General features: G+C 66.7%; 52 protein-coding genes and 1 pseudogene. 29 read left to right on the forward strand and 24 right to left on the reverse strand.

The window, feature by feature from the left end; genetic code table 11:
• Positions 1 to 16: 16 nt before the first annotated feature.
• The 3 genes from AC6EI8_RS03645 to AC6EI8_RS03655 all read right to left on the reverse strand — a co-directional run bounded on the left by AC6EI8_RS03645 (position 17) and on the right by AC6EI8_RS03655 (position 3,348).
• Complete coding sequence (locus AC6EI8_RS03645; RefSeq protein WP_498381295.1) at positions 17 to 265, reverse strand: hypothetical protein; 249 nt, start codon at positions 263 to 265, stop codon at positions 17 to 19.
• 309 nt (positions 266 to 574) lie between these two features.
• On the reverse strand, positions 575 to 1,999 hold the full coding sequence (locus AC6EI8_RS03650) for an amidohydrolase family protein (protein ID WP_498381296.1): 1,425 nt from the start codon (positions 1,997 to 1,999) through the stop codon (positions 575 to 577).
• Positions 2,000 to 2,001: 2 nt separating this feature from the next.
• Positions 2,002 to 3,348, reverse strand: coding sequence for a nucleobase:cation symporter-2 family protein (locus AC6EI8_RS03655; RefSeq protein WP_149318975.1), 1,347 nt, complete (start codon positions 3,346 to 3,348; stop codon positions 2,002 to 2,004).
• A 406-nt stretch (positions 3,349 to 3,754) separates the two neighbouring features.
• On the opposite strand from AC6EI8_RS03655, the gene AC6EI8_RS03660 reads away from it, so the two are divergent.
• Positions 3,755 to 4,789, forward strand: a complete 1,035-nt coding sequence (locus AC6EI8_RS03660; RefSeq protein ID WP_498381297.1) for an AraC family transcriptional regulator — start codon at positions 3,755 to 3,757, stop codon at positions 4,787 to 4,789.
• Between the two features lie 166 nt (positions 4,790 to 4,955).
• On the opposite strand, the gene AC6EI8_RS03665 is transcribed toward AC6EI8_RS03660, so the two are convergent.
• From AC6EI8_RS03665 to AC6EI8_RS03690, 6 genes are all read right to left on the reverse strand, one after another.
• The gene (locus tag AC6EI8_RS03665) at positions 4,956 to 6,056 is read right to left on the reverse strand and encodes a CobW family GTP-binding protein (RefSeq protein WP_498381313.1); all 1,101 of its coding nucleotides are present in this window, start codon (positions 6,054 to 6,056) and stop codon (positions 4,956 to 4,958) included.
• 110 nt (positions 6,057 to 6,166) lie between these two features.
• A complete protein-coding gene (locus AC6EI8_RS03670) occupies positions 6,167 to 6,790 on the reverse strand; it encodes a UbiX family flavin prenyltransferase (protein ID WP_265632490.1) in 624 nt (207 codons plus the stop codon).
• Positions 6,787 to 8,247 (reverse strand): UbiD family decarboxylase, encoded by a 1,461-nt coding sequence (locus AC6EI8_RS03675; protein WP_498381298.1) that lies wholly within the window; start codon positions 8,245 to 8,247, stop codon positions 6,787 to 6,789. Before AC6EI8_RS03675 ends, AC6EI8_RS03670 begins: the two co-directional genes overlap by 4 nt.
• 84 nt (positions 8,248 to 8,331) lie before the next feature.
• Positions 8,332 to 9,246 carry an amidohydrolase family protein gene (locus AC6EI8_RS03680; protein ID WP_006578677.1) on the reverse strand — a complete coding sequence of 305 codons (915 nt, stop codon included), beginning with the start codon at positions 9,244 to 9,246 and terminating at the stop codon, positions 8,332 to 8,334.
• 142 nt (positions 9,247 to 9,388) lie between these two features.
• Positions 9,389 to 10,291, reverse strand: a complete 903-nt coding sequence (locus AC6EI8_RS03685; protein WP_006578676.1) for an amidohydrolase family protein — start codon at positions 10,289 to 10,291, stop codon at positions 9,389 to 9,391.
• A gap of 366 nt (positions 10,292 to 10,657) precedes the next feature.
• Complete coding sequence (locus tag AC6EI8_RS03690; RefSeq protein ID WP_498381299.1) at positions 10,658 to 11,401, reverse strand: SDR family NAD(P)-dependent oxidoreductase; 744 nt, start codon at positions 11,399 to 11,401, stop codon at positions 10,658 to 10,660.
• Positions 11,402 to 11,599: 198 nt separating this feature from the next.
• Between AC6EI8_RS03690 and AC6EI8_RS03695 the strand changes: the two genes are divergently transcribed.
• The 3 genes from AC6EI8_RS03695 to AC6EI8_RS03705 all read left to right on the forward strand — a co-directional run bounded on the left by AC6EI8_RS03695 (position 11,600) and on the right by AC6EI8_RS03705 (position 13,982).
• A complete protein-coding gene (locus AC6EI8_RS03695; protein WP_498381300.1) occupies positions 11,600 to 12,229 on the forward strand; it encodes a TetR/AcrR family transcriptional regulator in 630 nt (209 codons plus the stop codon).
• Between the two features lie 106 nt (positions 12,230 to 12,335).
• Positions 12,336 to 12,929 (forward strand): DUF6088 family protein, encoded by a 594-nt coding sequence (locus AC6EI8_RS03700; protein ID WP_498381314.1) that lies wholly within the window; start codon positions 12,336 to 12,338, stop codon positions 12,927 to 12,929.
• A 6-nt stretch (positions 12,930 to 12,935) separates the two neighbouring features.
• Positions 12,936 to 13,982, forward strand: coding sequence for a nucleotidyl transferase AbiEii/AbiGii toxin family protein (locus AC6EI8_RS03705; protein WP_498381301.1), 1,047 nt, complete (start codon positions 12,936 to 12,938; stop codon positions 13,980 to 13,982).
• A 30-nt stretch (positions 13,983 to 14,012) separates the two neighbouring features.
• Here AC6EI8_RS03705 and AC6EI8_RS03710 read toward each other — a convergent pair whose 3' ends face one another.
• On the reverse strand, positions 14,013 to 15,578 hold the full coding sequence (locus tag AC6EI8_RS03710) for an MFS transporter (RefSeq protein WP_498381302.1): 1,566 nt from the start codon (positions 15,576 to 15,578) through the stop codon (positions 14,013 to 14,015).
• Between the two features lie 368 nt (positions 15,579 to 15,946).
• Between AC6EI8_RS03710 and AC6EI8_RS03715 the strand changes: the two genes are divergently transcribed.
• The 6 genes from AC6EI8_RS03715 to AC6EI8_RS03740 all read left to right on the forward strand — a co-directional run bounded on the left by AC6EI8_RS03715 (position 15,947) and on the right by AC6EI8_RS03740 (position 21,809).
• A complete protein-coding gene (locus AC6EI8_RS03715; protein WP_149318982.1) occupies positions 15,947 to 16,858 on the forward strand; it encodes a LysR family transcriptional regulator in 912 nt (303 codons plus the stop codon).
• Between the two features lie 123 nt (positions 16,859 to 16,981).
• A complete protein-coding gene (locus AC6EI8_RS03720; protein ID WP_498381303.1) occupies positions 16,982 to 19,210 on the forward strand; it encodes a TonB-dependent receptor in 2,229 nt (742 codons plus the stop codon).
• A 96-nt stretch (positions 19,211 to 19,306) separates the two neighbouring features.
• On the forward strand, positions 19,307 to 19,768 hold the full coding sequence (locus tag AC6EI8_RS03725) for a MarR family winged helix-turn-helix transcriptional regulator (RefSeq protein WP_498381304.1): 462 nt from the start codon (positions 19,307 to 19,309) through the stop codon (positions 19,766 to 19,768).
• A gap of 306 nt (positions 19,769 to 20,074) precedes the next feature.
• On the forward strand, positions 20,075 to 20,755 hold the full coding sequence (locus AC6EI8_RS03730; protein WP_498381305.1) for a glutathione S-transferase family protein: 681 nt from the start codon (positions 20,075 to 20,077) through the stop codon (positions 20,753 to 20,755).
• 3 nt (positions 20,756 to 20,758) lie between these two features.
• Positions 20,759 to 21,082: a DMT family transporter gene (locus tag AC6EI8_RS03735; protein ID WP_053821695.1), complete on the forward strand. Its 324-nt coding sequence runs from the start codon at positions 20,759 to 20,761 to the stop codon at positions 21,080 to 21,082.
• A gap of 28 nt (positions 21,083 to 21,110) precedes the next feature.
• Positions 21,111 to 21,809, forward strand: a complete 699-nt coding sequence (locus AC6EI8_RS03740) for an FMN-dependent NADH-azoreductase (RefSeq protein WP_265632495.1) — start codon at positions 21,111 to 21,113, stop codon at positions 21,807 to 21,809.
• Here the strand turns inward: AC6EI8_RS03740 and AC6EI8_RS03745 are convergent.
• Both AC6EI8_RS03745 and AC6EI8_RS03750 read right to left on the reverse strand, forming a co-directional pair.
• A complete protein-coding gene (locus AC6EI8_RS03745) occupies positions 21,804 to 22,238 on the reverse strand; it encodes a DUF6841 family protein (RefSeq protein WP_498381306.1) in 435 nt (144 codons plus the stop codon). The two genes, AC6EI8_RS03740 and AC6EI8_RS03745, sit on opposite strands and share 6 nt — an antisense overlap.
• Before the next feature lie 106 nt (positions 22,239 to 22,344).
• The gene (locus tag AC6EI8_RS03750) at positions 22,345 to 23,328 is read right to left on the reverse strand and encodes a tripartite tricarboxylate transporter substrate binding protein (RefSeq protein WP_265632498.1); all 984 of its coding nucleotides are present in this window, start codon (positions 23,326 to 23,328) and stop codon (positions 22,345 to 22,347) included.
• A gap of 329 nt (positions 23,329 to 23,657) precedes the next feature.
• Here AC6EI8_RS03750 and AC6EI8_RS03755 point away from each other — a divergent pair, with 329 nt between their 5' ends.
• The 5 genes from AC6EI8_RS03755 to AC6EI8_RS03775 all read left to right on the forward strand — a co-directional run bounded on the left by AC6EI8_RS03755 (position 23,658) and on the right by AC6EI8_RS03775 (position 30,376).
• Positions 23,658 to 24,983, forward strand: coding sequence for an MmgE/PrpD family protein (locus AC6EI8_RS03755; protein WP_498381307.1), 1,326 nt, complete (start codon positions 23,658 to 23,660; stop codon positions 24,981 to 24,983).
• A 59-nt stretch (positions 24,984 to 25,042) separates the two neighbouring features.
• Positions 25,043 to 25,957: a transcriptional regulator GcvA gene (gcvA, locus tag AC6EI8_RS03760; protein WP_149318991.1), complete on the forward strand. Its 915-nt coding sequence runs from the start codon at positions 25,043 to 25,045 to the stop codon at positions 25,955 to 25,957.
• Between the two features lie 155 nt (positions 25,958 to 26,112).
• Entirely contained in the window at positions 26,113 to 27,276 is a 1,164-nt protein-coding gene (locus tag AC6EI8_RS03765; protein WP_265632499.1) for an acyl-CoA dehydrogenase family protein, read from the forward strand.
• Between the two features lie 50 nt (positions 27,277 to 27,326).
• A complete protein-coding gene (locus AC6EI8_RS03770; RefSeq protein ID WP_265632500.1) occupies positions 27,327 to 29,510 on the forward strand; it encodes an acetate--CoA ligase family protein in 2,184 nt (727 codons plus the stop codon).
• Positions 29,507 to 30,376 carry an alpha/beta fold hydrolase gene (locus tag AC6EI8_RS03775; RefSeq protein ID WP_265632501.1) on the forward strand — a complete coding sequence of 290 codons (870 nt, stop codon included), beginning with the start codon at positions 29,507 to 29,509 and terminating at the stop codon, positions 30,374 to 30,376. Before AC6EI8_RS03770 ends, AC6EI8_RS03775 begins: the two co-directional genes overlap by 4 nt.
• Positions 30,377 to 30,388: 12 nt before the next feature.
• Here the strand turns inward: AC6EI8_RS03775 and AC6EI8_RS03780 are convergent, their stop codons facing one another.
• Positions 30,389 to 30,658 carry a hypothetical protein gene (locus AC6EI8_RS03780; protein WP_265632502.1) on the reverse strand — a complete coding sequence of 90 codons (270 nt, stop codon included), beginning with the start codon at positions 30,656 to 30,658 and terminating at the stop codon, positions 30,389 to 30,391.
• A 110-nt stretch (positions 30,659 to 30,768) separates the two neighbouring features.
• Positions 30,769 to 32,022: an MFS transporter gene (locus AC6EI8_RS03785; RefSeq protein ID WP_370639582.1), complete on the reverse strand. Its 1,254-nt coding sequence runs from the start codon at positions 32,020 to 32,022 to the stop codon at positions 30,769 to 30,771.
• A gap of 231 nt (positions 32,023 to 32,253) precedes the next feature.
• Between AC6EI8_RS03785 and AC6EI8_RS03790 the strand changes: the two genes are divergently transcribed.
• The 3 genes from AC6EI8_RS03790 (at position 32,254) to AC6EI8_RS03800 (ending at position 33,450) form a co-directional block, all read left to right on the forward strand.
• Complete coding sequence (locus AC6EI8_RS03790) at positions 32,254 to 32,706, forward strand: winged helix-turn-helix transcriptional regulator (RefSeq protein WP_226108881.1); 453 nt, start codon at positions 32,254 to 32,256, stop codon at positions 32,704 to 32,706.
• Positions 32,707 to 32,818: 112 nt separating this feature from the next.
• Positions 32,819 to 33,043, forward strand: a complete 225-nt coding sequence (locus AC6EI8_RS03795; protein ID WP_149318997.1) for a hypothetical protein — start codon at positions 32,819 to 32,821, stop codon at positions 33,041 to 33,043.
• The gene (locus AC6EI8_RS03800) at positions 33,040 to 33,450 is read left to right on the forward strand and encodes a type II toxin-antitoxin system death-on-curing family toxin (protein ID WP_149318998.1); all 411 of its coding nucleotides are present in this window, start codon (positions 33,040 to 33,042) and stop codon (positions 33,448 to 33,450) included. Before AC6EI8_RS03795 ends, AC6EI8_RS03800 begins: the two co-directional genes overlap by 4 nt.
• Before the next feature lie 71 nt (positions 33,451 to 33,521).
• On the opposite strand, the gene AC6EI8_RS03805 is transcribed toward AC6EI8_RS03800, so the two are convergent.
• The gene (locus tag AC6EI8_RS03805; RefSeq protein ID WP_226108880.1) at positions 33,522 to 33,842 is read right to left on the reverse strand and encodes a nuclear transport factor 2 family protein; all 321 of its coding nucleotides are present in this window, start codon (positions 33,840 to 33,842) and stop codon (positions 33,522 to 33,524) included.
• Between the two features lie 111 nt (positions 33,843 to 33,953).
• Between AC6EI8_RS03805 and AC6EI8_RS03810 the strand changes: the two genes are divergently transcribed.
• From AC6EI8_RS03810 to AC6EI8_RS03820, 3 genes are all read left to right on the forward strand, one after another.
• Positions 33,954 to 34,895: a LysR family transcriptional regulator gene (locus tag AC6EI8_RS03810; protein ID WP_498381308.1), complete on the forward strand. Its 942-nt coding sequence runs from the start codon at positions 33,954 to 33,956 to the stop codon at positions 34,893 to 34,895.
• Between the two features lie 171 nt (positions 34,896 to 35,066).
• Positions 35,067 to 35,654 carry a TetR/AcrR family transcriptional regulator gene (locus AC6EI8_RS03815; RefSeq protein WP_226108878.1) on the forward strand — a complete coding sequence of 196 codons (588 nt, stop codon included), beginning with the start codon at positions 35,067 to 35,069 and terminating at the stop codon, positions 35,652 to 35,654.
• Positions 35,655 to 35,775: 121 nt separating this feature from the next.
• Positions 35,776 to 36,279: a hypothetical protein gene (locus AC6EI8_RS03820; protein WP_498381309.1), complete on the forward strand. Its 504-nt coding sequence runs from the start codon at positions 35,776 to 35,778 to the stop codon at positions 36,277 to 36,279.
• A gap of 91 nt (positions 36,280 to 36,370) precedes the next feature.
• Here AC6EI8_RS03820 and AC6EI8_RS03825 read toward each other — a convergent pair whose 3' ends face one another.
• Entirely contained in the window at positions 36,371 to 37,279 is a 909-nt protein-coding gene (locus tag AC6EI8_RS03825; RefSeq protein WP_226108876.1) for an AraC family transcriptional regulator, read from the reverse strand.
• A gap of 255 nt (positions 37,280 to 37,534) precedes the next feature.
• Here AC6EI8_RS03825 and AC6EI8_RS03830 point away from each other — a divergent pair, with 255 nt between their 5' ends.
• The 5 genes from AC6EI8_RS03830 to AC6EI8_RS03850 all read left to right on the forward strand — a co-directional run bounded on the left by AC6EI8_RS03830 (position 37,535) and on the right by AC6EI8_RS03850 (position 43,161).
• Positions 37,535 to 38,914, forward strand: a complete 1,380-nt coding sequence (locus tag AC6EI8_RS03830; protein WP_149319002.1) for an NAD-dependent succinate-semialdehyde dehydrogenase — start codon at positions 37,535 to 37,537, stop codon at positions 38,912 to 38,914.
• A 60-nt stretch (positions 38,915 to 38,974) separates the two neighbouring features.
• Positions 38,975 to 39,859 (forward strand): LysR substrate-binding domain-containing protein, encoded by an 885-nt coding sequence (locus AC6EI8_RS03835; protein WP_265632503.1) that lies wholly within the window; start codon positions 38,975 to 38,977, stop codon positions 39,857 to 39,859.
• Between the two features lie 142 nt (positions 39,860 to 40,001).
• Positions 40,002 to 41,219, forward strand: coding sequence for a CaiB/BaiF CoA transferase family protein (locus AC6EI8_RS03840; RefSeq protein WP_265632504.1), 1,218 nt, complete (start codon positions 40,002 to 40,004; stop codon positions 41,217 to 41,219).
• Positions 41,220 to 41,257: 38 nt separating this feature from the next.
• Complete coding sequence (locus tag AC6EI8_RS03845; RefSeq protein ID WP_226108939.1) at positions 41,258 to 42,085, forward strand: enoyl-CoA hydratase-related protein; 828 nt, start codon at positions 41,258 to 41,260, stop codon at positions 42,083 to 42,085.
• 89 nt (positions 42,086 to 42,174) lie between these two features.
• A complete protein-coding gene (locus AC6EI8_RS03850) occupies positions 42,175 to 43,161 on the forward strand; it encodes a Bug family tripartite tricarboxylate transporter substrate binding protein (RefSeq protein WP_226108868.1) in 987 nt (328 codons plus the stop codon).
• A 222-nt stretch (positions 43,162 to 43,383) separates the two neighbouring features.
• On the opposite strand, the gene AC6EI8_RS03855 is transcribed toward AC6EI8_RS03850, so the two are convergent.
• Positions 43,384 to 44,277: an NAD(P)/FAD-dependent oxidoreductase gene (locus AC6EI8_RS03855; protein WP_226108866.1), complete on the reverse strand. Its 894-nt coding sequence runs from the start codon at positions 44,275 to 44,277 to the stop codon at positions 43,384 to 43,386.
• A gap of 86 nt (positions 44,278 to 44,363) precedes the next feature.
• On the opposite strand from AC6EI8_RS03855, the gene AC6EI8_RS03860 reads away from it, so the two are divergent.
• Positions 44,364 to 45,011: a TetR/AcrR family transcriptional regulator gene (locus AC6EI8_RS03860; RefSeq protein WP_265632505.1), complete on the forward strand. Its 648-nt coding sequence runs from the start codon at positions 44,364 to 44,366 to the stop codon at positions 45,009 to 45,011.
• 102 nt (positions 45,012 to 45,113) lie between these two features.
• On the opposite strand, the gene guaA is transcribed toward AC6EI8_RS03860, so the two are convergent.
• The 3 genes from guaA to guaB form a co-directional block, all read right to left on the reverse strand.
• Positions 45,114 to 46,733 (reverse strand): glutamine-hydrolyzing GMP synthase, encoded by a 1,620-nt coding sequence (gene guaA / locus AC6EI8_RS03865; RefSeq protein ID WP_149319012.1) that lies wholly within the window; start codon positions 46,731 to 46,733, stop codon positions 45,114 to 45,116.
• Positions 46,708 to 47,322: a hypothetical protein gene (locus AC6EI8_RS03870; RefSeq protein ID WP_498381310.1), complete on the reverse strand. Its 615-nt coding sequence runs from the start codon at positions 47,320 to 47,322 to the stop codon at positions 46,708 to 46,710. The genes guaA and AC6EI8_RS03870 overlap by 26 nt, the downstream gene beginning before the upstream one ends.
• 251 nt (positions 47,323 to 47,573) lie before the next feature.
• On the reverse strand, positions 47,574 to 49,037 hold the full coding sequence (gene guaB / locus AC6EI8_RS03875; RefSeq protein ID WP_149319014.1) for an IMP dehydrogenase: 1,464 nt from the start codon (positions 49,035 to 49,037) through the stop codon (positions 47,574 to 47,576).
• Positions 49,038 to 49,173: 136 nt separating this feature from the next.
• Between guaB and AC6EI8_RS03880 the strand changes: the two are divergent.
• A pseudogene (locus AC6EI8_RS03880) lies at positions 49,174 to 50,133 on the forward strand (DMT family transporter); the annotation flags it as partial.
• Positions 50,134 to 50,300: 167 nt separating this feature from the next.
• Here the strand turns inward: AC6EI8_RS03880 and AC6EI8_RS03885 are convergent.
• Together AC6EI8_RS03885 and AC6EI8_RS03890 are read right to left on the reverse strand one after the other, a co-directional pair.
• Positions 50,301 to 50,669, reverse strand: a complete 369-nt coding sequence (locus AC6EI8_RS03885; RefSeq protein WP_498381312.1) for an RnfH family protein — start codon at positions 50,667 to 50,669, stop codon at positions 50,301 to 50,303.
• Entirely contained in the window at positions 50,656 to 51,093 is a 438-nt protein-coding gene (locus tag AC6EI8_RS03890; RefSeq protein WP_226108858.1) for a type II toxin-antitoxin system RatA family toxin, read from the reverse strand. Before AC6EI8_RS03890 ends, AC6EI8_RS03885 begins: the two co-directional genes overlap by 14 nt.
• A gap of 227 nt (positions 51,094 to 51,320) precedes the next feature.
• Between AC6EI8_RS03890 and smpB the strand changes: the two genes are divergently transcribed.
• Complete coding sequence (gene smpB, locus AC6EI8_RS03895; protein ID WP_006579356.1) at positions 51,321 to 51,773, forward strand: SsrA-binding protein SmpB; 453 nt, start codon at positions 51,321 to 51,323, stop codon at positions 51,771 to 51,773.
• A gap of 60 nt (positions 51,774 to 51,833) precedes the next feature.
• Here smpB and AC6EI8_RS03900 read toward each other — a convergent pair whose 3' ends face one another.
• Complete coding sequence (locus tag AC6EI8_RS03900; RefSeq protein ID WP_226108856.1) at positions 51,834 to 52,766, reverse strand: SPFH domain-containing protein; 933 nt, start codon at positions 52,764 to 52,766, stop codon at positions 51,834 to 51,836.
• Positions 52,767 to 52,822: 56 nt separating this feature from the next.
• A partial coding sequence (locus AC6EI8_RS03905) for an NfeD family protein (RefSeq protein WP_498381315.1) occupies positions 52,823 to 52,984 on the reverse strand: 162 nt, incomplete at its 5' end.

Below are 52,984 nucleotides of genomic sequence, written 5' to 3' on the forward strand. Positions count from 1 at the left end.
GTGGCACCTCCGGCTATCAGTCCGGCGGCTCGGGCAGCAAGAGCGGCGCCAGCGCTCCGCGCGGGCGCTCGGGCAGCGGCAGCGGTGGCACTTCCGGCAGCGGCACGGGTGGGACCTCTGGTAGCGGCGGCACCAGCGGGTCGGGCAGCGGTTCAACCGGCACCGGTTCGGGCAGCCCCGGAAGCCCCGGCAGTTCGGGCAGCACGGGCACCTCTGGCTCGGGCAGCACCGGAACGGGAACCGGCGGCCTCGGTACCGGGGGCATGGGTTCCGGCGGCGCCGGTGGCTCGGGCGGGACCAGTGGCGGCTCCGGCGGTTCGGGAGGGACCGGCGGCTCCAGCGGTCGCTAAGCCCGTTTGAGGCGCGCCGGCGACGGCGCGCCTCCAGACCCGTACCGAGGCCGTACTTGGGACGTACTTCGCGCCCTGCTCTCGCCCCACTCACGCCCCACTCACGCCCTACTCGAGCCCTACTCGAGCCCTACTCGAGCCCCACTCGGGCTCTGCGCGCGCCCTACTGGCGCGCTACTGGCGCCCCGCCCGGTCCCTGCTCGGGCCGCACGCACGCCCGACATTCAAGCCGCGATCCGCTGCAGCACCTGCATCGCGTCGTACGCCTCGCGGCGCAGTTGCTCCAGATCCAGTCCCACGATCGCGCCATCCTGCACGACCTGGCGTCCGCGCACGAACACGTGGCGCACCGGCGTCGGCTCGCCCGCCGCCACCGGCGCGGCGGCGAGATCGTGAAAGCCGTGAAAGCGCAGGCCTTTGAGGTCGTAGATCGCCAGGTCGGCCGACTGCCCCGGCGCCAGCGTGCCGATCCGCGGCAGGTCCAGCACCGCGGCGCCGCCGGCGGTGCCCCAGTGAATCACCTCCTCCACCGTGGTCTGCGCGGCGCCGCCGACCGCGCGGTGCACCAGCCAGGCAAAGTTCGCCTCGTTGACCATGCTGCCCGATTCATTGGAGGCGACGCCGTCCACCCCGAGCGAGATCCGCACGCCGGCGTCGGCGAGCGCGCGCACCGGTGCCACGCCGCTGCCCAGCCGCGCGTTGCTGACCGGACAGTGCGCCATGCCGGTACCGGTCGCGGCCAGCATGCGGATCTCGTCGGGCGAGAGCGTGACCAGATGCGCGAACCAGACGTCGGGGCCGAGCCAGCCATGCTCGCCGACGAATTCCACCGGCGTGCAGCGATATTTCTCGCGGCAGAAGCGCACGTAGTTGTCGGTCTCCGACAGATGCGTGTGCAGGCGCAGGCCGAGCCCGCGGCCGAACTCGGCCAGCTCGCGCAGCATCGCGGGCGGCAGCGAGAACGTCGGCGTGGTCGGCGCCACCGCGACGCGCCGCATCGCATCGCCGGCCGGGTCGTGATAGCGCGCCTTCAGCCGTTCGATATCGGCAACCATCTCGTCGAGCGTCTCCGGCACCAGCGCGGTCTTCGACATGCCGGGATGATCGGCGGCCGACTGGATCGCGCCGCCGCGGCACAGCACCAGCCGCAGCCCCATTTCCTCGGCCACGTCGAACAGCAGGTCGCCGGTCTCGGCGCCATGGCCGTGGTGATAGAGGTAATGATGATCGGCGCAGGTGGTGGTGCCCGACAGCAGCAGCTCGGCCATGCCGAGCCGCACCGCGGCACGCAGCACCTCGGGCGTGAAGGCCGCCAGGCGCGGATACGGCACCGCCGCCAGCCAGGCCTGCAGATCGGCATTGATGCCGGCGGGCACGGCCTTGAGCAGGTTCTGGAACAGATGGTGGTGCGTATTGATCCAGCCCGGATAGACCACGCAGCCCGTGGCATCGAGCACGCGTTCGCCCGGCAGCGGCGCAAGTCCGGCTGCGATCTCGGCGATGCGGCCGTCGCGGATGCGGATATCGGCCGCGCCGGCGCGCGCCGCCGGGCCCGCGTGGCCGGTCATCACCGCAGCGGCGCCGCAGATCAGCAGGTTGTCGAGCAGGTTCTCGCACGGGTTTTCGTTGATGGATTGGACTTCAGTCAAGATCAGATCTCCGGGGCATGTTCGCCGGCATGGGCCAGCGGTGCGTCACGGCCGGGCAGGCCGTTGAGCAGCAGGTTCAGGAAGACGGACACCACGCAGGCGATGATCACGCTGCTGTGCACGAACGGCTGCAGCGCTTCGGGCAGCTTCTCCAGCACCGACGGCATGATCACCGGCATCAGCGCGCAGGCCAGCGTGATGGCGACGATGGTCAGGTTCGAGCGGTTGTTCTCGTAGTCGACCTGACCCAGCGTCTTGATGCCCGCCGCGCCGACCACGCCGAACATCACCAGCGCGGCGCCGCCCAATGCGGCGGCCGGAATCGACGCGAACAGCGCGCCGATCTTCGGCACCAGCGCGACCGCGCACAGCAGCACGCCGCAGGTGGCGACGACCCAGCGGCTGCGCACGCCGGTCACGATCACCAGCCCCACGTTCTCCATGAAAGCGATATACGGAAAGGCCGCGAACATGCCGCCGATCGCGCTGGCCAGGCCGTTGGCGCGCAGGCCGTTGGTCGCCTCGCGTTCGCTGACCGGGCGCTTGACCAGATCGCCGATCGCGATGAACAGCCCCATCGACTCGACCATCTGCACAAGCATCACGATGGTCATCGTGACGATCGCGCCGATATCGAACACCGGCAGGCCGAAGGCGAACGGCTGCACCATCGTGAACCACGGCGCGCGCCGCACCTCGGCGAAGTCGCCCATGCCGAGCGCCGTGGCCACCGCCGCGCCGGCCAGCAGGCCGATCAGCACCGACAGATTGCGCAGGAACTCGCTGCCGTAACGGTTGATGGCCAGGATCAGCGCGACCACGCCAATCGCCACCGCGAAGAACACCGGCGCGCCGAACTGCGGCGCACCGCGCCCGCCGCCCAGCCATTGATAGGCGACGGGAAACAGCGACAGCCCGATCGCGGTGACGATGCACCCCGTCACCACCGGCGGGAAGAACTGCCGCAGCCGCCCGATCACCGGGGCCAGCAGCAGCGTGATGACGCCCGCGCCGATGATCGCGCCGCAGACGCCCTGGAAACCCAGCGAAGGATCGGTGCCGATCGCGATCACCGGTCCAACCGAACTGAACGCGACGCCCTGCATGATCGGCAGCCGCACGCCGAACTTCCAGAAGCCCACGGTCTGCAGCAGCGTGGCGATGCCCGAGGTGAACAGCGCGGTGCTGATCAGCAGCGTGGTCTGCGCCGGCGTCATCTTCAATGCGGCGGCAACGATCATCGGCACCGTGATCGCGCCCAGATAACTGACCAGCATGTGCTGGAAGCCCAGCGTGAGCATGGCGCGCGGCGGCAGCACCGCGTCGACCGGGTGTTGGGGCGAAGCCATCGTCGTCTCCTTGGTGGTGGCTGAAGGCGCTCGAAGCGGCGCCTGCAGCCACAGTAGCGGCCGCGCGTGGGCGGTCATAGCGCAATTGCGAAGGCGATAGGCGCAAAGCGCAGCGATGTGAGGCACGCGGTGCTGGTGCGTGCGGTGCTGGTGCGTGCGGTGCTGGTGCGTGCGATGCTGGTGCGGGTGGTGCTGGTGCGGGCGGTGCTGGTGCGGGTGGAGCGACGGTGATGCGGTGGTGGTGCGATGGTGGTGCGATGGACATGCGATGGCTGCCCGAAGACGACCGCGATGCCGCCGAGCGCTGCGGGTTTGTCCCGGCTTTGCCGTCGGCAAGGGCGGCCCTTACGATAGCGCGCACCGCCGTTGCGGGTGCCTGTCATCGCATCCTCTGCTCCGCCCTTCCATGCAGCCGCCTTCCGACGTTTCCGCGCCCGGCCTTGGCGCCGTCCATCGATTCCATGCCAGCGAACTGCCGCATGTGGAAGCGCTGTGCGCGCGGCTGTTCGGACCCACGCGGGTGCGGCCGCTCGACGCGCGCGCGCCGCTGCATGTCGAGGCCGAGCAATGCCATATCGGACAGCTGTCGCTGGTCGATATCCGCTACAGCACGGCGATGGAGATCGAGCCGCAGCCCGGCAAGGATGAGTACGTGATTCAGACCACGCTGGCGGGCCATTGCGAGGCGCTCACCGACGGCCAGTCGCAGCATTATCCGCACGGCAGTACGCTGGTCGCCTCGCCGACGCTGCGCACGCGGCTGCTGCTCAATGAGGATTGCGAACGCTTCTGCGTGGTGCTACGCCGGCGCGCGATCGAACATGCGTTCCGCGAGCATTTCGGCTTCGAGCCGCCGGCGCCGATCGCGTTCGCGCCGCGACTGGCCAGCGATGATGGCCTGAATGGCAATGGAGGGAATGGCCTGGCCGAGCGCTGGCAGGCGTTGGTGGGATATCTGCGCGCGGAGATGCGCACGCGCCGGGCCGGCGCCGCCAATCCAACCATCGACGCCAGCATCGAGCATATGGTGGTGTCGACGCTGCTGTTCGACCAGTTCTCCGGCGACGGCGCCACGCTGCCGCGGCGCTTCCAGCCGACGCTGCCTGCCTATGTCCGGCGCGCGATCCAGTATCTGCGCCGCAATCTCGATCGCCCGATCACGATGCGCGAACTCGCCGACCATTGCGGCGTGTCCGAGCGCTCGCTGCAGGTGGGCTTTCGGCGCAGCAAGAACGCGACGCCGATGGAATATCTGCGGCTGCTGCGCCTGCAGGGCGCGCGCGACAGCCTGCTGCGGGCGCCGCAGCAGCCCGGCGCGGTGACCGCGATCGCGCTGCGGCACGGCTTCGCGCATCTGAGCATGTTCTCGCGTGAATATCGGCGCGAATTTGGCGAGTTGCCGTCGGATACCTTGCGCCGGGCGCAGCGTCGCGAAGGATAGCGGCGCCGAGAAATAGCGGCGCGGAGAATGGCGGGGCGACGGGTAGCGGCGCGGATAGCGGCGCTTATGCGGGGAGCGAAATGACGGTGATCCAGGGCGCCCTACGCCCTACGCCCTACGCCCTACGCCCGCCGCCACGGCGCCGATGCGCCGCTACGCCCTCGCCTCAACGTGCCAGGCAGATCCCCAGCATCGTCTGCAGCCGACCGCGATCCAGGTTGCGGCCGATAAAGACCAGCTTGCTGTCGCGGGGCGCGTCCAGCCACGGCTCGCCCGCATGCAGGTCGAGCTGCCGGTGCACGGCCTGCAGGACATGGCGCCGCTCGCTGCCGGCGACGGCGACGATGCCCTTGATACGAAACAGGTCGTCCCCTTGCGCCGCCAGCAAGGCGCGGATCGCGCTGGCGAGACGGTCTCCGTCGAACGGCCGGTCGAATACCAGCGAGACCGAGGACACCGAGGGGTCGTGCCGGTGCGCGTGGTCATGAGCGTGGCCATGATCCTGGTCATGATCGTAGCCGTTGCCATGGTCATGGCCGCAATGCTCGTCGCAGACGTGGCCATGGTCGGCACCGTGGGGGGCGTGGTCGTGGTCGTGGTCATGCCCGTACTCGTCCTCGCTGTCGTCGAGCACCGCCATCCCCGGCGTAAACCCGCCAATCCCCAGGATCTGCCGCAGATCGACGCGCGCATAGTTCGAACGCAGGATCCGCGCGCCCTCGTTGAGCCGGCGCAGGCGCGCCTCCAGCGCGTCGACCGCCGCCGGATCGGCCAGGTCGGTCTTGTTGATGACGATGCGGTCCGCGGCGACGATCTGGTCGACCGCCTGGTTGTCCAAGCCGCGCAGCCGCGGATCGTCCAGATGGCTTTCGATATGCAGCGCGTCCACCAGCGTCACCACCCCGTCGAGCGCGACCTCGCGCGCGACTTCGTGGTCCATGAAAAAGGTCGCCGCGACCGGCGTGGGGTCGGCCAGGCCGCTGGTCTCGACGATGATGTGGTCGAAGCGTTCGGGCTGCGCCAGCAGCTTCTGCAGGATGCGGACCAGATCGGTCCGCACATCGACCACGCAGCAGATGCAGCCGTTGGTCATCTGGTAGATCTCCTCGTCCGAGCTGAGCACCAGATCCGAATCGACATCGACCTCGCCGAACTCGTTCTCGATCACCGCAATGCGGTGGCCGTGCCGCTCGGTCAGGATATGGTTCAGCAGCGTGGTCTTTCCCGCGCCGAGAAAACCGGTCAGGATCGTCACCGGTACCGGCACGGCCGCGCGCTCGGCAGGATGTGCGGCGGCTTGCTCGGCGGTGGCCGGGCGGACCCCTTCCGATGCAAGGGACGTCAGGGACGTCAGGGAATCAAGGGACGTAAGGGCATTCATCGTGTCTCCTCCTGCGCCATTGCCGCTGGCATCGCGTCGGCGGGCGCGGGACGCATCCCCTGCCAACGCGCGACCAGGCCGGCATGGTCGATATCGAACAGGTCGAGCGTGCGCCCGACGGTATGGTTGACCAGATCGTCGATGGTGCTGGGCCGGTGGTAGAACGCCGGCACCGGCGGCAGCACGATCGCGCCCATCTCGGTCACCGCGGTCAGATTGCGCAGATGGCCCAGATGCAGCGGCGTTTCGCGCGGCAGCAGCACCAGCCGGCGCCTTTCCTTCAGCATCACGTCGGCGGCGCGCGTGACGAGGTTGTCCGCGAGGCCATGCGCGATCGCCGCGAGCGTGCGCATCGAACACGGCGCCACTACCATGCCGGCGCAGCGGTACGAGCCGCTGGCGATGGTGGCGCCGATATCGCGCACGTTGTGCGCGACGTCGGCCAGCGCCTCGACCTCGGCGCGGCGCAGACCGAGCTCGTGCTGGATCGTCAGCCATCCCGACGGCGTCACCACCAGATCGGTGCGCCAGTCCGGCTGCTGCGCCAGCCACTGCAGCAGGCGCACGCCGTAGATCGCGCCGCTTGCGCCGGTGATGGCGACCACGAGACGCCGGCTCATGGGCGCCCCATCGCTTTGCCGAGCAGCCGCGCCGCGCGTGCCATCGCATCGTCGCCGATGCGCGCGCGGATGCCGTCGAACTGCGGGCCGCGCGTCGCATCGAGCCCCATGCGCGAGGTGGTGCCGGCGCCGGAGGCCGAGGGATCGAGCGCGCTGCCCGGCAGGCCGTCGACGACCACCACGTCCCGATGCGGCTGCAGATGCGTGGCGACCGCCCACAGCACCTCCTCGTCGCGCGTGATGTCGACATCCTCGTCGACCGCGATCACCGTCTTCAGGTACGGATCCCAGCCCAGCAGCCCCAGCATGACCTGGCGCGCCTCGCCGGCGCGCATCGGCTTGAGCGCGACATAGGCATGGAAATGCGTGCCCGAGCTCGGGTAGTGCACCGCGGTGACGCTGGGAAAACGCTCCTTCAGCTTCTCGACCATCTCGGACTCGCGCGGAATCCGCCCGAGGTTGAGGTGCTCGGCCGAATTGCCGCCGACCACGTCGATCAGCATCGCGTCGCGCCGGCGCAGGATCGTCTCGACGAGCAGCAGGTTGTTGGTCGAGCGGTCCGACGAATAGCCGGTGAACTCGCCGAACGGTCCCTCGTCGACGCGCGCCTCCGGATCGATCACGCCCTCCAGCACGATCTCGGCGCTGGCGGGTACCGCGATGCCATGGCGCGGCGTGCGCACGACCTCCAGCGGCGCGCCGAACAGGCCGCCGGCAACGTGGCGCTCGTCCACGCCGTACGGCAGGCGCGCCGCGCCAGCCAGCATGAACAGCGGATGCGCGCCGATCACCATCGCGACCGGCAAGGGCTGGCCGCGCGCGGCGGCCTGCTGCTGCATGCGCCACAGATGGCCGCGCGAATGCAGGCTGGTGGCGATGCCGGTGGCCGAATGCACCATCGAGCGGTGATAGCTGGCGTTACCGATGCCGGTCTCGGGGTCCTGCGCGATCAGGATCGCGTTGGTGATATAGGGACCGCGGTCGGTGGCGAAATGCCGGATCGCCGGGATCGTGCGCAGGTCGATGCCGTCGGTCTGCACGACCTCCAGCACCGGTCCGCGGTCGACCTCGCGCGGCGGCACCAGGCGGCGGCTGCGCGCCTGGTATTCCGCATGGATGCCGTCGGCACCGACGCCGAGCAGCCGGCCGACGCGCTCGCGCGAGGCGAACACATTGGTCACCAGCGGCGCGTCGAGTCCGCGCACGCGCTCGAACACCAGCATCGGATGGCGTCCCTGCGCGGCCAGCTGCCAGACCACGGCGGTCGCATCCTGGTCCGCACCCACCTCCTCGCCGATCACCAGCACATCGTCGGGATGCGCGGCCCGATAGGCCGCCAGAAAGTCGCGAAAGTCCTGCGAGGACGAATAGCGCCCGGGAGTGGGCCCGGGATGGAGCCCGGAACCGGGCCCCGAATTGAGCGCCGAATTGAGCCCCGAATTGAGCCGCGATGTCATCGATCTCTCCTTGTCACGCCGGCCGGGCGGCGCACGCTGGCGCTGCCCGGCCCGGACGCGTTGTCGGCCCGATCAGCGGCCCGTTCAGCGAAGACCGGCGTAGGTGTCGGTCAGGCGGGCCTGCGCCTCCTCCATCGTGCGCGGCGGCGGCGTGGTCTCCAGGCCGATCAGGCGGGCGATGTTGTTGCCCATGTAGTCCTCGAGCCCGTCCTCGTCCAGGTCCATGCCCTGCGGCGCGGGGCCGCACAGCATCTCCAGCTCGCGCAGCCACATGCCGGGCTCGTTCGGCGGCGTGTCGGTGCCGAACACGATCTTGTTGCGCGGCAATTGGCGGGCGAATTCGACGATGCGCGACTGGAAGCACCAGCCCGATTCGCAATAGACATTGGGCGTGTCCATCGCCATCCAGAACGCCTCGAACGAATAATTGCCGCCGGTCTGGATGCCGAAATGGCCGATGATGAAGTTGACCATCGGGAATTCGCGGATGATCGGATAGAACATCGTCGGAATCGTGTACGGCCCGTCGCCGGTATGGATCAGCACCACGACGTTGTACTTCGCACACATCTTCAAGGCGGGCCGCAGCCAATCGAGCGCGCGGTCGGGACGATAGCCGTGCATGTTGGCATGCAGCTTCATCATCTTGAAGCCGTATTCCTTGACGTGGTATTCGAGCTCGAGCGCGCCCTCTTCCGGGCCCCAGCGCGGATTGAAGGTGAAATTGCCGATGAAGCGGTCCGGATATTTCTGGCACAGCTCGGCCACATAGGCCATGTAGTCGCGCACGCCTTCGCGGCCGCGGCGATTGCCGTCGCGATAGCCGGTATTGCCGGGCGGCGGCTGGATAAAGCCCATATCGATGCGGCGCGGCTTGCCGTTGATGATGTAGGGGCCGTCCATCATCTTGAGCAGGCGCTCGCCGGTAAACGGTTCGCCGGTATGGCGCCAGGCCTCGTCGACGAGGTTGGTGGGATGCAGATGGGTGTCGATGATCATTGCAGTGGCTCCGTGCGGGGCTGCGTGGTCTGGAAGCGGTCGTGGGCGGGGATCGGGCGGCGATGGGAGCGGCGATGAGAGCGGCATGCGGGCCGCCATCGGTGCGCCATCGTCGCGCCATCCGAGCGCCATCAGGTCGTCATCAGGCGGCGAGCCTGGCGCGGGCCTCTTCGACCGTGCGCGGCACCGGCGTCGGTTCGAGGCCGATCATCCGCGCGACGTTGTTGCCGAGGTAGTCCTCGAGCGTGTCCTCGTCCAGATTGAGCCCCTGCGGCGGCTCGAAACACAGCACCTCCAGCAGGCGCAGCCACATGCCCGGCTCGTTCGGCGGCGTATCGGAGCCGAACAGGATCTTGTGCCTGGGCAACACCTTGGCGAATTCGACGATGCGCGACTGCAGGCACCAGCCCGATTCGCAATAGACGTTGGGCATGTCCATCGCCATCTGGAACGGCTCGAAGCAATAGACGCCGCCGGTCTGCACGCCGAAGTGGGCCATGATGAAATTGACCGTCGGGAATTCCTTGATCATCGGCACCCATTCGGTCGGGATGCTGTAGGGACCGTCGCCGGTATGCAGCTTGACCAGCACGCCCAGTTCCGCGCATTTCTGCAGCGCAGGACGCAGCCAGTCGAGCGCGCGGTCGGGCCGATAGGCGTGCATATTGGCCTGGAACTGGACCATCTTGAAGCCGAGCTTGCGCACGTAATGGTCGATCGCATTGACGCCGTTCTCGACGCCGCAGCGCGGGTTGTAGACGAAGCAGCCGATGAAGCGGTCGGGATATTTGCGCACCATCTCGACCGTGTAGGCCATATAGGCGTCGATCGATTCGCTGCCCGACCTGGTGCCGTCGGTCCAGGTGTAGATGGTGTTGCCTTGCGGCGGCTGGATGAAGGCGCGATCGATGCGGCGCGGCTTGCCGTTGATCAGGAATGGGCCATCCATCATCTGGATCAGGCGCTCGCCGGTGAAGGGCTCGCCATCGTGCCGCCATGCCAGATCGACCAGATTGGTCGGATAGCAACTGGTGTCGATGATCATGCGGGAGTCTCCTCGCAATGCTGCAGGTTGAAGGCATGCGGGACCGGGCCGGTCGTTGCCGACGGGCCGGGCGCGCGTTGCGTTCGGGAGCACTGTCGAGGGGAGCGTTGGAAGAATGCGCCACCGACAGTACTCCGTCAGTGAGCAATCTCCAGTTGAACGATCGCGGCATTGCGCCGCTGCTTGTTCAATCGACCGCTTCTACCCACGGCGCCTTTATACCGCCGCGGAAATTCGGATGTCAAGCGGGAAGCGTGGACGCGACGTTGCCGCGCCCGACCTTCCCCCGACCGCTCGATCGCGCTCGCTCGATCGAGTCGGTCAATCGATCGATCTGTCGTTCGATCGGTCCGGTCGTTCGATCGATCAGGCGTTGGCGCCGTTATCGATCGTCCAGGCCGCGCCGGTCACGGCCTGCGCCTCCGGCGAGGCCAGCAGCGCCACGACCGCGGCGACCTCATCGGGCGAGGCATAACGCTGCTGCCCCGCCATCAGCGAGCGCTGCCAGTCCGCATGCGGGCCATCGGGCGGGTTCATGTCGGTGGCCGTCGAACCGGGGTGCACCACATTGACCGTGATGCCGCGCGGACCGAGATCGCGCGCGAGGCCCTGCGTCATGCCGACCAGCGCCGCCTTGCTGGCGCTGTAGATCGACATCGCCTGCCCCGGCACGCGCACCGCCAGGCTGCTGCCGATCGAGATGATGCGACCGCCATCGGGCATCACCTCCGCCGCCGCCTTGATCGCGACGAAGGCGGCGCGCACGTTCACGGCCATCGTGGCGTCGAAGTCGTCGAGGGTCAGTTCGGCCGGCGAGCCCGCGCGGAAGATGCCGGCGTTGTTCACCAGGATATCGATCTTGCCGAACTGGGCGGCCGCGCGCGCCACCGCGTCGGCCACGGCCTTCGGATCGGTGTTGTCGGCGCGGATTGCCAGCGCCTGCCGTCCGTGCGCACGCACCTGGGCGGCGACCTGTTCGGCCTGCTGCTCCGAGCTGGCGTAGGTCAGCGCAACGTCGGCGCCGTCGGCCGCCAGGCGTCGCGCGATCGCCGCGCCGATGCCCCGGCTGCCGCCGGTGACCAGTGCCGTTTTTCCTTGCAGGGATGCCATGTCTTGCTCCTTGAACGTGGTGTTCAACGTGATCTTTCGGTTCGCCGGTCCGTCGCCCGACGGGCTGCCGGACCGGCATCGTGCGTTCCACCTAAAATCTGTACTTGTCGGTACAAATTTAAAGCGAATTATTGGCACGTTGTCGCCGACGGTCAAGGGATTTACTATCCGGTCAGTACAGAATTCACCGTTCCATCCATGAGCCAACGAGGAAGACCCCGCGCCTTCGACCGCGACACCGCCCTGCAGGCCGCCATGCGCGTGTTCTGGGAGCGCGGCTACGAACAGGCGTCGCTGAGCGAGCTGACGGCCGCGATGGGGATCAACCGCCCCAGCCTCTATGCCGCCTTCGGCGACAAGGCGCAGCTGTTCCGCGAGGCCACGGCGCTGTACCAGCGCACCATGAACTTCACCACCCCGGCCCTGGCGCGCCCCACCGCGCGCGCGGCGGTCGAGGCGATGCTGCGCGACAACGTCGAGGCCTATTGCGACCCGACGACCCCGCGCGGCTGCCTGGTGGTATCGGTGGCCGCCGCCTGCCCGGACGACGACAGCGAGATGAAGACCATGCTGTCGAGCAAGCTGCGCACGGTCGGCGAGTCGGTACGCCAGCGCCTGAAGCAAGGCGTCGAGGCCGGCGAACTGCCGGCCGACACCGACGTCGGCGCCCTTGCCGCGTATTTCGAAACGGTGCTGCAGGGCCTGTCGATCCAGGCCCGCACCGGCGCGTCACGCCAGCGGCTGCATCGCGTGGTGGATTGCGCGATGCGGGTGTGGGATGGCTTCTCGCCGGAGCCGAAGAAGCGGTCGGCGGGCCGTCAAACTTAATCCCTGCCTAGTGTCTTGGCGGCCGGCGCGGCCGGCTGCCTCGTCATTCTGTTTGCCGGTTGTCAGAAACTGATATATATTTATGACACCGATGAAGGACACGACCATGCAGCCCCTTGCCCAACGCATCCTCGAATACGCAACCGGCTTGCCGGAAGGCACGCCGCTGGTCGCCAAGGGCTTGCTGCACCTTGGCAATCGGGCAGCGATCGACCAAGCGCTTTGCCGCCTGACGCGCCGGAGTGCCCTGCTGCGCGTCGAACGCGGGATCTATGCGGTGCCGGTATCCACCCGATTCGGTACGCGCGCCCCGGCAGCTTCCGCCGTGGTGGAGGGCTTGGCTCAGCAGCGCGGGGAAACCGTGGTACCGCATGGCGCCGCAGCGGCAAACGAATTGGGGCTGACCACGCAGGTCCCCGTGCGGGCGGTGTATTTGACTTCAGGCCGCAGCCGCACGCTCAAGCTGGGGGCCCAGACCATCGAGTTCCGGCACGCGCCCCGATGGCAACTGGTCCTTGCAGGACGTCCGGCTGGCAAGATCCTGCGTGCCTTGACCTGGCTCGGACCGCAGCACGCCAATGAAGCGATCCGGAAGCTGCGGCCGCTACTGTCGGCATCGGACCTCGCCGAAGTCGCGTCGTCGCGCGGCCAGCTGCCGACGTGGATGGCCAAGGAAGTCAGTACCCTGCTGCAGCATTGATCCAACGTGACGGAATTCTTCAGCCTGTCCCGGGCGGAGCAACGGGACGCTCTCGAAGTGGTCGCGACGCGCTCCGGCAGGCCACCGCACCTGCTTGAAAAAGATCTGTGGGTGGTTTGGTCGCTGCGGCATCTCTTTGCGAGCTCCTATTCCGATCATCTGGTCTTCAAGGGCGGCACCTCGCTGTCGAAGGCGTATGGCGCGATACGGCGTTTCTCCGAAGACATCGACCTGACCTATGACATCCGGGCGATTGCCGGCGGCCTGATCGGAGATGCCGGCGAACCGCTGCCGCCAAACCGGAGTCAGGAGAAGCGATGGAGCAAGGCGATCCGTGCGCGCCTGTCGGCCTGGGTCGCGGCACAGGTCCTTCCGTCGATCCAGCATGAATTGGCCCGGCAGCGGCTGCCTGCGATCGCCCGCGCGGAAGGCGACAAGGTCTTCATCGCCTATGAGCCGTTGTCCGGGGGAACAGGCTACGTTTCCCCTATCGTCATGCTTGAGTTCGGTGCACGATGTACCGGCGAGCCTTGTCACTCACGCCCGATCCAATGCGATGCGGCCACGCACCTTCCCGAGATCGCATTTCCCGGCACCACCGCGCGCGTGATGCGTGCCGAGCGCACATTCTGGGAAAAGGCCACGGCGATCCACGTCTTCTGTGCTCAAGGCGAATTCCGTGGCACCGCACGGTTCGCCAGGCATTGGCATGATCTGGTGCGTCTCGACGATGCCGGGCTCGCCGATGCCGCCATTGCCGATCGCGGTCTTGCACACGCCGTCGCACAGCACAAAGGCGTCTTCTTCGCCGAGAAATCCCCTGATGGCGCCCCGATCGACTATGGCTTGGCAGTGTCCGGAGGATTGCAGTTGGTGCCCGGCGACAAGGCGCTCACGGCATTGGCGGCCGACTATCAACGCATGGTCGACGACGGCCTCCTGCTAGACGAAGGCGAGCCGTTCGAAACCCTTCTGGAGCGCTGCGCCACCATCGAGCGCAAAGCGAACAGACTGGCGCGCAACACAGGCACACTGACCGAAAAGACGCTCTGACCCGGGCTTTTCGCGCCTCGGCGGAGCGGATCACCCCGCCGCATCGCGTGGGAATCGGATGCCGCGCGCCAGCAGCATGGCGGCCAACGCCGATAGCGCCACCACGGCTGCGGCGGCGTGCCAGCCCCAGGTCTCGATGGCCGCGCCCACGGTAACGGGCCCGACCACCTGCCCCAGATTGCTGCCCTGCATCAGCAGGCCGACCACCACCGGGACCAGCGCGGCGGTTGGTGCCGCCACGGGCGCGCTCGACAGCAAGGTGGCGGGAATCAGGCCGCCCACCGCCGAGAACAGCAGGCATAGCAGGAAGGTCGGCACGTCGCCGAACACCGGCAGGAAGATGCCGAGCGCCGCCAGGCCCATCGTCGCGCAGGTGCCGCCCACCAGCACGGGCCGCGACACGCCGCGCGCCAGCAGATAGCCGGCCGCCAGATTGCCGATCATGTTGGCGCCGATCGCGAGCGCGGTCAGCAGCCCCACCATGCGGTGCGAGGCGCCGATCCGCTCGATCAGCAGCACCGGCAGGAAGCTGAACAACGCGAAGAACATCAGGCTGTAGAGCGCGAAGCAGGCGGCCAGCCGCAGCGGCTGCGCGGCGCGCAGCACCGCGGCCATATCGGCGCGCATGCCGGCAACGCCGCGCGACGGCGACGGCGACGGCGATGGCGACGGCGATGGCGACGGCGATGGCGATGGCGATGGCGATGGCGTTGGCGTTGGCGTTGGCGTTGGCGTTGGCGTTGGCGTTGGCGTTGGCGTTGGCGTTGGCGTTGGCAACTGCGACTGCGACTGCGACTGCGACTGCGACTGCGACTGCGACTGCGACTGCGACTGCAACTGCGACTGCGACTGCGACTGCGACTGTGACGGCGACGGCGACTGCGACCGGGACTGCGATTGCGATTGCGATTGCAATGGCGACTGTGACTGCCATTGCGATTGCGGTGACCATTGCGATTGCGATGGCGATGATCGCTGCGTCAATGCCTGCCACCGCGCGCAGGCGGGTATCGCGAGCCGCGCCGCCGCCATCGCGACGACGGCCAGCGCCGCGCTCCCCCACCAGAGTCCGCGCCAGTTGCCGAACAGCGGACCGGCGAGCATCGCCAGCGCCATGCCGGCCGGCATGAAGCAGCTCCACAGCGCAAAGGCGAAATCGCGGCGCTGCAGCGGCACCACGCGTTGCAGCACCGCGGGCCCGGCCACCGCGATCAGCAGGAAGCCCAGCCCTTCGACGAAACGCGACGCCATCAGGGCCGGCAGCGTCGGCGCCAGCGCGCCGGCGCAGGCGCCCACCACCACCGCGAGCAGACCGCCCAGCAAGACCCGCCGGTCGCCGAAGGCGGGCACCAGCGCGCCGGCCGGAATCCCGCCCAGCGAGCCGAGCACCGCGACGATCGCCATCAGCCAGCCGGCCTGCGCCAGGGTCGCGCCAAGGTCAGCCTGCAGCATCGGCATCGCGATCGCGGCCTTGCCGACCTGCAACGCCGCCACGACCCCGGCGCCGACCACCACCGCCACGGTCAGCCACATCGCAGCCTGGCTGGACGGCGCGGCGGCCATCGGCGCTGCCTCGCCGGAAGGTGCGGCGGCCATCGGCGCTGCCTTGCCTGACGGCGCTGGCGCTATCTGCGCCGTCTTGCCTGACGGCGCTGGCGCTATCTGCGCCGTCTTGCCTGACGGCGCTGGCGTTATCTGCCCCGTCTTGCCGGACGGCGCGGCGGCTACCGGCACCGCCTTGCCCCGCCCTTCGCCGGCGGCCCATGCCCGCCCTCCGGCCGCACGATCGCTCGCCCGATCGTTCGCATAATCCGTCATCTCGTTCTCCAACACCGGAACCTCGCGATGTCGCACAGCATTGCATCGGCGGCACATCGACGGAAGTGATATAAGTTCGATCCAAACGATCGATCAGATAGATCAATCAAGCCCAGCCGAGCCACCGACTCCACCCGCTCCGCACCATGCTCGACGCCCTGACCCTCGACCAGTTGCGCACCTTCGCCACCGTCGCGGAGGCCGGCAGTTTCCGCGCTGGAGCGGCAAAGCTCGGCCGTGTGCAATCGGCCGTCAGCCACGCGATCGCCAATCTGGAGGCGCAGCTCGGCGTCGCGCTGTTCGACCGCAGCCGGCGGCGGCCGGTATTGACCGCGGAGGGCCAGGCGCTGCTGGTCAACGCGCGCGACATCCTGCTGCGCGTCGATGCGATGCGGGCGCGTGCCCGCGGCCTCGGCCAGCAACTGGAGCTGGAACTGTCGGTGGTCGTCGATACGCTGTTCCCGCTGGCGCAGATCAGTGCCGCCCTGGAAGCGATGCGCAGCCGCTATCCCTCGGTGGCGATCCGGCTCGCGGTCGAACCGCTCGGCGGGCCGCTGGCCGCCCTGCTGGAGCAGCGCGCCACGCTGGCGGTGATGGTCGGCGAGGGATTCCGCGATCCGCGCGTCGCGCTGCAGGCGCTGTCCTCGACGGAGGTGGTGGCGGTCGTGTCCGCGCATCACCCGCTGGCGGCGCGGCGGCGCGGCCCGCCGCTTGGCCTCGCCGATCTGGCCGATCACCTGCAGATCGTGCAGTCCGATCCCACGCCGCTGTCCGCCGGCCGCGACTTCGGCGTGCTGTCGCCGCAGACCTGCCGCGTCAACACGCAGGACACCAAATACGCGCTGATCCTGTCCGGCCTTGGCTGGGGCCGGCTGCCGCGATGGCTGGTCGAACGCGATCTGCGCGAAGGGCGGCTGGTGCGCGTGGCCACCACCTCGCTGGGCCGCGACGCCCGCGTCCTCTACGAAGCGTACCTGGCCCATCGCGTCGACCAGCCGCTCGGACCGGCCGCACAGGCGTTCCGCGAAGCGCTGGGCCGCATCGCCGCGCAAGGCTGACCGGCCAGTTATGTCGTGGAGTGCCAATTGGATTCCAAGATATGTTGCAAACAGGAATCGTTATCAATATGATTGACGGCTTTTTGTAACCGTAGATTACGAGAGAGCCCGGACCCACGCGCCATGAGACAGAAACTGGCCTGTTTGCAACCGTCGCGGCTGACGCCGTCGGCCCTGATCGCCGCGGCCATCGCCGGCGGCGCCCCGCTTTCCACGCTGGCGCAGCAGGCGCCGTCCGACAGCCCGGGCATCGCACCCGCGCATGAGTTGAGCACCGTCGAGGTACGGGTCGACCGCATCAAGAGCGATCTGGTCAATCCGACGCGGCAGGTCACCGTGATCGAGCGCGAGCAGATCGAGGAGCTGAAAACCGGCTCCACCAATCTGGCGACGATGCTCAGCAAGCTGATTCCCGGCATGGCCGATTCGAGCCGCACCGTGACGGACTTCGGCCAGACGCTGCGCGGACGCAGCGCGCTGGTGCTGGTCGACGGCATTCCGCTCAATACCAACCGCGATTCCGCCCGCAATCTCGCCACGATCGATCCGAGCAACATCGAGCGGATCGAGGTGCTGCGCGGCAGCAGCGCGCTCTACGGCGCAGGCGCAAGCGGCGGCATCATCTCGATCACGACCCGCACCGCGGGCGGCCCGCCCAGCGCCGACACCACCGTGACGCTGGGCACGCCGCTGACACGGCTCAGCAAGGAAGGCCTCAGCGCCAACGTGCAGCAGCACTTCTCGGGCAGCCAGGGACCGATCGACTACGCCTTCCACATCGGCGCGCAGCGCATCGGCAGCCCCTACGACGCACACGGCCATCGCATCGCGCCGGAGCCGAGCCAGGGCGATCTGTTCGATTCCAACGTCTACAACGTCAGCGGCAAGCTCGGCTGGCGCATCGACGGCCAGCAGCGCGTGCAGCTGAGCCTGAGCCGTTATCACGCCAAGCAGAACACCGACTACGCGTCGGATCCCTCGGTCGGACGCCTGCCTCCGGGTTCGGCGGCGGCGCGCGCGATTCGCGGCCTGCAGCTCGAAAACCAGAACGAGCTGCGCAACACGGTGCTGAACCTGGACTACCAGCACCAGGACTTCTTCGGCAGCACGGTGTCGACGCAGTTCTACTACCGCGACTATTTCACGCGCTTTCCCCCGTTCGACGCGCGCGCGGTCGCCACGCGCGGCGGCAACGTCGACCAGATCAGCCAGAACAGCAGCGTATTCGGCGGCCGGCTGACGGTCGGCACGCCGCTGGGCGCCAGCAAGCAGACCAAGCTGCTGTGGGGCGCGGACTACAACCAGGAACGCAGCGACATGCCGCTCGACGTGTTCAACGCCGCGCGCTACGACGCGAGCGGCGGCCTGGTGTTCCAGCGCACCGGCGAGCTGACCTATATGCCGCCGCTGACCACGCGCAGCGGCGGCGTGTTCGGCCAGCTGCAGCACAAGTTCGACGAGCGCTGGTCGATGGAAGGCGGCGTGCGCTACGAGCGCGCCAGCGCCAGCTTCGACGACTTCGTGCCGCTGTCGCAGTCGAAGGTGGCCAACCCGGTCGGCGTCAAGGGCGGCACCGTCGACTACGGCGCGTGGCTGTTCAACATCGGCGCCGCCTTTGCGCCGGTCAAGGGCCAGGAGTTCTATGGCGCCTTCAGCCAGGGCTTCCAGCTGCCCGACATCGGTCTGCAGATCCGCAACGCGCGTCCGGGCTTCGACATCAACTCGTCGAGCCTGGAGCCGGTCAAGACCAACAACTACGAACTGGGCTGGCGCGGCGCGCTGGGCAGCAACACGCTGGCCAACGTGGCGGTGTTCTACACCACCTCGAAGCTCGGCGACGTGCAGAGCTTCAACAACGGGCTGATCCTGACCCGCACCAAGGAGCGCATTTTCGGCGTCGAGGCCGCGGCCGACTACCTGACCGACGACGAGAAATGGGGCGTCGGCGGGACCTTCACCTGGATGCGCGGCCGCGAGCAGCCGCAAGGCGGCAGCAGCTTCCAGAACATGACGGGCTACCGCATTCCGCCGCTGAAGCTGACCGGCTATCTGCAATACCGGCCGATCAGCCAATGGACGAACCGGCTGCAGGTCAGCTATTACGCCGGGCGCGACTATCGGCTCAATGGCCAGAACAGCTTCGGGCGGCGCGATACCGGCAGCTATACGACGCTCGACCTGATCAGCCGCTACCAGCTGACGCGCAAGGACACCATCACGATCGGCATCGAGAACCTGCTCAATCGCGACTACTACCCCTTGTACAGCCAGCTGCTGCGCAACAGCAGCAATACCAGCCGGCTGCCGGCTGCGGGCATCACGCTGACGGCGATGTATCAGCACCGCTGGTAGGCGGCGAGCCGGGACAGGATCGGTCCCCTGCCCCGGCTCTGGCCCGCGGCATCGATCGCCGGCATAATTGCAACTGCAACGATACCGGAGAGCATCATGACGACAAACGGGCCCGACCTGTGGTTCTCCTTCGTGCGGGCGCACCGGCTGATCATCCGCGAGGTGGAACGGCGCCTTGCCGACGCCGGGCTGCCCACCTATGCGTGGTACGACGTGCTCTGGGGCCTGGAGAGCGGTCCGGGCGGCAAGCGCCGCATGCACGAGCTGGCCGACGCGCTTGTCATCGAGCGCTACAACCTGACCCGTCTGGTCGACCGGCTGGAGAGCGAGGGCCTGGTCACGCGCACTCGCTCGGCCGACGACGGCCGCGCCGCCTTCCTCACGATCACGCGCGAAGGCCGCGCGCTGCGCAAGAAGATGTGGAAGATCTACCAGGCCACGATCGCCGATCTGTTCCTGTCCCAATTCGATCCCGCCGACGAGCGGCGCTTCGCCGACGCGCTCGAGCGGGCCGCGCAGGCCGTGCGCGCTGCCGCGGCCGCATCGCGCCCTTCCTGACGCCGCTGCGCCGGTCCCTGGCCCAGGTGGGAACTGGCTGACGACCCACCACCGGGACCAACCCGCCCTCCCACCATCACGCTCGCGCACCACGCCGTGACTGTCGCCGGCCCGGCGACGGCACGCGCGCGTCGACCGCTGCCGTGCCAGCACGCCGGTGCCGCCGGCAATCCGCCGGCCGCCCTCTTCGATCGCTCCACCGATGGCCGTGCTTGCCGAAGCCGCCTCCATCGACTACAGTTGCATCTGCAACGATTGCAGATGCAACTCATAGCCATATCGCAGGACATCATCGGAGGAACCACCATGTCATCCGTCATCCCATCAAGGCTGACCACGCCGGACCTGACCTTCTACACCGCCAACACCCCCAATGGCCAGAAGGTCAGCATCTATCTGCAGGAAGCCGGATTGCCCTACCGGCAGGTGGATGTCGCCCTGGACAAGGGCGAACAGCGCCACCCCGACTATCTCGCGATCAACCCGAACGGCAAGATCCCGGCGCTGGTCGATCACGGCGAAGGCATCACCGTGTTCGAGTCCGGGGCGATCCTCGGCTATCTGTCGAGCCAGTACGGCCCCCTGCATCCGCCGCAGCGCCACGAGCAGTGGCAGGTCCAGCAATGGCTGCATTTCCAGGTCGGCGGCATCGGGCCGATGCTGGGACAGCTGTGGTGGTTCCTGCATGGCTCGCAGAGCGGAAATCGCGAAGCGATCGAGCGCTACACGAAGGAAGCGCATCGGCTCTATGGGGTGGTGGACCGACGGCTGGCGGAATCGAACTATCTGGCGCTGGACCGTTACACCATTGCCGACATCGCCGCGTTTCCGTGGTTGCGCAGCCATGACGAACTGCGGCTCGACATCGGGCAATACCGGCATGTGGCCCGCTGGCTCGAGCGCATCGCCGAGCGGCCGGCGGTACAACGCGGTCTCGCGGCGTTGCGCCGGCCCGCGGCGGCGACGCAGGATCGGGCGGAGGCGTGAGCGATGGCGTGGACCTTTCTGTTTGCCGCCGCCGCGCTGGAGATCGTGATGGGCGTCGCGCTGAAGTTGAACCAGGGCTGGACACGGCTGCTGCCGAGCGTGGTGGCCGTTGCCGCTGGACTGGCCAGCATCTACCTGCTGGCCAAGGCGCTGCGCAATCTGCCGGTGGGCACCGCCTATGCGATCTGGACCGGCATCGGCACGCTGGGGCTGGTCGCGATCGGCATCGTCAGCTTCGGCGAGGGCATGCAATGGCAGCGGCTGCTGTTCCTGACGCTGACGGTGGTGGGGATCATCGGGCTGCGGTTCTCCGAGGCGGTGAGCTGACCTGCGGCATAAACCATCGGGAGCCACGATGAAAACCGTGCTTCATGTCAGCGCCAGCCCCAATGGGGAGGCGTCGACCAGCCGCGCCACAGGCGCCGCGTTGATCGAGCGGATGCGACAGCGGGAAACGCTGCGCGTGGTCGAGCGTGACCTGGCGCGTCGTCCGCCGCCCCTGGTCGATGGCGCATTCGCGCATGCCAGCCTCGCGGCGGAGTCTACCGATGCGGCCAGCGATACGGGCGTGCTTGCCTTCTCGGCATCGCTGATCGCCGAATTGCGGGCCGCGGATCGCATCGTGATCTCCACGCCGATGCACAACTTCACGGTACCCGCCACGCTCAAGGCCTGGATCGACCAGATCCTGCGCCCCGGCCGCACCTTCGCGCGCACGCCGGAAGGCAAGAAGGGAATGCTGCCCGACCGCCCGGTCTATCTGATCGTCGGCAGCGGCGGGCCGCTCGGCGATGACGGCAAGGGGCAGCCGGATTTCCTGACGCCGTATCTGCGTCACGCGCTGGCCACCGCCGGCCTGCACGACCTGTCGGTGTTGCGGCTGGACAATCTGCGGCGCGGACCCGCCTGTCTCGAGCGCGCGCAGGCCCTGGCCGACGCGTGGATCGCGCAGCAGATCGCGGCGCTGTCTCCGCCACCGCGCGGCTCGTCGGCGCCTATCGAGGCGCCAGCGTTGGCACCGCGGCAAGACCGGCTCAACCGCGAAGCACTATGACGTGATCCCCTGCGCGCGCAGTTCCGCTTCCTCGTCGCCGGCGATCCAGCCGAAGATCCTGGCATCGCCCTCGCGCAGCTGGACCAGGTAGTGGACGCTGAACCGCACCGCGCGAGGGGCCTCGCCGGGGCGCTCGAAGGTGGAGGCCCACGCCACGCTGGCGACGCCATGCATCCGGTCGATCTGGTGCACCGCCACATGGTCGACGGCCATATCGCGCATGCCCATCGCGCGGTAGTGATCGAAGCCCTTGCCCATCACGCCGCGTAGTTGCTCGTCGTTGGTGCCGGTCATCACGCCGCCGGGCCACGCCGTGATAAAACTCTCGGCAAAAAATCCGGCCACCGTTTCCAGGTCGGCCTCGCCGCGCAGGCCCTGCACGAAGCACTGCTGGTATCGCTCGAATAGCTGCTCGATGTCTTGCTGCATGGGTCTGCTCCTCGATGGGTGTTTCCCCTCCCCGGTCCCTTCGGACAAGATAGTCAAACATCAATCAATCCGCCTGGCCATCGCAGCCATCGCAGTCGGCCCGCGTTCATTGCAGCGAGATGTGCACCGTCTGGAATACCTTGCCCCAGCGATCGACCTCTTCGACCAGGTACTGCCGGAACTGCTCGCGCGAGCCGCCGACGACAATGGCCCCCTGCGATACCAGCGTGTCGCGCACGTCGGGCGAGGCCAGCGCCTTGTTGACTTCGGCGTTCAGGCGGTCGAGCACTTCCCTGGGCGTTCCCGCCGGCGCCAGCAGGCCGTTCCACGAATCGGCCTCGAATCCGGGCAGCCCCGCCTCCTCCATCGTCGGCAGCTGCGGCATCTGCGGCATGCGCTTCTTCGATGCCACCGCGATCGCGCGCGGATTGCCGGACTTCAACGTGGGCAACGCCGACATCGACGTCATGAACACCATGTCGACGGTGCCTGCCATCAGGTCCGTGAGCGCGGCCGACGCTCCCTTGTAAGGAACATGCAGCATGTCGATGCCCGCGCGCTGCTTCAGCAGTTCGCCGGCCAGGTGCTGCGATCCGCCGGCGCCGGTCGAGCCGAAGGTCAAGGTCCCCGGCTTTTTCTTCGCCAGTGCGATCAGCGAGCGCAGGTCGTGCGCCGGCAGCCTGGTCGATACCGCCAGCACGGCCGGCGCCGTCATCACGTTGGCGATCGGCTCGAAGCTCTTGAGCACATCGAACTTCAGCCCCTTGTAAAGGTACTTGGTCATCGTGATCGGCGCCGCGGCCAGCAGCAGCGTGTAGCCATCCGGGGGCGCCGACGCGACATAGTCGGAGGCGATGTTGGAACCCGCGCCCACCTTGTTCTCGACGATGACCGGCTGCCCCAGCCCCGCCTGCAGCTTGCCGGCCAGCAAGCGCGCCGTCAGATCGGTGGGGCCGCCGGCCTGGTAGCCGACGATGATGCGGATCGGCTTGGTGGGATAGCCGGACGGCGTGGCATGTGCCGCGGTGGCAAAGGAAAGGATCAGCGCACCGGCGGCGAGCGCGCCGGCGATCGGACCGAATGTCTTCATGGATGTCTCCGTCATGGCATCAGGGATGGCGCATTGCCGCATGGCTGCGCTCTGTTCGTCGGCAACGACCGGCTGGTGCCCGCCGTTTTCCGCATGGCAACCGCGACATACCGCACGTGTCCGGTCGAACCATCGCCATGGTGTGTGAACCGCTCGCCCCTGAGAACTTCCGATTCGGCCCGCTGCCATGAGAAAAACTCAATACAGCGCCACTGGTCCCGCACCGCCCTGGCATTCCTGTATGTCATACCTGCACGATCAATTGGAAGTTGCCATCCGCACCGCCCTGCGCGAGCATCGGCGCCAGCCTGCCAACGTGAACGGACCCCATGACCATCATCGAGACCTTTTCCGCCTTCGCCCAGCAGCCCGGCCCCGGCGCGCGCTCCAGCGAAGTGATCCACCACGCCAAGCGTGCGGTGATCGACTGGTATGCGGCATTGCTGCCGGGCGCGGTCGTCGCGCCTTGCACGCTGCTGGAGCGCGCCTGCGCCGACGATCTCGATCGCGGCGATGCCCGCCTGGCCCTGGGGCGCCCGGCCACCGCGCGAACCGCGGCGCTGATCAACGGCACCGCCGCGCATACGGTGGAGGTCGACGACATCTACAAGCACGCGATCTACCATCCGGGCGCGCCCACGATCGCGGCCGCGCTTGCCGCCGCCCAGCAACGCCGGGCAAGCGGCGCGGCATTCCTGCACGCGGTGGTGATCGGCTACGAGATCTCGACGCGGATCGGCGCGGCGCTTGGCCGCACGCATTACCGTTACTGGCACAACACCGGCACCGTCGGCACCTTTGGCGCCGCCGGGGCCGCCGCTGCCCTGTTCCAGCTCGATGCCGCGCGCTTTGCGCATGCGCTTGCCACCAGCGCCACCTTCGCCGCGGGCCTGCAGCAGGCGTTTCGCATGGACTCGATGTCCAAGCCGCTGCATTCGGGCCGGGCCGCCGAGGCGGGACTGTTGGCCGCGATGGCGGCCGAGGCCGGGGTCACCGGTTCGCTCGACGTGATCGACGGCGAAGCGGGCCTGGGACGCGCGATGAGCGACGGGCCGGATTGGCAGGCGGCCGCCGCAACACTGGGCCGCGATTTCCATATCACGCAGATCACCTTCAAGAACCACGCCTGCTGCGGCCACACCTTCGCCGCGATCGACGGCGCCCAGGCCTTGCAGCGCGCGCATGGGTTCTCCGTCGACGATATCGCCGCGGTGCGGATCGGCACCTATCGCCCGGCCCTCGATGTTGCCGGCAACCCCGACCCGCGCACCGCGGCCGAGGCCCGCTTCAGCGTGCCGTTTGTCGTGGCCTCGGCGCTGATCCATGGCAGCGTGCGGCTGGCCGCGTTCTCCGCGGAACGGCTGGCCGATCCGGCGATCCGCGCCCTGATGTCGCGCATCGAACTGTCGGTCGACGGCCAGCTCGATGCCGCCTTCCCGGGACAACGCGCGGCGCGCGTCACGGTACGCCTGCGCGATGGGCGCGAACTGACCCATCTGCAGCCGAACCGCAAGGGCGATCCCGAAGAGCCGCTGAGCGATGCCGACCTCGACGACAAGTTCGTCGAGCTGGTGGAGCCGGTGCTGGGCCCGGCCCGAACGCGCACGCTGCTGCGGCAGCTGTGGGCGCTCGACAGCGCGGTCTCGTTGCCCTGAGGGGATGGTGCGTCCGATGGCATAGATATAATGAAAAGTCATTGCTCGGACGCGACAACATGGCTCGGCGTATTCCCCCCTTGAACCCGCTGCGGGTCTTCGAAGTCGTGGCACGCAGTCAGAACCTGACCGTTGCCGCGCAGGAACTGCACGTTTCCCAGTCGGCGGTCAGCCGGCAGATCGCGGTACTCGAGGGCTACCTGGGCGTCGAGCTGTTTCGGCGAGAACGCCACGGCGTCTCGCTGACGCGCGTCGGCCAGGCCTATGCCGAGGAGGTCGTCCCGGCCTTCGATGCCATTGCCACCGCGACGGCGCGGCTGCTGAAGAACACCTCGCAGGGCGCACTGCGCGTGCGCACCTACACGACCTTCGCGGCGAAATGGCTGATCCCGCGGCTGCCGGACTTCCAGGCCCAGTATCCCAGCGTCGAAGTGCGCATCGACAACGCGATTCCCGATGTCGACTTCGATCGCGATCCCGCCGATCTTGCCATCCAGTTCGGCGACGGCCGCTGGCCCCGGGTCAGCGCCGACTTCCTGTTCCACGACGAGATCGAACCGGTCTGCACGCCCGAGTACCTGCGCACGCATCGCGGCGGCAGCCGGGGCAAGCCCGAAGCGCTCCTGCGCCACCGCCTGCTGGTGTCGCACTATCGCCGCAACGACTGGGATGATTGGCTGGCGTTCGCGGGCCTGACCGAGATGGCCGAGCGCACCGAACGCATGAGCTTCGGCAGTTCGGTGCTGACCTGGCAGGCCGCCCTCGATGGGCTTGGCATCGCGATCGGACAGGCGGCCATGCTGCAGGCCGAGCTGGCCTCCGGCCGCCTGATCCGGCCATTCGCGCGGCCGCTGGTGCGCAGCAAGTCCTACTATCTGGTCCGGCCGGCCGTGCAGCGCGAGTCCCGCAAGGTGACGGCATTCCGGGACTGGCTGCTCGACACCGTGGCGCGCGAACAGCGTGCGGCGAAATGAAGGACGCGCGTCGAGCGCCGCGCATCGCCCGACGCGGCCGCACGCGGCTCCAGGTATGACGATAAGTTCTACCTGCCCTCCAAACACGAAGTTCACAACCGTCTCGGGATAGCGGAAGCTGATGCCTGGCTTCCGCCCCATCCCGAGACATCGACATGAACTTTGAACTCAGCGAAGAGCATCAGGCATTTGCGGAATCGGTGCGCCGGTTCGCCCAGGACAAGCTCGCGCCCGGCGCGCTGCAGCGCGCGCATTCCGCCCAGTACCCGTGGGACGCGGCACGCATGCTGGCCGAGCAGGGATTGCTCGGCATCGCCTTCCCCGAAGAGGACGGCGGCCAGGGCGGCACGCTGATGCACGCGGTCATCGCGATCCAGGAAATCGCGCTGGTCTGCCCGAAGAGCGCGGACATCGTGCAGGCCGGCAATTTCGGGCCGATCCGCACCTTCGTCGAATACGCGACGCCCGAACAGAAGGCGCGCTTCCTGCCCGATCTGCTCGCCGGCCGCAAACTGATCGCGCTCGGCATGACCGAGCCGGAGGCCGGCTCCGCCGTCACCGAGCTGCGCACCACCGCGCGCCGCGACGGCGACCACTACGTGATCGACGGCAGCAAGATCTTCTCCACGCACAGCCCCGAGGCCGAGCTGTTCCTGATCTACGTACGCTTCGGCCCCGGCGTCAACGGCATCGGTTCGGTGCTGGTGGAACGCGGCGCGCCGGGCTTCCAGGTCGGCGAGCCGTCGAAATTCATGAGCGGCGAGCAATGGTGCCAGCTCTATTTCGAGGACTGCCGCATTCCCGCCGACAACCTGCTGCTTGGCGAAGGCGGCTTCAAGCGCCAGATCGCCGGCTTCAACGTCGAGCGGCTGGGCAACTCGTCGCGCGCCCTCGCGCTCGGCCGCCACTGCTTCAACGTCGCGCGCGAACATGCGATGGTGCGCAAGCAGTTCGGTCGCGAATTGTGCGAATTCCAGGGGATTCAATGGAAGTTCGCGGAGATGGCTATGAAGCTCGAATCCGCCCAGCTTCTGCTGTATCGCGCGGCCATGGAGGGCGAGCACGGCCTGCCGTCCGCGCATAGCACGGCAATGGCCAAGCTGGCCTGCAACCAGGCAGGCTGGGACGTCGCCAACGAGGCGCTGCAGATCATGGGCGGCATGGGCTACAGCCAGGAATCGATCGTCGAATATTGCCTGCGCCGCATCCGCGGATGGATGATCGCCGGCGGCTCGATCGAGATGCTGAAAAATCGCATCGCCGAGGGCGTGTTCGGCCGATCGTTCCCGCAGCGCCCGCCCAGGCCAGCCACAAACTGAGCAGGCCAGCCGACCGCACCGACTTTCCTCATACCCCGTTTCCAGTTGCGATGAATTCAACCTCTGCAGCATCCGGCCACATCGACTCCGCCCTCGCGCAGGCGCTGCTGTCTCCGCGCAGCGTGGCGCTGTTCGGCGCCTCCGACGACCCGGCCAAGACCGCGGGACGGCCGTTGAAATTCCTGCGTGCCGCCGGCTATCGCGGAACGATCTATCCGATCAATCCGAATCGCGATACGGTGCAGGGCGAAACCGCCTACCCGAGCCTGGCTTCGCTGCCGCAGGTGCCCGACCACGTGTTCGTGCTGACGCCGACCGAGACCGTGCTCGATGTGGTGCGCGAGAGCGCCCGCCTCGGCGTCAAGGTGGTGACCATCCTCGCCAGCGGCTTTGCCGAGTCGGGGCCCGAAGGCGCGGCCAGGGAAGCGGAACTGCATGCCCTGAGCCGGCAGACCGGCATCCGCGTGCTCGGCCCCAGCAGCCTCGGTGTCATCCATCCGCGGGCCGGCGTCGTGCTGACCGCCAATGCGGCCTTCGCCGAGCCGGAACTGCCGCGGGGACGGGTGTTCGTCGCCTCGCACAGCGGCAGCATGATCGGCTCGCTGGTCTCGCGCGGCAAGGCGCGCGGCGTCGGCTTTGCGGGACTGGTGTCGGTCGGCGGAGAGGCCGACCTGTGCATCGGCGAAATCTGCTCCGCCACGCTGGACGATCCTTCGATCGACGGCTACCTGCTGTTTCTCGAGAGCCTGCGCCACGGCGACAAGCTGCGTGCCTTCGCGATCGAGGCCGCCCGGCGCGGCAAACCCGTGATTGCCTACAAGCTCGGGCGATCGGCCGCCGCCGCCGAAATGGCCGCGACCCATACCGGCGCGCTGGCCGGCGAGGACGATATCGCCGATGCCTTCCTGAAGGATCTCGGCATTGCGCGCGTCGGCGTGCTGGAAGCGCTGCTGGAAGCGTTTCCGCTGGCACGGCGCATTCCGTTGGCGCAGCCGGGTACGCCGTCACACAGCGAGCCACACAGCGAGCGACACAGCCAGCCACGCAGCACGCCACACAGCCCGCCACACAGCCCGCCACGCCCGCAGCCACGCCGCGTGGGCGTGGTCACCACCACGGGCGGCGGCGCGGCGATGGTCGTCGATCAGCTCGGTATCCGCGATGTGGTGGTGGAACCGGCCTCCCCGGCGACGCTCGACAAGCTGGCCGCAGCCGGTATCGCGGTCTCGCCGGGACGCGTGCTCGACCTGACGCTGGCCGGCACCAACTACAAGGTCATGAAGACGGCGCTCGACATCATGTTCGAGGCACCGGAGTTCGATATCGTGCTGGCCGTCGTCGGCTCCTCGGCGCGCTTCCAGCCGCAGCTCGCGGTCAAGCCGATCATCGACAGCGCCGACAGCGCCAAGCCGCTGGCCGCGATGCTGGTGCCCGACGCACCCGAGGCGCTGGCCGCGCTGACGGCCGCCGGCGTGCCATGCTTCCGTTCGCCCGAACCGTGTGCCGATGCCATTGCCGCGGTGCTGGCACGACGCGCTCCCGGCATTCAACCCGCGGCGCAACCGAAGCGCAATCGGCCGCCGCGCGGGCTCAGCGAAGCGCAGGCCTACGCCGTGCTGGAACGGCTCGGCGTGCCGTACGCGCCGGCGATCACGCTGCCGATCGACGGCCCCGTGCCGGCGCTGCCCTTCGGCTATCCGGTGGTCGCCAAGGTCTGCTCGCCGGAGATTCCGCACAAGACCGAAGTGGGCGGCGTGGTGCTCGGCATTCAGGACGCCCGTCAACTGGAAAACGCATTGGCGGCGCTGCAGACCAACGTGGCCGAGCGCGCGCCGACCGTGCGATGCGATGAAGTCCTGGTGCAGCCGATGACCAAGGGCCTGACCGAGGTGCTGGTCGGCTACCGTATCGATCCGGACGCCGGCCCGATCGTCATGCTGGCCGCCGGCGGCATCTGGGCCGAGGTGGCGCGCGATCGAAGCATCCGGCTGGCGCCGGTGACGGTCGAGGTCGCGCGCGACATGGTCGCCGAAGTGAAGGCCCTGAAGACGGTGTCGGGGCTGCGCGGCAAGGCCCGCGGCGACCTCGAGGCGCTGGCCAGGGCCGTCTGCGCGCTGTCCCAGCTGGCGGTGCGCCCGGAGCTCGGCATCGCCGAAGCCGAAGTCAACCCGATGATGGTGCTGCCCGAGGGGCAAGGTGTGCTCGCCGTCGATGCCCTCGTGCTGACATCGTGAGTTCCCCCGCCCTTCCCCTCGCCCCCGCGATGAACGCCGAACTGATCCGCCTGGACCGACGCGCCGAGACCTGCGTCGTGCACGATGCCGACCGCGCGATGGTCTGGCGCAAGTTCGGCGGCGGGCCGCCGCTGGTGCTGATCCATGGCGGCCATGGCAACTGGATGCATTGGGTCCGCAATATCGAGCCCTTGTCGGCAACCCACACGCTGTGGGTGCCCGATCTGCCGGGCTTCGGCCAGTCCGATGCGCTGCCGGGAGATCCCCACGCCGCCGATCGGCTCAATCGCCTGGTCGGCACCGTCATCGCGACGCTGGACCGCCTGGTCGGTGCGGATGCGATCGTCTCGCTCGCCGGCTTTTCCTTCGGCGGACTGGTGGCCGCCCAAGTCGCGGCCAGGCGCGGCGGCACGGCGCGGCTCGCCCTGCTGGGGCCTGCCGGACACGGCGGCACGCGGCGCCAGCGCATGGAGATGATGGACTGGCGCAAGGACGATCCGCACGCCATGCGAGTCGCGCTGCGGCATAACCTGCTCGCGCTGATGCTGCATGAGGAAGGCGGCATCGACGAGACCGCCATGCTGGTGCACGAGCTTGCCTGCCGCGCAACGCGCTTTCGCAGCAAGGCGATCTCGCGGCAGGCGCTGCTGGAAACCGCGCTGGACGCGTTCCATGGCCCCACGCTGCTGATGTGGGGCGAGCACGATGTCACCGCCTCGCCGATCGATGCGGCCAGCCGGCTGACCGGGACCGCGACGCATCGGGACTGGTGCCTCGTTCCGGGCGCGGGACACTGGGTCCAGTACGAGCGCCATCGCGAGGTCAATACGCTGCTGGCGCGCTGGTTTGGATCGGCGCAGTGCTGACGGACTCGCGGCCTACTCGCCAAATTCCTGCTGGATGCGCGGCGCCTGCGGGCACTGCCGGTCCAGCGACTCGCGGTACCTGACGCAGCCGCGCAGGAACTGCGGCCAGTCCGGGACCGCGGGCGTATGCGTGGCGGCATCGGGCAGCAAGGCCCACAGGTCGGGGTGATGCCAGCACAGGTCGTGGCCCGAGGCATCCCGATGGCGGCGGATGCCGGCTCGCAATCGCTTCACTTCTTCGATCAGCTGCTCGCGGCTCATCGTCTTGATGTCGTCGTCCATGGCGTCCTCCTGCGTGGCGTGCGTGTCCTGCGTGTGCTGCGTTTCCGTGGGCCGGAGAAGACGCCACGCGTAGCGATTTCCTTTGCGGCGCCCTCTCCGAAACCTTCAGCTTAGGCCGGTTGCGCGCAGGCCGCCGAAGCCCGTGGCATATGGCGCAGCGTCAACGCCCAGAACGCCAGCGCCGTGGCACTGATCCCACCGCCGAGCAGGCAGACCGCCGGCCATCCCGCGGCCGCATAGACCCATGTCGATGCGATGGCGCCCAGCCCGCTGCCCACCGAATAGAACAGCATGTAACAGCCGACGAGACGGCTGTGCGCGTCGCGCTGCGCCGCGAAAATCATGCTCTGGTTGGCGACATGGATGGCCTGCCCGCCGAGGTCTAGCGCAACGATGCCGATCACCAGCCACCACAGGCCGTGCGAATCGAACCACCACAGCGGCAGCCATGAGAGCAGCAGCACCAGCAGCGCGCCGCCGGTGACCTGCTGACCCATGCCACGGTCGGCGAGACGGCCGGCACGCGCGGCCGCCAGCGCGCCCACCACGCCGACCAGTCCGAACGCCCCGATCGCCGTGTGCGACAGCGCATAAGGCGGCGCGCTCAGCGGCAAGACCAGCGCGCTCCAGAACACGCTGAACGCGGCGAACATCAGCATCGCGATCGCGCCCCGGATCTGCAGCACGCGGTCCTGACGCAGCAAGGTCAGCATCGACAGGATCAGTCGTGGATAGCTCAGCCGCGTTGTCGCGGGCGTCTGTGCCGGCAGACGACGCCACAGGATCAGAGACAGCGCCAGCATCGCCAGCGCCGAGAACAGATACACGCCGCGCCATCCGGCCACATCGGCGATCAGGCCGGCGAGCACGCGCGCCAGCAACAGGCCGATCACGACGCCCCCCTGCGCGGCCCCCACTACCCTTCCGCGCTCCGATGGCGCGCCGGCGGTCGCGGCGTAGGCGATCAAACCCTGCGTCATCGCGGTACCGAGCAAGCCCACGGCCAGCATGCCGGCCAGCAAAGCCGGCGCAGATCCGGCCGCGGCCACCGCGATCAGCGCACCCACCAGTGCAGCGGCCTGCCCCAGCATCAAGCGCCGCCGATCCATGCGATCGCCCAGCGGCACCAGCAGCAACAAGGCCAGGGCACAGCCGACCTGCGTGGCCGTGATCACGCCGCCCACCGCGGCATGGTCCAGCGCGAACTGCGCGCCGAGCGCGTCGAGCAAGGGCTGCGCGTAGTAGACGTTGGCCACGCTGAGCCCGCAGGCACAGGCAAACAGCGCCACCAATGCGCTCGGCATCGGGCTCGTGGACGACGTTGGTTGCGTGGGTACAGGGCCTGTCGGCGGTTCGCCCGGCATGGTTTCTCCTTTCGTCGAGGTGGGTTCAAACGTGGTTTCCAGCCTGGCTTCAAACGTGGCCTCGAAGGGGGCCTCGAAGGTGGCCTCGAAGGTGGCCTCGAAGGTGGCCTCCCACGTGCGCTCAAGGTGGTCTCAAATCAAGACTGGTTTGATTATAGGCAGACTGGTCTTAAAATGAAACCACCAAGACGAAAAGATGACCTGACTCAGCCCCCTACCGAAGGAGTACCCATGGCAAAACGTCGCGACAACCAGACGGAAACCTGTCCGGTTGCCCGCTCGCTGGATTTGGTCGGCGATCGCTGGTGCCTGCTGATCGTGCGCGACGCCTTCGATGGCGTACGCCGCTTCAGCGAATTCCAGCGGCGGCTCGGCGTGGCACGCAGCATCCTGGCCGATCGCCTGCGCCTGCTGGTCGAAGCCGGCATCTTCGAGATCAGCCCGGCATCGGACGGCACGTCGTATCAGGAATATGTGCTGACCCCGAAGGGCGAGCGGCTATTTCCGGTGATCGTGGCCCTGCGCCAATGGGGCGAGCAGCATCTGTTCGGATCGCGGGATGCGCGCTCGGTGCTGGTCGACAAGCGCACCGGAAAACCGCTGGCTCCGATGGAGCCGCGGTCGGTGGATGGGGAGGTGGTGCGGGCTTGGGAGACGGTGGTGAAGGTTCCACAAACAAATTGAGGAAATCCGCGCGAATGCTTCACTTCTTCCGTCCCCCATCGATATGGCCTCGTAGTGTCGTCACGGCGAAGGCATCGTGCCGATATACTCCGGCAATACGACGGAGCTTCAAATGAGCAAGGTCTCCCTATCCAAATACAACGTCCCTATCAAGGAACGAATCAAGGTCACTAGCGCGCCCAGCCCCGACAAGGTCGCACCAAGCACGAAGACCGAACATTCGCTTGATGGGCGCATCGTCGTGATCGAGAACGCTGACTCATCCACCGTTCAGGAAGCCGCTCGCAAGGTCATCCAGAAACATCACGAAGTGATCAAGCGCCTCGCCAAGCGATGAACAAAGGTTTCATCTCGATCACTGCAGATCAGGTACGTGAGATTCACGACCTGATTCTCGAGACCGAGATCGGGCTGGCCGGCGAGCACCCGGGATATCTGGAAGGTGCGCTCCATCGCGTCGCCGCTGCACAGTTCTATGAAGGCGTCGATGACCTCTTCGATCTGGCGGCTCACTATGCGAGGGCCATTGGCCAAGGGCACTGCTTCGTGGATGCCAACAAGCGGACAGGTCTTGTCACATGCCTGACGTTTCTCGAACTGCATGGCGTCACCGTGCAGAAGAACGATGACCTCGAAGACGCCATGGTGGATCTGACCACGAGAGATCTCGGGCTGTCCGATTTCGCCACCCTTCTATTCTCGTTGGCTGAGTACGCCGACAGCAGCGAGTCGGCAGGAGGATAAAAAGGCCTCCCGGGAGGCCGTTTCTTCGCTGCTCCGCCCGCAGCTCCTACGTGAACGCTGCAACCCGGGCATCAATGAATCCGAAGCCCGACGATCTTGTCGCCCTCCACGGTAAAGAGAAATTCCAGCGTAATCGGACTGTTCGGGAATTCGCCGGACACCCTCGCACGGACGGCGATCTCGTCGCCTGTGCGCGACATCTCGATCGGCTCGGCGACGTGGCGATATTTCGCCTTGGCCGCCAGCCACCACGCGCGTATCGCGCCGACGCCCTGATGCCGTGTGCCCTCATCTTCAAGCACCGCATCAGTCGCGAAGGCCCGTGCGATGGCCTCGGCATCGTTGCCCCTGTCCGCCTCGAAATACGCGTTCACAACGGCCGGAATATTCATCGTTTCACTCCTGTTCCTGCTTGCTGGCAAAGTTCGGGATGAAGTTTAGGGCTTGACCATTGTGCAGACAAAGAAGATAAAACCGGATGCCATGATGAAAAATTCGGGACAATGGAACGGACCTCCCTTCAAGACCTGGAAGCCGTCATCGCGATTGCGCGCCGTGGAACGTTCCGCGCAGCCGCGATCGATCTCGGGATATCGACGACGGCGCTGAGCCATGCCATTGGCAAGCTCGAGGCGAATCTCGGCGTTCGCCTGTTCGATCGCACTACCCGCAGCGTCTCGCTGACGGATGCCGGTCGGCAATTCGTCGGCAACGTTGGGCCTGTGCTGCAGGATATGCAGGGCGCGTTGGCGGCCGTGGGCTCGCAACGCGAAACGCCTGCCGGGACGCTACGGATCAATGCCGCCGCATTTGCAGCGCGGGAGATCATTTCCCCGCTGGTGTTGGAATTCCTCCGCCGCTACCCGGAGATGAACGTCGACCTGGTCACCGAAGGCCGATTGGTGGATATCGTCGCCGAAGGCTTCGATCTCGGCGTGCGGGTCGCCGACCTCGTGCCGAGCGACATGATCGCCGTTTCACTCGGACGGCCTCAACGCTATGCCGTCGTGGGTTCACCCGTGTACTTCGAGAATCATCGGAAGCCTCGCATCCCTCCCGATCTGCTGAAGCACCAATGCGTGCGTGTACGGCTGCCCGACGGGACGCTGTATCGGTGGCGATTCGAGAAGGCCGGCGAGACGGTGCAGGTGGACGTGCGCGGCCAGATCACGCTCGACGAAGCGAGCCTCGCGCGGGCCGCGGTCATCGAGGGTATCGGCCTGGGCTTTTTCATGGAGCAGGACGTGCTGGCCGACATCGAGGCAGGACGCCTGGTTCGCGTGCTGGCAGATTGGACGCCGCCATTGCCGGGGCTTTGCCTCTACTACCCCGGCCGGCGCAATCACTCCGCCGGCATGAAGGCATTCCTCGCGTTGGCTCGCGAGGTGGCGGATCGGGAGCGGAACCGGCACTCCCCAGCTCGGCGAGGCGGCCAACGCCGCTGAATAGGCGTCCCGTTGTCGCACGCGTCATCCCATGCCGGGTGGGCGAAAAGCCTTGACAACACAACCGACCAACTAGTAGATTGGTCAAAACGTTGAATGCAAAGCACAGCATCCCGGCAGCCGAATCAGCGATGTCTTGCATGCGTATTCCACCATCCAGCCCTATTGCCGATGAATATGGAACTTTCCCCCCGCGCGAGCGAAATCGCCGAGCATACGAAGCAATTGCTCGCCGCCGGCGGTTATCACGGATTCAGTTATGCGGATCTGTCCGAGCGCGTGCATATCGGCAAGCCGAGCATCCATCATCATTTTCCGAGCAAGGCGGACCTGGTCCTGACTGTGGTCAGGCTGCACCGGGCGCAGGCAGTGCAAGGTATGGCCGCGCTCGATCAACAGATCGGCGATCCGCTGGCGCGGCTGGCGGCCTATATCGATTACTGGTCCCGGTGCATAGGCGATGGCACCTTGCCGATATGTATTTGCGCGATGCTTGCCGCCGAATTGCCCATGATCCCGCAAGAGATCGCGCATGAGGTGCGAGCCTATTTTGGGGACCTGACCGCATGGCTGGCAACGGTCCTTGAAGCCGGTGCCGCGAAAGGACAATTCCATCTGCGCGATACCCCGCTTGTCGAGGCACAGACGTTCATGTCCACGGTGCACGGCGCCATGTTGACCGCACGGGCTTTCGATAATCCCGAGGCATTCGCCTCCGTCTCGCAAGCGGCGATCCGACGGCTGACCGGGGCGAATTGACCGCTGTTTTGTACCGGCCGCGAGCCGGCTATTTTTTCACTGCGCTACCGACCAACTAGTTGGTTGCCATGCGCGTGGAATCCCGTTGTTTCAACCCGTGGTTTGAAGGAGCCATCGTCCTATGCCGCATCCGATTTCCGCCCTGGGGTCCGGGCACACCCTGATCAGCATCGTCCCCGTCATCGCTGGCCTCTATAGCTTCGCGCGCCACTGCAGGATCGACAGCGCCACACACGCCGGCAAGACTTACCTCGTTGGGCTGGTGCTATCGGTACTGACGTCATTCGGGCTGTCCAGCACCGGAGGCTTCAACGCCGGCCATGCGCTGGGCATCCTGGCGCTGCTGGCCATCTCCGGCGCGCTGTTGCTGCCCCGAATTCCGGTCTTGACCCGCGCCCAACCCTACCTGTCCCAGTTCGGTCTCACGTTCAGCTTCTTCCTGCTGCTCGTACCCGGAATCAACGAGACGCTGACGCGACTGCCCGCCGCCCATCCTCTTGCCGACGGCCCGCAATCGCCTGTGGTGCGCGGCGCGCTGGCCGCGTGGTTGATCGTCTTTGTGATCGGCTCCGTGTTGCAGGCCTGGTGGATGCGATCGCAACGCCGGCGCGCGCCATTGGCCTGATCCGGCTACGCGGCCTCTCGGGGGCCGCGGCCGTCGCCGCATGCTTGCACGCCAAGCGCCGGACCGCTCGCAACAAGCGCGATCAGTAGCATCAGTGCGATGACACAAACGGCGAGCCAGCATGCGGGGGCGGCACGGCAAATTCCGCCTTCATCCGCTTGACCTCTTCGACAGGACTTCGCCCGAACAGGCGCTTGAATTCCCTGCTGAATTGCGAGGGGCTGTCATAGCCGACTTCGGCACTGGCGGCTGCCGCGGTCATGCCACTGCGGACCATATGCAGGCGAGCCTGATGCAACCGTATCGACTTCAGGTACTGCACCGGAGACGTCCTGGTGACGGCCTTGAAGTGAGCGTGGAAGGCAGGAACGCTCATCCCTGCTTCGCGCGCCAGCTGCTCGACGCTGACGTCGACATGGAAAGACGCATGGATCCGGCGCAACGCTCGCGCAATCTTGCCGAACTGTCCATGCATGGACAGCGCGGCGCGCATCGACGCCCCTTGCTCCCCGGTCAACACATGGAAGTAGATCTCGCGCAGCAGCGCCGGGCCAAGAATTTGGGCTTCCAGAGGCCGGCTCATCGCCTCAAGAAATCGAACCAGCGATTCGCATAGCCGGCTGTCCATCGGGCTGGACATCATGCCTCTGGGCTCGGTCGGTTCCATGCCGCCATGCTGGTCGATCTGCAACATCAAATCGGCGGCGAGCTTGAAATCGAGATGCATGTAGATCGCCAGCAGCGGCTCGGTTTCGCTGGCGTCCGTTTCCATGGTGAATGGCACCGGCACCGAAACGGCCAGGTAATGCCGATCGTCGTACAGGTAAATCCGATCGCCGAAATACCCGCGTTTCCTGCCCTGGCAAACGATCACGATTCCGGGATCGTAGAGCACCGGCACCGCTTTCAATGGGCGGTTGGAACGCAGGAATCGGACATCGGGCAACGCCGACAGGTTATATCCTTCGCGCGGCGCGAGCGCTGCCAGCATGGACACCATCCGCTGTACCAACATCGCCTGGCTTGGCGCCTCGCTTTTGCCAGATCGAGCCATGGCTTGAATCCCTTGTCTGCATTGCGGCGTAGCTTACCAGCACCTTTGCCGGAATTCTTGCCGCTCATAGGATCAGGCAAACATCAGAGACCCGTTGCCATGGAGTCATGCGCAGCTTGATTCCATTATTCAATCCGCAGCGCCAGGCCGCGTCGTGGTGACGCGGCGCGCATTGCTATCAACTGGAGCGGTGGAACTCTCATGATCGACGTACTCAACCCTGCAGACGGATCGCGCGTCGGGGCCGCGCCCCACATGAACGGCGCGGCGGTAAAGGCGGCAATAGACAGGACCTGCGGCGCATTTCCGGCATGGTCGCGCAAACTCGCCAGGGAACGCAGCGAGCTGCTTCGCCGCTGGTTCGAACTCGTCAGGGACGACAAGCAGGTCTTTGCCGAATTGATGGTCAGGGAAAACGGCAAGTGCCTTGCCGAAGCACTGGGCGAAATCGACTACGGGCTCGGCTTTATCGAGTGGTATGCCGAGGAAGCCAAGCGGGTCTATGGCGACACCATCCCGTCCCACGCGAATGATGCCGCCGTGATGGTCATCAAAGAGCCCGTTGGACCGACTGCGGCCATCACGCCGTGGAATTTTCCCTTCATGATGATCACGCGCAAAGTCGCGACGGCACTGGCGGCGGGCTGCACCATGGTCATCAAGCCCTCCGAAGAAACGCCGCTGACCGCGTACAAGCTGCTCGAGTACGCGCGCAAGGCGGGCATTCCGGAGGGCGTATTCGAAATGGTCACCGGCAACCCGCAAGAGATCGGTGCGCTCTTTACCAGCGACGACCGGATCCGCAAGATCTCGTTCACCGGCTCCACCGCCGTCGGCAAACTGCTGGCCGAGGCCAGCGGGCAGGCGTTGAAAAAGATGACACTGGAATTGGGCGGCAATGCGCCTTTCATCGTCTTCGATGACGCCAATTTGGACGACGCCGTAAGCGGCCTGATCGCCGCCAAGCTCCGAAATTCCGGCCAGGTCTGCATTTCGCCAAACCGCATCTACGTGCAGGATGGCGTCTACGATCGCGTCGTCGCCGCCGTGGTGGAAAAAGTCTCCCAATTCCGCGTGGACCAGGGATTGCAGCCGGAATTCGTCGTCGGGCCACTGATCAATCAAGCGGGCTTCGACAAGGTCGTTCAGCTCGTCGAAGACACGAAGCGGCGCGGTGGCAAAGTTCTGCTCGGCGGCAAACCGCACGAGAAAGGCGGACTGTTCCATGAACCCACCGTCCTCACCGATCTCGATGACGATATGCCGATTGCCCATACCGAGATCTTCGGACCGGTCTTCCCCTTCTATCGCTTCCGTGATGAAGCCGAAGTCGTGAGCAGAGCCAACGACACCGAATACGGACTCGTGGCCTATGCCTGCACGCGCGATCTCGGCCGAGCCTTTCGCTTGTCCCGCGATATCGAGGCGGGCATGGTGATCCTGAATTCCGGTTCGGTGGGCACCGCCTCGGTGCCATTCGGCGGGGTCAAGCATTCGGGCTACGGGCGCGAAGGCAGCTACTACGGGATCGAGGAGTATGTCGAGGTCAAATACGTGCTGATGGCCGGACTGGCGTCCTGACTCCACGGGGGACAGGGCGTTATAGTGACGACCACTCAGCGTACGCCTCCTGTTACTGCCATGGTCCGTCGCGCCCTGCTTCCCCCACTGAATCCGGCCCGAGCATTCGAAGCCACCGGGCGGCTGCTCAGCATTTCCAAGGCCGCCGATGAGTTGTGTGTCACGCCCGCCGCGGTCAGCAGGCAGGTACGCGCGCTGGAGAGCTACCTCGGAACGCCTCTGTTCGTCCGCGTCCACGGCGGGCTGGAATTGACGCCGGCCGGCGCGCGTTACCTTTCCGACCTGATACCGCTGTTCGAGACATTGCGGGAAGCCACCCTGGCGGTGACCAACAGCAGCCCTGGCCGGAACACCTTGCGGATCAGATCGCCCGCCACGTTCGCGGTGCGCTGGCTGATCCCCCGGTTGGCGAGCTTTCACCAGCTGCACAAGGACATCGACGTTCAGCTCATGACCTCGTTCGCGCCGTTGGACTTCGAGCGCGAGGACATCGACGCAGGCATACAACTGGGCGACGGGCGTTGGCCGGGAATGCGAACGCTGCAGCTGGTTCGCAACGAGCTTGTTCCCGTCACCTCGCCTGCCGTGCGCCTGACGCACAAGAAGCAGTTGGCCACGCAGACCTTGCTCCACTCGATGGCGCGCCCCGACGACTGGATGCTATGGCTGCGCGCGGCAGGCTTGCGCAACGTCAGTCCTACCCATGGCATGAAATACGAGACATCGTTGCTTGCCTATCAGGCGGCAATCGAAGGGCATGGCGTGGCCATCGCGCAGAAGGCATTGATCGAGAAAGAGCTGGCGGACCAGACGCTGGTGGCGCCACTCGGTCAGACGCTCGATCGCGGCGACTACACATACTACTTCGCGTGGCCGACGGGCAAACCGCAGTCAAGCGCATTGCGCGCATTTCGCGATTGGCTGGCCACTCTCGTAGCAACCTGATCCGCCCGGGCGATCCCCTTTACAAAAAGTCAAAGCGTACGGCCCATAAAGTCGATTGCCGGCCCGGGTCCCCCTGCCTATTCTGCCCGCATGACAACTGATCGCGGCCACCAGCGAGGCCGTGTCATCCGGGAGGCAGGATATGTTGAAGCGCAGCTTGCGAGGACTGCGGGTCGTCGATTTTTCGCATGTCCTCGCGGGACCCGTTTGCACCATGATGCTTGCCGACATGGGCGCCGATGTCATCAAGGTCGAACCGCCCTGTGGCGAATTGGGGCGGCAGATCGGCCCACCCTGGATAGCGGGTGAAAGCGCGGTGTACCTGAGCGTCAACCGCAACAAGCGCGGCATCGCATTGGACCTGAAATGCGCGGATGGCCGCGAAGTTGCCCGTCGCCTGATCCAGGGCGCGGACGTGGTGGTCGAGAACTTCAGGCCGGGCGTCATGCAGGCATTGGGCCTGGACTATGACACGGTCGCTCGCAGCAACCGCAAACTGGTGTACTGCTCGATCTCCGCCTATGGCCAAACCGGGCCGATGCGCGATCGCGCCGGTGTGGACGGAATCATCCAGGCCGCCAGCGGGCTGATGAGCACGCTTGGCACCGCGCACAGCGAGCCCATGAAGGTCGCGATCCCGGTCGCAGATATGGTGGCTGGCTATCTGGCGACGATCGCCGTCCTTGCCGCGGTCAACGCTGCCCGGCAAGGCGGCCAAGGCGAGTACCTCGACATCAGCCTGTACAACGCGACGCTGATGCTGCAGCAGATCGGCTACGCATCGTACTTCGCCACGAACGCGCTGCCTGCGAGGACGGGCAGCGCAGCCCCGTACGCGGCGCCCAATGAAGCGTACCAGACGCGTGATGGCTGGATCATGGTCGCTGCCTACCACCCGAAGCGTTGGCAAGCACTATGCGCAGTCCTCGGAGCGCCTGACCTCGAAAACGACCCGCGCTTCGCCGGCAATGCTGACCGCGTCGCACACCGCGACGCGCTGCGCCAGGTACTGACGCCGTTGTTCCAGCAGCGCACCACCGAAGCATGGATGCAGGAATTGGCCGCGCACGACATCTTGTGTGCGCCCGTTGCGAGCTACCAGGAGGTGCTGCGATCCCCTCAGTACGCAGCCAGCGGCCTCGACAGCTGGGTTGACCACCCGCTCGCCGGCAAGGTGCGCATGCCCGGCTTCGCGCCGGGGCCTGCCCACGCGGCCAGTGCAGAGGATCGCGATATGCCCGCGCCTACCCTGGGCCAGCATGGTCCCGATGTCCTCGAGGAATGCGGTTATACGCGGCCTGAAATCGACGCCATGCGCGAGCGCGGCGTCCTCGTCGTTCACCACACCACATCCACATGACCCAGGATACGTCGATGAAATCGGAAGAAGCCCGCGCAATGCGCCCCTCCAACGCCCTGCCCGACACGCTGGTTCGGCAAGACATCGGCGAAGGCGTCCTCACATTGAGCCTCAATGACCCTGGCACGGGCAACGCCATGTCGGTGGCCATGGCCGAGGCGCTTGCCGAAGCCCTTGAGGCCGCCAATCGCCTGCCAGACGTCCATTGCGTACTGCTGCGCTCCACCGGCGAGTATTTCTGCACCGGCGGCAACGTCAAGGACATGGAGAGCGGATCGGATCTGATGCAGGGTTCCGCGACGCAGGTCCGGGCGCGGCTGAAAGCCACGTTGCACCGAATCACCCATGCCCTGCAGGCACTGCAGGTGCCGTCGATCGCCGCGGTCAACGGGGCAGCGATCGGGGCGGGTTGCGACCTGGCGCTGATGTGCGATCTGCGCGTCGCGAGCGAGCGGGCCACCTTCGCCGAGAGCTTTCTGCGGCTGGGCCTCGTGTCCGGCATCGGCGGCGCGTGGTTCCTGACCCGGCTGGTCGGAACGGCAAAGGCGCTGGAACTGACGCTGACCAGCGAATTTGTCGATGCGCCTACGGCCTTGCAGCTTGGCATGGTGTCCCGTGTCGTTTCGCCCGAGGCGCTGGACGAAGTCAGTACCACCATGGCGCGCCGGATCGCATCCAGCCCGCCCCAGGCCCTGCGCATGGCCAAGCGCCTGGTATTGGACGCGGCCGAAACGACGCTGCCCGTGGCGCTGGAGACTGCGGCCGCGATGCAGGCGATCCTGCTTTGCGGTGACGAGCACAAGGCTGCCGTGCGGGATTTCCTGGGGCGCCGCGCACGACGCCACCTCTACCCGCAATCCCGCTGAAGGCGCAGCTACGGCGCTCGCTCGGGACAGGTGCATGGCACGGTGAAGCCGCTCGCACGCCGCGTCCCATATAACAGGAGACAAACACCATGATCCGGACCACAACACGCATCGCCCGTCTGGCAGCCGCGATGGCATCGGCGGTCATCGGCCTGGCCTGCGCCATATCGGCACGGGCGGCCGACTTTCCGGAAAAGCCGATTACCTTTGTCGTGCCGTTCGGCGCCGGCAGCGCGACCGATCTGCTCGCGCGCGCCCTGTCGGCGTCGACGGCACAGCAGACCGGGAAGGCCGTCGTCGTCGAAAACCGGCCCGGCGCCAGCGGCATGATTGCCGCACAGCATGTTGCCCGCGCCGCCGCGGACGGCTACACCGTGCTGATTACGACGAACACGACGCAAGCCGCCAATCCCCACCTTTTCAAGAAACTGCCCTACGACCCGATCGCGGATTTCCTGCCCTTGACGGGATTGGGGCGTGGCGGTCAGGTGCTCGTCGTGCGCGCCGACGCGCCTTTCCGCACCGTCGACGATCTGCTGCAGGCAGCCAGGAAGGCGAGAGGAAAACTGAGCTTCGGCAGCGGCAATTCCTCCAGCCGAATGGCGGGCGAAATGCTCAAGCAGCTGACCGGTACGGACATCGTCTGGGTCGGATACAACAGCAATCCAAACGCCCTGAACGATCTGCTCGGCGGTCATATCGACATGATGGTCATCGACACGGTCACCGGCCTGTCGCAGATCAGATCGGGCAAACTCCGCGCACTTGGCGCGTCCACCCGGGAAAGGCTGCCCGAGCTTCCGGACATACCGACCCTGGATGAGGCCGGCATCAAGGGCTACGACATGGGGTACTGGTTCGCCGCCTACGTGCCGGCAGGAACGCCCGCCCCCGTTGCCGCGAGGCTGCGACAGCTACTGATTACGGCGGTCGGCAGCGCGGGAGCGCGCGCCTTCTTCCGCAATTCCGCGACACAGCCCTGGACCACGACGGCCGCGGAGCTGCGCGCGTTTCAGAATGCCGAAATCCAGAAATGGGGCCGTGTCGTCAAGGGGGCCGGGATTGAGCCGGAGTGACGGCCGTTCGTAATCTGCCGGAAGCATGGCGGCCGACGGCCCGGGACTACCGCCGGCGGTTCGACCGCTTCAACCTCGTGGACGACTACCGGAGGAATGACGGACCGCCGTCCAGGGTAGTCCGTCATCGCTGGAGCTGCTCAACCAGCTACCCGTCGATCAAGACAAGGACGATCCGAACCGATGCGAAGGCGCGTATCGTCTCGAGCCAACCCTGTGCTCTCAAGTCACCATCGATTGCTGGGCGAAGATACCGGCCATCGCGCCCTGCCATGATGCCGTGGTGACCGAGTGCATCAGGGGGTTGGCGAGGTCGCCCGCGGCGTAGACGCCGGGCATGCTTGTTTCGCGGCGCTCGTCGACTTTGAGGGCGATGCCCAGGGGCGTATCGACCGTGGCAAGGCCCAGCGATTCATGCAGGCTTGCGGACGGCTTGTTGCGCGGATGCGCGAACAGGATGTCGACCGCGACATTGGCGCCGGCATCGAGTTTGACGGTGGTGTTATGGCTCTCGTCATGGTCAATTTCGGTGATCCGGCCATCGACGACAGGTATATTGCGGTGCGCCAGATCGGCCCGGATATCGGGTGAAAGGTCGTGACCATTGGCGAAGACCGTCAACGTGTCGGTCCAGTCCTGGTACAGCCTGACATGGTTGTGCGACGGCGGGCCGGACCAGACGAGGCCCCAATGCCGGCCGGCGACTTCAAAGCCGTCGCAATAGGGGCAAGGCACGACGGACGTGCCCCAGCTTTCGGCAAAGCCCGGAACATCAGGCATCTGGTCCGCGACGCCATAGCTCAGGATCAGGCGGCGCGCCGCAAGGCTTTCGCCATCGCCAGTGAGGACCGAGAAATCGTCGATGGCGCCGGAGACGCTCTCGGCCCGGGCACTGACCAGCCTGATCGTGGGATAACGCATCAGCTGCTGCCGCGCCTCGGCCAGGATGTCGAGCGGTGGCTTGTGATCGTGGCCCAGCAGGCCATGCGAGTGGTCGGCGAAGCGATTGCGCGGCAGGCCGGTATCCAGAACGGTGACCTTGCGGCGGGAACGGCCGAGCTGCAGGGCGGCGGCGAGCCCGGCAAAGCTGCCGCCGATGATGATGACGTCATTCATGGTGATGGGCTCCGTGCTTGACCATTTACGATACTTAATGGTATCGTAATGCACGAATTTGAATACTGTCAAGTACTGGAATTGTCGTGACCGAAAACAACCAGGGCCGGCGCGGGCGGCCCGCCAACGAGGCGCTTGGCCAAACGATCGTCGACGCCGCGTGCGAACTCTTTGTGGAATTGGGTTTTCAGGCGACGACGATGGACAAGGTCGCCCAGCGCGCGAAGATATCCAAGCTAAGCATCTATCGGCACTTCGAGAACAAGGAGGCGCTGTTCAGCGCGGCCATCGCGGCCCGCTGCCATCAGTTCGCACCACAGGCCCTTCTTGAAGGCGTCGACGGTTCGGCCGAAGACCAGCTGATGGCGGTGGGATCATCCCTGCTCCGCACGCTGCTGAACCCGGACGTGCGCAGTGTCGAAGCCATGATCATGGCCGACAAGACGAATCAAAAGTCGTTAAGCAAGCGCCATTACGAAGCCGGCCCCGCCCATGTCATCGCCCAAATCGAGGCCCTGTTGCGTCAGTTGCACGCGAAGGCGGTACTGAACGTGCCCGATCCTCTCCGGTCCGCCCGCTTGTTTGCCGCGCTTTTCAAGGGATCCGATCTCCTGCTCATCGCACGCTTCGATGAGGCGAGAGCACAGGACGACAACGAAATCGAATCCTATTGCCGGTCGGCTGTCGCCATGTTCATCGCCGCGCACGGTGGCAACGACCACGAGAAGGGTTGAGCTTGCTGGACAGTGTCGGGCTGAGAATGAAAAAAGCCCGCGGTTACGCGGGCTTCGGTGTGTCTTGGCGGTGCGTGGTGCAGACCAGCTCTGAACGCTGGTTCACTCCCACTCGATCGTCGCCGGCGGCTTCCCCGAAACGTCGTACACGACCCGGTTCAAACCCCGCACTTCGTTGATGATCCGATTCGAGCAGCGGCCCAGCAGCGCGTACGGCAGATGCGCCCAATGCGCGGTCATGAAGTCGGTGGTCTGCACCGCGCGCAGCGCGACGACGTAGTCGTAGGTGCGGCCGTCGCCCATCACGCCGACCGACTTGACCGGCAGGAACACGGCGAAGGCCTGGCTGGTCAAGTCGTACCAGCTCTTGCCGACTTGGTCTTCGGTACACAGGCCTGCGGCGGCGTCCTGCGCCGTGGCGATGGTGCCGCGCAGCTCTTCGATGAAGATCGCGTCGGCGCGGCGCAGCAGGTCGGCATATTCGCGCTTGACCTCGCCGAGAATCCGCACGCCCAGGCCGGGGCCCGGGAACGGATGGCGGTAGACCATTTCCGGCGGCAGGCCAAGTTCGACGCCGAGTTCGCGCACTTCATCCTTGAACAGGTCGCGCAGCGGCTCTAGCAGCTTCAGGCCCAGCGTCTCCGGCAGGCCGCCGACGTTGTGGTGGCTCTTGATGGTGGTCTGCTTTTTGGTCTTGGTGCCGCCGGACTCGACCACGTCGGGGTAGATCGTGCCCTGGGCCAGCCACTTGGCGCGGGTCAGCTTCTTCGCCTCGGCCTGGAACACCTCAACGAATTCGCGGCCGATGATCTTGCGCTTCTGCTCGGGATCGGTGACGCCGGCCAGATGGCCGAGGAACTGTTCCGAGGCGTCGATGTGCACGACCTTGGCGTGCAGGCGGCCGGCGAACATCTCCATCACCAGCTTGCCCTCGTCCTGGCGCAGCAGGCCGTGGTCGACGAACACGCAGGTCAGCTGGTCGCCGATCGCGCGATGGATCAGCGCCGCAGCCACCGACGAATCGACGCCGCCGGACAGGCCGAGGATCACCTCCTCGTCGCCGACCTGCTCGCGGATCCTGGCCACCGCCTCGGCGATATGGTCGCGCATGACCCAGTCGGGGCTGGCACCGGCGATCTTCAGCACGAAACGCTCCAGCATTTCGCGACCCTTGACCGTGTGCGTGACCTCGGGGTGGAACTGCACGGCGTAGTAGCCGCGCGCTTCGTCGGCCATGCCGGCGATCGGGCAGCTCGGCGTCGACGCCATCAGCTTGAAGCCCGGCGGCAGTTCGGTAACCTTGTCGCCGTGGCTCATCCAGACCTTCAGCATGCCGTGGCCTTCCGGCGTGACGAAGTCCTGCACGTCCTTCAGCAGCTCGGTATGGCCGTGCGCGCGGACCTCGGCGTAGCCGAATTCGCGGGTATCGCTCCACTCGACCTTGCCGCCCAACTGCACGGCCATGGTCTGCATGCCGTAGCAGATGCCCAGCACCGGCACGCCCAGGTCCCACACCGCCTGCGGCGCGCGCAGCTGATGGTCCTCATAGGTGCTGGCGTGGCTGCCCGACAGGATGATGCCCTTCGGCGCGAACTCGCGCACGAATTCGTCCGACACGTCGTTCGGATGGATCTCGCAATAGACGTGCGCCTCGCGGACGCGTCGCGCGATCAGCTGCGTAACTTGCGAGCCGAAATCAAGGATGAGGATTTTGTCGTGCATGATGGGGAGCGATTGACGTGTCGACCGGTTCGACATCGGTCACCACTTCGGTGCCGGGACCGTAGCCGGGCGGCGGCGTGATGACCGGCTCGCGCCGGACTTCGGGGGATGGGGTTGGGTGAATGGTCGGCGCAGCGGCCGCGGGACGGTTGGCCGCCGCCAGTTCAGCCTCGCGGCGCAGCAGTTCCTCGCGCTCGCGATTGCGGATGCGCTTGGCCAGCGGAATCTGCACCAGCGCGAAGAAGGCCAGCATCGCGGCCAGCAGTGCTAGCCAGATCCGGCCGGCGCCCTGCACCGGCAGATCGAAGAAGATCAGCCAGGCCGCGATCAGCACCGCGCTGGCCAGATTGACCGGCCCGGCCATGCGTGCGACCGGAACCGTCAGCTGGCCGCGGAACGCCGCCTGGGCCAACAGCCAGGCGAAGCCGAGCAGCGCCATGCCGAGCAGCTGGCCGTACAGCGCCGGCTGCGGCTGCGGCAGTTGCAACGCGGCATAGAAGGTGGCGAACGGCGCGAGCAGCAGCACGGCGCCGAGCGCGAGGTCGAACAGGGCATCGAAGAACAACACGGCGCGGAGCAGGACCTTCATCGATTCTCCTTGGCGGACTGACGTCGATTGATTCCGACTGATTCCCGACTGACGAGCGGACCAACAATTTGGCGGACCGACAACTGAAACCGCGAAAAACCAGCGGGCCGGTCAGCATCGCCGGCCGGCCCGCGTGTTACGCGTGCAATGCGCGGCCCGGATATGACGCGCGGCTGCACCGCCTTCAGGCCGTGCAGCCGCGCGTCACTGGCATCGCGAATGGCGCGGCGTTCGCCGGTCAGTCGCTGACGTCAGTCGATATGGTAGTTCGGTGCTTCCTTGGTGATCTGCACGTCGTGGACATGCGACTCGCGCATGCCGGCCGCCGTGATCTGCACGAACTGCGCATTCTCGTGCCATTCGGCGATCGAGCTGCTGCCGCAATAACCCATCGAGGCGCGCACGCCGCCGGTCAGCTGGTGGATGATGGCCATCACCGAGCCCTTGTAGGGCACGCGGCCTTCGATCCCTTCGGGGACCAGCTTGTCGACGTTGGCGGTGTTGTCTTCCTGGAAGTAGCGATCGGCCGCACCGTCCTTCATCGCGCCGACCGACCCCATCCCGCGGTAGCTCTTGAACGAGCGGCCCTGGTACAGGAACACTTCGCCCGGCGCTTCCTCGGTGCCCGAGAACATGCCGCCCATCATCACGGTGTGCGCACCGGCTGCCAGCGCCTTGGCGATATCGCCCGAGTAGCGGACGCCGCCATCGGCCACCAGCGGCACGCCGGTACCGGCCAGCGCCTCGGCCACGTTCGACACCGCGGTGATCTGCGGCACGCCGACGCCGGCGACGATACGCGTGGTGCAGATCGAGCCCGGGCCGATGCCGACCTTGACGCCGTCGGCGCCATGCTCGACCAGCGCGCGGGCGGCCTCGCCGGTGGCGATATTGCCGCCGATCACCTGCACGTGCGGGAAGTTGTCCTTGACCCAGCGGACCCGGTTCAGCACGCCCTGGCTATGGCCGTGGGCGGTGTCGACCACGATCACGTCGACGCCGGCCTTGACCAGCAGTTCGACACGCTCGTCGTTGTCCGGGCCGACGCCGACCGCCGCGCCGACGCGCAGCTGGCCATGGTCGTCCTTGCTCGCCAGCGGGTGCTCGACCGCCTTCTGGATGTCCTTGACGGTGATCAGGCCGCGCAGCTGGAAGGCGTCGTCGACGACCAGCACGCGCTCCAGGCGGTGCCGGTTCATCAGGCGCTTGGCCTCGTCCAGGCTGGCACCCTCGGCCACCGTGACCAGCTTCTCGCGGGGGGTCATCTTGGCGCGCACCGGGGCGTCGAGTTCTTCCTCGAAGCGCAGGTCGCGGTTGGTGATGATGCCGACCACGGTCTTGCCTTCCAGCACCGGGAAGCCCGAAATGCCGTGCTGCTGCGACAGCGCGATCACGTCGCGGATCTTCATGTCCGGCGAAATGGTGATCGGATCACGCAGCACGCCCGATTCGAAGCGCTTGACCCGCGCGACTTCCCGGGCCTGGTCGGCTGGCTTCAGGTTCTTGTGAACGATGCCGATGCCGCCCGCCTGCGCCATGGCGATCGCAAGGCGCGCTTCCGTCACGGTATCCATGGCGGCGGAAACCAGCGGAATGTTCAATTCGATCGAGCGGGTCAGGCGGGTGCGGAGGGAGACATCCCGGGGGAGGACGGCCGAGTAGGCCGGCACGAGCAGCACATCATCGAACGTGAGTGCTTTCTGGACAAGACGCATAGCGATTCCTCTAGGCGCAAAATCGAATTATACAGGAACCGCCCTTTGCATGACGTCCGCGTGCGCGGAAACTGCCGGGCCAATGCTATGCTTTGAGGCTTTTCTGAGCGGAGGCGCGTCCAGCGCGGCAAAACGGATGGGAATCGGCGTACTGTGCGGCCTGCTGGCCGGCGCGTTCTGGGGCATGGTGTTCATCGCGCCGAAACTGCTGCCGGTGTTTTCGCCGTGGGAACTGGCGATCGGCCGCTACCTGGCCTACGGGCTGGTGGCCGCGGTGGCGGCGGCGCCGCTGATGCGCCGCATCGCCCGCAAGCTGACCCGCGCCGACTGCATCGCCCTGCTGCGCCAGGCCTTCACCGGCAACCTGCTCTACTACGTGCTGCTGGCTTTCGGCGTGCAGCTGGCCGGGGTCGGTCCGACCTCGCTGATCATCGGCATCCTGCCGATCTCCGTCACCGTGATGGGCCGGCGCGACCACGGCGCGGTGCCGCTGTCGCGGCTGCTGCTGCCGCTGCTGGTGGTCGCGGTCGGCATTGCCTGCATCAACCTGGACCTGTTCGGCGGCGGCGGACACGGCGCCCACGGCGCGGCGGCCGCCGAGGCGGCGCGACCGGTGTGGCAGAAGCTGGCCGGCGTGGTCTGCGCGGCCGGCGCGCTGGTCTGCTGGACGCTCTACGCCGTCGACAATGCCCGCTACCTGCAGCGCAATCCGCAATACAGCGGCAACGAATGGTCGGCGCTGTACGGGCTGTCGACCGGCATCGTGTCGGCGCTGCTGGCGCTGGTCGGCTGGCTGCTGTTCCGCGATGTGCTGACCGCCCCGGGCAGCGGGCGCGACTGGCAATGGTTCTGGTGGGTCAATGCGGCGGTGGCGCTGGGCGCCTCGCTGATCGGCAACAACCTGTGGAATATCGCCAGCCGGCGGCTGCCGCTGACGCTGTCGGGCCAGATGATCGTGTTCGAGACGCTGTTCGCGCTGGCCTACGGCTTCCTGTACGAGCAGCGCTGGCCGCGGCCGCTGGAGCTGGCGGCGATCGTGCTGCTGATGATCGGCGTGGCGTGGTCGGTGCGGCTGCATGCGGGGGACAAGGCCGCGGGGCCGGCACCGGGTGCCGGTGAGCCGGCAAGCGCCGAAGCCGGCGAAACCGCCGAATCGGGCCAGGCCGGCAAACGGATCGCTTAGGGCCGGGTCAGGACCGACCGGATTGGGACCGACCGGATTGGGCTGGCTTGGGCGGCTTTTCGCCCTCGCCTGCCGACGGTTCAGCGCCCCACCGCCTCGCTGTCGCCGCCGCCGCGCATCCACTTCTGCCCTTCCCGCGTGCCGGCCTCGCGCGCCTTCTGCACGCGGCGCCGTCGCGCCGTCCTGGGATCGGCCACCAGCGGCCGGTAGAGCTCGATGCGATCGCCCTCGCGCACCGCCGTTTCCAGCGTCTTGAGCTTGCCGAAGATGCCGACGCGCAGTGTCGCCGGATCGAGCTCCGGATGGGCCGCCAGCACGCCGCTGGCCTCGATCGCAGCAGCGATCGTGCTGCCGGCGGGCAGTTCGATCTCCTTCATGAACACCGCGTCCGGCTTCGCATGGCAGACCGCCACGCGGACGGTCGCCCCGCCCGGCTCAGCTATTGCCATAGACCACCTCCGCGCGCTTGACGAAGGCGTCGACGAAGGTATTCGCGATCATGCTGAACACCGGCCCGATGATCTTCTCGAGGATGATGCTGGAGAACTCGTAATGCAGATGGAATTCGATCTTGCAGGCGTCCTCGCGCAGCGGAATGAAATTCCAGTAGCCGTTGAAGGTCTTGAACGGACCATCGGCGAAATTCATGGCGATGCGGGTCGGCCGATGCTGCGTATTGCGGGTATGGAAATACTGCTTGATGCCGTTGAAATGGATATGCAGCTTGGCGTCGAGCAACGTCTCGGTCTGCTCGAACACTTCCACGCCGCCGCACCAGGGCAGGAACTTGGGATAGTCCTCGACGCGCGTGACCAGGTCGTACATTCGCTCGGCCGAATAACCGAGCAGCACGGTTTTATGGACGTCTGCCATGAGTTGACGGTTCTGGGCCGATGGCTGTCCACGGGCGACAACCGGGGCCGGTCTGTTTGCTAGAATCCGGATTTTAGCCGACGCGCGCCTGCCCTGGCGCACCCTCCGGCCGGAACGCCGCCATCGGCCGCGGCGCCAGTCATCGTACCAGCGGCCGCCACCGGCGGTCGCCAAACCGGCGGGGCCCGCAGCACGGCGCCGCCGCACCCTACCATCCACCACCACGCATGACCATCGCAGACAACAAGAAGGCCTTCTTCGACTATTTCATCGAGGAGCGATACGAAGCCGGCATCGTGCTCGAAGGCTGGGAGGTCAAGGCAATCCGGGCCGGGCGCGTGCAGATCAAGGAAGGCTATGTGGTGGTGCGCGACGCCGAGCTGTTCCTGATCGGCGCGCATATCAGCCCGCTGCAGAGCGCCTCCACGCACGTCAAGCCCGATCCGGTGCGCACCCGCAAGCTGCTGCTCAAGGCCGACGAGATCCGCAAGCTGATCGGCAAGGTCGAGCAGCGCGGCTATACGCTTGTGCCGCTGAACCTGCATTACACGCGCGGCCGCGTCAAATGCGAGATCGGCCTGGCCAAGGGCAAGAAGCTGTTCGACAAGCGCGAGACCGAGAAGGACCGCGACTGGCAGCGCGAGAAGGCGCGGATCATCAAGAGCGGCGGCAAGGAATAAGTCCCGCCGCCGGTCCTCTCCTCGGCCCTGCCGGGCTAGCCTGGCTTGTCGCTGAATCGGCTAGCCCGCGCTCTTCTGGCTTTTGACGATCTGCAGCGCCGACGCCACCATCGAACTCATTTCGCCCAGGTTGCCCGGCACGATCAGCGTATTGCCGGTCTTGGCCAGATTGGCAAAGGCGCTCACGTATTCCTCGGCGACCTTCAGGTTCACCGCCTCGACGCCGCCCTCCGCGCGAATCGCGCGGCCGATCTTCTCGATCGCCTGCGCATTCGCCTCGGCCACCGCCAGAATTGCCGCGGCCTCGCCCTGCGCCTGGTTGATCGCCGCCTGGCGTTCGCCCTCCGACTGCTGGATCGCCGCCTCGCGCGCGCCCGAAGCCAGGTTGATCTGCTCCTGCCGGCGCCCCTCCGAGGCCGCGATCAGCGCCCGCTTCTCGCGCTCGGCCGTGATCTGCGCCTGCATCGCATGCAGGATCTCCTTCGGCGGCGTCAGGTCCTTGATCTCGTAGCGCAGCACCTTGACGCCCCAGTTCGAGGCCGCCTCGTCCAGCGCATTGACGATGCTGTGGTTGATGAACTCGCGCTCCTCGAAGGTCTTGTCGAGTTCCATCTTGCCGATCACCGAGCGCAGCGTGGTCTGCGCCAGCTGCGTGATCGCGACGACGAAGTTGCTCGAGCCGTAGGACGCCTTCATCGGGTCGGTGACCTGGAAGTACAGCACGCCGTCGACCTGCAGCTGCGTGTTGTCCTTGGTGATGCAGACCTGGCTGGGCACGTCGAGCGGGATTTCCTTCAGGATGTGCTTGTAGGCGACGCGATCGATGAACGGCAGCACCACGTTGAGCCCGGGCGTCAGCGTCGCGCGATATTTGCCCAGGCGCTCGAGCACCCAGGCGTGCTGCTGTGGCACGATCTTGAAGCTCTGCGCGAGCAGCACGATCACGGCAATCAGGACCAGGAGAGGCAGCACGCTGCCGGCGACGTCTAGCATGGGGACTCCATCGGTTGCTTGAAGGGAAAACGAAGGCGGTGCTGCCCCGCGGCAGCCTAGCGCGGCACCACGACCAGCGTATTACCGCGGACCTCGACGATGCGATAGCGGCCCGGCAGGGCCTCGCCGGGCGCGCCCAGCTCGACCTGCCACTGCGCGCCGCGATACGGCACCCGGGCACGCCGATCGGCGCCCCACGCAGGTACATCGAGCTCCTG

It is taken from the genome of Cupriavidus sp. R6-3 (assembly GCF_059772245.1).

Excerpts from the sequence above, each read along its gene's own strand:
- AC6EI8_RS03645 (WP_498381295.1), bottom strand. The coding sequence starts at position 265 with ATGCCCCCGGTACCGAGGCCGCCGGTTCCCGTTCCGGTGCTGCCCGAG.
- AC6EI8_RS03670 (WP_265632490.1), bottom strand. The coding sequence starts at position 6,790 with ATGAGCCGGCGTCTCGTGGTCGCCATCACCGGCGCAAGCGGCGCGATC.
- AC6EI8_RS03885 (WP_498381312.1), bottom strand. The coding sequence starts at position 50,669 with ATGGCAATAGCTGAGCCGGGCGGGGCGACCGTCCGCGTGGCGGTCTGC.
- AC6EI8_RS03785 (WP_370639582.1), bottom strand. The coding sequence starts at position 32,022 with ATGCCGGGCGAACCGCCGACAGGCCCTGTACCCACGCAACCAACGTCG.
- AC6EI8_RS03830 (WP_149319002.1), top strand. The coding sequence starts at position 37,535 with ATGATCGACGTACTCAACCCTGCAGACGGATCGCGCGTCGGGGCCGCG.
- AC6EI8_RS03745 (WP_498381306.1), bottom strand. The coding sequence starts at position 22,238 with ATGCAGCAAGACATCGAGCAGCTATTCGAGCGATACCAGCAGTGCTTC.
- AC6EI8_RS03675 (WP_498381298.1), bottom strand. The coding sequence starts at position 8,247 with ATGACATCGCGGCTCAATTCGGGGCTCAATTCGGCGCTCAATTCGGGG.
- AC6EI8_RS03750 (WP_265632498.1), bottom strand. The coding sequence starts at position 23,328 with ATGAAGACATTCGGTCCGATCGCCGGCGCGCTCGCCGCCGGTGCGCTG.
- smpB (WP_006579356.1), top strand. The coding sequence starts at position 51,321 with ATGACCATCGCAGACAACAAGAAGGCCTTCTTCGACTATTTCATCGAG.
- AC6EI8_RS03800 (WP_149318998.1), top strand. The coding sequence starts at position 33,040 with ATGAACAAAGGTTTCATCTCGATCACTGCAGATCAGGTACGTGAGATT.
- AC6EI8_RS03680 (WP_006578677.1), bottom strand. The coding sequence starts at position 9,246 with ATGATCATCGACACCCATCTGCATCCCACCAACCTCGTCGACGAGGCC.
- AC6EI8_RS03655 (WP_149318975.1), bottom strand. The coding sequence starts at position 3,348 with ATGGCTTCGCCCCAACACCCGGTCGACGCGGTGCTGCCGCCGCGCGCC.
- AC6EI8_RS03810 (WP_498381308.1), top strand. The coding sequence starts at position 33,954 with ATGGAACGGACCTCCCTTCAAGACCTGGAAGCCGTCATCGCGATTGCG.
- AC6EI8_RS03765 (WP_265632499.1), top strand. The coding sequence starts at position 26,113 with ATGAACTTTGAACTCAGCGAAGAGCATCAGGCATTTGCGGAATCGGTG.
- AC6EI8_RS03700 (WP_498381314.1), top strand. The coding sequence starts at position 12,336 with ATGCAGCCCCTTGCCCAACGCATCCTCGAATACGCAACCGGCTTGCCG.
- AC6EI8_RS03825 (WP_226108876.1), bottom strand. The coding sequence starts at position 37,279 with ATGGTGTCCATGCTGGCAGCGCTCGCGCCGCGCGAAGGATATAACCTG.
- guaA (WP_149319012.1), bottom strand. The coding sequence starts at position 46,733 with ATGCACGACAAAATCCTCATCCTTGATTTCGGCTCGCAAGTTACGCAG.
- AC6EI8_RS03690 (WP_498381299.1), bottom strand. The coding sequence starts at position 11,401 with ATGGCATCCCTGCAAGGAAAAACGGCACTGGTCACCGGCGGCAGCCGG.
- AC6EI8_RS03840 (WP_265632504.1), top strand. The coding sequence starts at position 40,002 with ATGTTGAAGCGCAGCTTGCGAGGACTGCGGGTCGTCGATTTTTCGCAT.
- gcvA (WP_149318991.1), top strand. The coding sequence starts at position 25,043 with ATGGCTCGGCGTATTCCCCCCTTGAACCCGCTGCGGGTCTTCGAAGTC.
- AC6EI8_RS03695 (WP_498381300.1), top strand. The coding sequence starts at position 11,600 with ATGAGCCAACGAGGAAGACCCCGCGCCTTCGACCGCGACACCGCCCTG.
- AC6EI8_RS03835 (WP_265632503.1), top strand. The coding sequence starts at position 38,975 with ATGGTCCGTCGCGCCCTGCTTCCCCCACTGAATCCGGCCCGAGCATTC.
- AC6EI8_RS03770 (WP_265632500.1), top strand. The coding sequence starts at position 27,327 with ATGAATTCAACCTCTGCAGCATCCGGCCACATCGACTCCGCCCTCGCG.
- AC6EI8_RS03720 (WP_498381303.1), top strand. The coding sequence starts at position 16,982 with ATGAGACAGAAACTGGCCTGTTTGCAACCGTCGCGGCTGACGCCGTCG.
- AC6EI8_RS03685 (WP_006578676.1), bottom strand. The coding sequence starts at position 10,291 with ATGATCATCGACACCAGTTGCTATCCGACCAATCTGGTCGATCTGGCA.
- AC6EI8_RS03890 (WP_226108858.1), bottom strand. The coding sequence starts at position 51,093 with ATGGCAGACGTCCATAAAACCGTGCTGCTCGGTTATTCGGCCGAGCGA.
- AC6EI8_RS03735 (WP_053821695.1), top strand. The coding sequence starts at position 20,759 with ATGGCGTGGACCTTTCTGTTTGCCGCCGCCGCGCTGGAGATCGTGATG.
- AC6EI8_RS03790 (WP_226108881.1), top strand. The coding sequence starts at position 32,254 with ATGGCAAAACGTCGCGACAACCAGACGGAAACCTGTCCGGTTGCCCGC.
- AC6EI8_RS03870 (WP_498381310.1), bottom strand. The coding sequence starts at position 47,322 with ATGAAGGTCCTGCTCCGCGCCGTGTTGTTCTTCGATGCCCTGTTCGAC.
- AC6EI8_RS03730 (WP_498381305.1), top strand. The coding sequence starts at position 20,075 with ATGTCATCCGTCATCCCATCAAGGCTGACCACGCCGGACCTGACCTTC.
- AC6EI8_RS03900 (WP_226108856.1), bottom strand. The coding sequence starts at position 52,766 with ATGCTAGACGTCGCCGGCAGCGTGCTGCCTCTCCTGGTCCTGATTGCC.
- AC6EI8_RS03820 (WP_498381309.1), top strand. The coding sequence starts at position 35,776 with ATGCCGCATCCGATTTCCGCCCTGGGGTCCGGGCACACCCTGATCAGC.
- AC6EI8_RS03660 (WP_498381297.1), top strand. The coding sequence starts at position 3,755 with ATGCAGCCGCCTTCCGACGTTTCCGCGCCCGGCCTTGGCGCCGTCCAT.
- AC6EI8_RS03715 (WP_149318982.1), top strand. The coding sequence starts at position 15,947 with ATGCTCGACGCCCTGACCCTCGACCAGTTGCGCACCTTCGCCACCGTC.
- AC6EI8_RS03755 (WP_498381307.1), top strand. The coding sequence starts at position 23,658 with ATGACCATCATCGAGACCTTTTCCGCCTTCGCCCAGCAGCCCGGCCCC.
- AC6EI8_RS03725 (WP_498381304.1), top strand. The coding sequence starts at position 19,307 with ATGACGACAAACGGGCCCGACCTGTGGTTCTCCTTCGTGCGGGCGCAC.
- AC6EI8_RS03740 (WP_265632495.1), top strand. The coding sequence starts at position 21,111 with ATGAAAACCGTGCTTCATGTCAGCGCCAGCCCCAATGGGGAGGCGTCG.
- AC6EI8_RS03795 (WP_149318997.1), top strand. The coding sequence starts at position 32,819 with ATGAGCAAGGTCTCCCTATCCAAATACAACGTCCCTATCAAGGAACGA.
- guaB (WP_149319014.1), bottom strand. The coding sequence starts at position 49,037 with ATGCGTCTTGTCCAGAAAGCACTCACGTTCGATGATGTGCTGCTCGTG.
- AC6EI8_RS03845 (WP_226108939.1), top strand. The coding sequence starts at position 41,258 with ATGCGCCCCTCCAACGCCCTGCCCGACACGCTGGTTCGGCAAGACATC.
- AC6EI8_RS03815 (WP_226108878.1), top strand. The coding sequence starts at position 35,067 with ATGAATATGGAACTTTCCCCCCGCGCGAGCGAAATCGCCGAGCATACG.
- AC6EI8_RS03780 (WP_265632502.1), bottom strand. The coding sequence starts at position 30,658 with ATGGACGACGACATCAAGACGATGAGCCGCGAGCAGCTGATCGAAGAA.
- AC6EI8_RS03850 (WP_226108868.1), top strand. The coding sequence starts at position 42,175 with ATGATCCGGACCACAACACGCATCGCCCGTCTGGCAGCCGCGATGGCA.
- AC6EI8_RS03710 (WP_498381302.1), bottom strand. The coding sequence starts at position 15,578 with ATGGCCGCCGCACCTTCCGGCGAGGCAGCGCCGATGGCCGCCGCGCCG.
- AC6EI8_RS03855 (WP_226108866.1), bottom strand. The coding sequence starts at position 44,277 with ATGAATGACGTCATCATCATCGGCGGCAGCTTTGCCGGGCTCGCCGCC.
- AC6EI8_RS03805 (WP_226108880.1), bottom strand. The coding sequence starts at position 33,842 with ATGAATATTCCGGCCGTTGTGAACGCGTATTTCGAGGCGGACAGGGGC.